A 54,401-nucleotide genomic window follows, 5' to 3' on the forward strand; every position below is an offset into this window, starting at 1 on the left:
GTCGGCGCGTCGATCGCCGCGAACAAGGTGAAGGGCATCCGCGCCGCGGTCTGCCACGACGTGCATTCGGCCCACCAGTCCGTCGAGCACGACGACGTCAATGTCATGTGCATCGGCGCGCAGATCGTCGGAGCCTGGCTCGCCAAGGATCTCGTGACGGCCTACCTGCAGGCGGAATTTTCGACCGACGAGGATTTCCGCCGCCGCGTGCGTAAGCTCGCGGAGATGGACGGCGAGCGCTGAGGTCAATCCTCTAGGATACACACTCCCGTCGGCAATCCCTCAGAAGGTTGCCGATGGGACGCAATTGCCATTTCAAGTCGCGCTCAGGATCGTCGGCTTTTGGCGCGCGACCACGACCTCCAGCATTGTCACCTGCGATGTCTGCTTCCGGGGCGGAGGCAATGTTTGTTTCTTTGGCCGATCGGGCGCAGAGCGGCCCCGCTCGCCCATCATGCCCGCGCCGTTCCAAGAGGACTGACTCAGGACTTCACGTCGCGGGAAACGCGGACATTCTCGAACTGATCGTTTCGTCCCTCTAACGGGCAGAGCCCGCCCGGGCGCGCGGGCGCGCAGGCTGTGTCTCGGAATGATCGGGGATGACCTGCCGCAGCCCTTCCAGGGTGGTCTCGTAATGCTCGGTGAGCAATTGGCAGGCGCGCTCGACATCGCGTTCCAGCACGACGTCGAGGATCGCCTGGTGCTCGGCCGCCGCGCCTTCGCGCCGCTGCCGGCTCGGATTGCTGTTCATGGAGAGATTTCGATAGCGCACCGCCTGGTCCATCAGCGTCGAGCAGAAGCCGAGCAGCCAGTTCGACCCGCAGCGGTCGAGCAGCAGCATGTGGAACTCCTTGTGCCGGACCTCCCACTCTTCTGAAAGCTCGCGCCCGGCCTCCACGGGCAGCCGGCGATGCGTGCGCGCTAGCCGGTGATAGCTGACGACGAGCGCCTCCTCCCAGGCCTCGTCCGCATTGCGCATGGATTCGGTGAGCGCGCGGGTCTCGAGCCAGATGCGTGTCTTCACCAGTTCCTCGAGATCGGCCATCGAAATGGCCGCGACGAAGAAGCCGCGATGGCTCTTGCGCTCGACGAGGCCCTCGGAGGAGAGCCGGTTCAGCGCCTCCCGCACCGGCACGGCGCCGATCCCGTAACGCTCGGAGACCGCCTCGATCTGCAGCTTCTCGTCGGGGAACAACTCGCCCTGCAGGATATCGCGGCGGATCCTGTCGTAGGCCTGTTCCGACAGGTTCCTGACTTCCGCCGCGCCGTTTGCGGGATCGCTCATCTTAGCCGATCGCCCCCGGCCTTTCGGACTTGTTCCAGAAGATGAATCTACGCTGAATCCAGGCGATGGTAAAATAGAGCGCCAGCCCGAGAAGGCTGAGATAGAGGATGAGCGCAAAGACGCGCGGCGTGTTCATCTGGCTAGCCGATTGCCTGATTAGCGCGCCGAATCCCTTGCCCCCGCCCAGAAACTCCCCGGTGATCGCGCCGGCCATCACGCCGACCGAGGCGATCTTCAGGCCGGTGAAGATATAGGGCAGGCCCGTCGGCATCTTGAGCTGGATCAGCGTCTGCCAGCGCGAGGCCCCCATCGACTTGAACAGCATCCGTTCGTTCTCGCTCGCCGCATAGAGGCCCGCAGCCGTCGCCACCACGATCGCGAATGTGGCGATGAAGGCGGCGAGCGCCACTTTGGACGAGATATCGAAGCCGAGCCAGGCGATGAAGAGGGGCGCGAAGGCAATCTTCGGCATCGTGTCGATCGCAACGAGATAGGGCATGACGGCGCGTTCACCGAACTTCGTCTCGCCGACGAGGACGCCGAGCGAGAAGCCGATCGCAGCCGCGATCAGGAAGCCGTAGAGGACGGTGATTGTCGTGGTCCACAACGCGGTCAGCATGTAGTCGCCGGTGATCAGGTTGCGGCCGACGAAAATGAGGTCGTCCAGCGTCTCCTTCGGGCTCGGCAGGATGATGGGCGAGACCCAGCCCATGCGCGTGACGAGGTCCCAGATCGCGACCACGACGACGAACAGGATCGTCATGGCCAGCCAGCGCGGGATGCGGTCGATCAGCGCGTCGCGCTCGACCCAGATGGTGTCCTGGCCTGCGGTGCTCGGTGCGTCGGTCATACGAAAGCCTCCCGGCCCAAGAGGTCACGGATATATGCCACGATCTCGCCGAAGCGGGGCGTGTTGATCATGTCGAGCGTGCGCGGCCGCGGCAGGTCGATCTTCACCTCCTCGACCACGCGGCCGGGACGCGGCTTCATGACGAGGATGCGGTCGGACAGGATCACGGCCTCGGCGAGCGAGTGCGTTACGAGGAAGGCGGTCGCCTCGCGCTCCAGGCAGATGCGCTGCAACTCCATGTTCATGAAATCGCGGGTGAGCTCGTCGAGCGCGGAAAACGGCTCGTCGAGCAGCAGCACGGCCGGATCGGCGATCAGCATGCGGCAGATCGCGGCGCGCTGCGCCATGCCGCCCGAAAGCTCGCTGGGATAGACATTGCCGAAGTCCCCGAGGCCGACCAGGCGCAAGAGGTCGAGCGCGCGGCCCTTCGCTGCCTTGGCGGCGGCCCGGCCCTCGCGGATCTCGATCGGCAGCACGATGTTTTCCACCGTCGTCTTCCACGGCAGCAGCGTCGCATGCTGGAACATCATGCCGATGTCGGGCCTGGTGCCCATCACCGGTTTGCCCTCGAGGACCACGCGGCCGCTCGAGGGTGGCAGGAGCCCCGCCATGATCTTGAGCAGCGTCGACTTCCCGCAGCCCGAGGAGCCGATGACGGACACGAACTCGCCCTTGCGGAGCGTCAGGTTCACGTCCGTCAGCGCAGTCAGGTTGTTGCGGGCATAGGTCTTCGACAGCCGCTGGATCTCATAGACCGGCCGCGCCGGGGGCGCGGTCGACTGGGCTTCGATTAGGCGGGGCTCCATCAGCATTGTCAGGCGTTCCAGCCGTCCACGAACTCGTTCGTATAGACGGCCGAGAGATCCGGCAGCGGCTTTTCGAGCGCTCCCGCCGCAACGGCCGAGTCGTGGATCGCCTGCCAGTGCTCCGGCGGCTGATAACCGTAACCCTTGTCCTTCAAGGCGTCGGTCGGGGTCATGCGGTAGATGACGCCTTCCAGCAGCGAGGCGGCAAAATTCTTGTCCTCGCCCTCCTGCGGGTTGCCCGCCGCGCAGTGGGCCAGCACCTTGTCCTTGTTGGCAGCGTCATTGGCAAAGCGCGTGCCGCGAACCAGCGCACGGCCGAATTTCGGCGCGAGATCCGGTGTCGCCGCCATCTGGCTTTCCAGCATCGCGATGCCGTTGCCGAAGAAGCCGAGATAGGCATCGGGCGTGATCTCGCGCAGCTTCAGCCCGCGCGCGGCCAGGATCGCCGCGTCGGAGACCGCGCCCGCATAGCAGGCCACCTCGTCGCGCAAGAACGCCACCGCGGCGGTGCCGCCGTCGCCGACCGGCAGGAAGGTGTAGTCCGTGCCTTCCTTCATGCCGAGATCGGTGAAGATGGCGCGGCTGAACGACACCTCGGCGCCGTCGGCGGTGCCGACGCCGATCACCTTGCCCTTGAGGTCTTCAGGCTTCTTGAACTCGCTGTCGTCCTTCACCAGCAGGCCGAAGACCGACTTCGGATAGAGGTTGTAGATGAACTTGACGTCGACGCCGCGGGAGCGCGCGCCGAGCACCGGGCCGGGTCCGGGTGCGCCGATCTGCGCCTGGCCGGCGGACATGGCCTGCAACACGGCCGACGAGCCGTCGATGGCCTCGAGTGTGGGCTTCAGCCCTTCCTCTTCGAAATAGCCTTCGCCCAGGGCCACCCAGTAGGGCATCCAGGTCAGGGCCGACGGGTTCGGCACGGCAAAGGTGATTGCGGTCTGCGCACGTACGATCGTCGGCATGCCGATAGCGGCGGCGGCCACGCTGCCGGCGGCGAGCTTGCCGAAGCTGCGGCGCGATAGTTGGGTCTTCAGTAGCGTCATTTCCTCTCCTCCCACTCAGTCCTGTGGAGCCGGCAAAGCGAGATTGCCTCCGGCACCACGAGGTCAGACTATACAATCTATGCTCGTTTGCAAAAAGAATATATGAAACGCGCCAAAAACGTGTTTCATATCTTGATCCGTCCGCCGATCCGGGAAATTGTGCGCCGGCCTGACTCGCCGGGACCAGCGATCGCGCGAGCGGAAAATTGAATAAGAACCCGTTACAGGGAGGACATTGATGGTTTCCTACGCCGTTTCACCGCCGCCGCAGGCACATCTCGACATCACTGGTTCGGACGATAAGTTTCCGGTCCGGCGCATCTACTGCATCGGCAAGAACTACGTCGCTCATATCCGTGAGATGAATGCCGACGAGCGCGACCCGCCGGTGATCTTCCAGAAGCCCGCGGACGCAATCGTGAAGAACGGCGGCGAGATCCCCTATCCGGTGTTCACGAACAACTTCCATTACGAGTGCGAACTGGTCGTGGCGCTCAAGTCGGGCGGCTACAACATCTCCGAAGCCGACGCCGCGAAGCACATCTTCGGCTATGCCGTCGGCCTCGACATGACTCGGCGGGACCACCAGGCTCTTGGGCTCGCCAAGGGCCTGCCGTGGGAGATCACGAAATCCTTCGACCATTCCGCGCCCGTCGGGCCGATCACGCGCGTGGAGGACAGCGGCCTGCTCGAGACCGGCCATGTCCGGCTGAAGGTCAATGGCGAGGTGCGCCAGGACGCCGACATCTCCCTGCTGATCTGGAAAATCGATGAGATCATCTCGAAGCTCTCCGAGCAGTACCGGCTGATGCCCGGCGACATCATTATGACCGGCACGCCCGCGGGCGTCGGCGCGGTGGTAAGCGGGGACGTGCTCGAGTGCTCGGTCGACGGCCTTGCGCCGATGCAGGTGCGCATCGGAGGCGCCGCGGCGTGAGCCTTGCCGCCCGCCTAGCCGCGCTGGGGACCGCGACGATCGGGGAGGCCGCACCGTCGGCCCGCATCGTCGCGCTGCCCTTCCGCCCGCTTGCGCCAGCAATGGCGGCGGCGGGCCCGGCGCTCACCGTGCGCTGCCGGCCGGGCGACAATCTCGCGCTGCACAGGGCGATCGCCGCGGCTGAGCCCGGTGACGTTCTCGTCGTCGATTACGGGGGCAGCACCGAGAGCGGCCCCTTCGGCGAGATCATGGCGCTCGCCTGCCAGCTTCGCGGCATCGCGGGACTGGTGACCGACGGCTCCGTGCGCGACAGCGCGCGACTGATCGAGATGGGCTTTCCCGTCTTCGCGCGCGGCCTCAACATCCGCGGCACGACGAAGCTGGACCAGGGCGAGATCGGCGGGCCGATCACGCTCGGCGGCGTGCGCATCGACCGCGGCGACTTGATTGTGGCTGATGCCGATGCGGTCATCGTCGTGCCGGCGGCCGACGCCGAGGAAGCCCTTGCCGCAGGCGAGGCCCGCTCCGCCAAGGAGGCGCGCATGATGGAGTGCCTGCGCGCCGGCGAGACGACCTTGCAGATCCTGGGACTGACAGAGGGAGAGGAGCCATGAGCATGATTGGCATTGCCGGCACCGGCCGGATGGGCTCGGCCTTCGCACGCCGCCTCCTCGAGACCGGCCATGCAGTCACCGTGTGGAACCGCACGCAAGAGCACACCGGGCAGGCAGCCGAAGCGGGCGCGCGCGTCGCGCCGGACCTCGCGGCCCTTGCGGCCTGCGACGTGATCCTGATTTCTCTCACCGACGCTGCCGCGGTTCACGCCGTCGTGGACGGGCTGGTCGCCGCGGGCATCACTGGTCGGCTCGTCGTAGACATGTCCACCCTTCTGCCGGAGGAAAGCCGCGCCATCGGAGCAAAAGTCACGGCGGCCGGCGCCGATTTCGTCGACTGCCCCGTAGGCGGCACGGTCGCGCCGGCGCTGAAGGGTCAGCTTCTCGGCATGGCGGGCGGCACCGAGGCCGCCTTCGAACGGGCCAAACCGATCCTCGAAAAACTCTGCCGCCGCGTCGAGCATCTCGGCCCCGTGGGGACTGGCGCGCAGATGAAGCTCGCCATCAACCTGCCACTTGCCATCTACTGGCAGACGCTCGCCGAGGCGATGGCGCTGCTCAAGGGCGCGGGCATTCCGGCCGAGACCGCCATCAGCCTGATCGCCGACAGCTCGGCCGGGCCGACCGTGCTGAAAAACCGCGCGCAGGTCGTGGTGGATACGCTGGACGGCAAGGACCAGCCGGGCACCTTCGACATTGCGGGGCTGGCCAAGGACCTTGATCTGGCGCTGCGCTTCGCGGCCGCGGGCGTGGAGACGCTGCCTCTGTCGGAAGCCGCAAAAGCGAGCTACGAACGCGCGCTGGCTCAAAGTCTCGGCCGTTTTGATGGCGCAAGCCTTACGCGCATGCTGCTCTCCAAGGCATGAAGCCGAAACATGGAAAGCGGTTTGCGGACGATATCGTGATCCAACCCGACTGCATCGTGAATTAGCGCCTTGGAAATCCTGTCCGACCCCTCCACCCTCTCCGCACTTATCACCGCCCTCGCGGTCGCCGGTGCGGCGATCGGCTTCCTCGCGGGCCTGTTTGGCGTTGGCGGGGGCGCCATCTCGGTACCGATCTTCTACGAGATCTTCGGCGTTCTGGGCTACAAGCCGGAGGTCGCGATGCCGCTTGCCGTCGGCACCTCGCTCGCCGTCATCGTGCCCACCTCGATCAGTTCGGCGCGCGGGCATTATCTAAAGGGCGCGGTCGATATGGCGCTACTGCGCATCTGGGCGGTGCCGGTCCTGATCGGCGTTCTGGTGGGTGCCGCGATCGCGCGCTATGCCGATCCGGCGGTGTTCCAGGCGGTCTTCATCGGCGTCGCGGGCTTGAACGCCGTCAAGCTGCTGACAGGCGGCAAGGGGTGGCGGCTGCGCGACGAGTTGCCGGAGCGCGGCGTGCTGAGCATCTATGGCGCCCTGATCGGCCTCGTCTCTTCGCTGATGGGCATCGGCGGCGGGGCGGTGTCGAACCTCGCCATGACGCTGCATGGCGTGCCGATCCACCGCGCGGTTTCCACAGCGGCGGGCGTGGGCGTCCTTATCGCGATCCCCGGCACGATCGGCTATATGCTCGCCGGCGCGGGCCGGCCGGACCTGCCGCCCGACGCGATCGGATTCGTCTCGCTCGCCACCTTTGCACTGACGATCCCGACATCGCTGCTGACGACGCGCCTCGGCGTTTCGCTCGCACATTCGCTGTCCCGCCGGATGCTCGAAACAGCCTTTGGCGTGTTCCTGCTCCTGGTTTGCAGCCGATTTGTCTGGGGCATTGTCAGTTAGTCCAGATAGCTGCGCGATCTGCTCCTGCTCTTTGTTTTGTTCTGTATCGGGGAACACGATCCTTTGGGTCGCGGGAGGAGGTTGTCTGACAAATCGCCGAAGGATTTGTTCGATCGCACCTCCCAGTTCGACTCGGCGCAGCTTGTTACGTCGAGGCAGTCGGCACCTGAAATGCCTCGAAATGAGGCCTCGTGTAGAGACGATGATCGATGGCCGAGTGATTCGACCCTGATCCAGGTGTGATTTACGGTCGCGTCTCCATCCCTAGGCAGGTACGAGAAGGCCCACGGCCTCGGCTCACAGGAAGCCCGCTTCTGAAGCGGCCAGGCATGGTCGCGCTACACCTGGATGGACCGTCCCGATAAGAGTTACGTCGTGATTTTTCGACGATCTCAGGCGCTTTGCACGCGATACCGAGTTTCACCTCAAACTACGCCAGAAACTCAATAAGAGAAACGCGCGCGTCGAGTGCCCCAAGTGTTTGGTTTCCAACCGCAGAGACCGACTGGCCTTTCAAGGCCTTAACACAATTTCACGGACACGATCCGGTTTTGGTGGAGCCAAGCGGGATCGAACCGCTGACCTCCTGCATGCCATGCAGGCGCTCTCCCAGCTGAGCTATGGCCCCATCACCGGCGGAAGCCGGCGCCCTGGCGGGCGATGCAGACGACCCCGAAGGACCGTCGCTGTGAGGCGGCTTCTAGCGCCGCCTCTTCACAAGATCAAGCCTCTCGTGAGGCAATTCTCACAGCTGCTTCGACGCGGCCGCGAAAGTCATCCTTCGTCGTCCTCACCGACGCCGATGATGCCGGAAACGTCGTCTCCGTCCTCTTCCTCGTCCTCAAGGAAGACATCCTCTTCGTCGTCGCCGAGATCCACGTCGTCGTCGCCGAGGTCCGGCAGATCGTCGCCGCCGCCCTTCGTCTCCTCATCCGCATCCTCGAGCGAAACCACGTCCGGAGCCTCGTCGTCGGTCTCGTGCTCGTGCTCGTCGTGCTCCTCTTCGTCCATCGACTTGGAGTTGGTCTCGAAATAGGAGCGGGGATACGACTTGCCCGTATACGGCGAGACGATCGGGTCCTTGTTGAGGTCGTAGAATTTGCGGCCCGTTTCCGGGTCGATCCGCTTGGTACCGAGTTCCTCTTTTGCCACGTCTTAGCCTCGTCCTGAAAGAACGGTCCCCTTAACGGCAGTTTACCGCAGTTGTCAAAGCGAAATAGGCCGATTCGGGCCTTTGGAAATATGGTCGCAGACCCGCTGCCGCTGAAGGGATGACCGGTCTCGATAGGCGTGATAGGAGGCCGCGCAAAAGTCAGCAATGCGCCGGGCATCCGGCGGTCCGGGCAACGAGGCTTGCAGGAATGTCCCATCAAGAAATCGCGAGACCGGCGACGGCGAAGCGCTCGTCCGCACTCAAGGGCACGGCGCGCATGCCGGGCGACAAGTCGATCTCCCACCGCTCCTTCATGTTCGGCGGCCTTGCTTCCGGCGAGACCCGCATCACCGGCCTGCTGGAAGGCGAGGACGTGCTGCGCACGGGCGAGGCCATGAAGGCTATGGGTGCACGCATCGAGAAGCACGGCGACGAATGGATCATCCAGGGCACCGGCAATGGCTGCCTGCTGGAGCCGCGCGCGCCGCTCGACTTCGGCAATGCAGGGACTGGCTCGCGCCTGACGATGGGCCTCGTCGGCACCTACGACATGGAGACGACCTTCATCGGCGACGCATCGCTCTCGAAGCGGCCGATGGCACGGGTGCTCGATCCGCTGCGGGAGATGGGTGTGCAGGTACTGAAGTCCGCGCCCGGGGACCGGATGCCGCTGACGCTGAGGGGCCCGCGGCAGGCCGCGCCGATCACCTATCGTGTACCGATGGCCTCGGCGCAGGTGAAGTCGGCCGTGCTGCTCGCCGGCCTCAACACGCCGGGCGTGACGACGGTTATCGAGGCGGTCATAACGCGCGACCACACCGAAAAGATGCTTCAGGGTTTTGGGGCCAATCTCGAGGTGGAGACGGATGCGGACGGCGTGCGCCACATCCGCATCGAGGGCCAGGGAAAATTGTCGGGGCAGACCATCGCCGTTCCGGGCGACCCCTCCTCCGCCGCCTTCCCGCTGGTCGCGGCGCTTCTCGTGCCTGGCTCGGACATTCTCATCGAGAACGTCCTGATGAACCCGACCCGCACCGGGCTGATCACGACCCTTCTGGAGATGGGCGCCGAGATCGAACTCCTCAACCAGCGCAATGCCGGCGGCGAGGACGTGGCCGACCTTCGCGTGCGCTCCTCCGAGCTGAAAGGCGTCACCGTGCCGGCCGAACGCGCCCCGTCGATGATCGACGAGTACCCCGTGCTGGCCGTCGCGGCGGCTTTCGCCGAGGGCGAGACCCTGATGCAGGGGCTCGACGAGTTGCGGGTCAAGGAGAGCGACAGGCTGGCCGCCGTGGCGCGCGGCCTGGAGACGAACGGCGTCGACTGCTCCGAGGGACACGACTGGCTCTCCGTCCGCGGCCGGCCCGATGGCAAAGGCCTCGGCGGTGGGACCGTTGCAACGCACCTCGACCACCGCATCGCGATGAGTTTTTTGGTCATGGGCTTCGCGGCTGAGAAGCCGGTGACGGTGGACGACCAGTCGATGATCGCCACGAGTTTCCCCGAGTTCATGGGGCTGATGGCGGAGTTGGGGGCGGAGATCGACTGACCAAGGAAGTTGCTCGAGCGATCGACGGGCGTGCCGCGCGCAAGCGTTCGTCGAGGGTTGCGCGAAACGCCTTTCTCCTGTTCAAGCAGCAACATGCCGCTACCCCTCCTCATCGCCATCGACGGACCTGCCGCCTCCGGCAAGGGCACACTCGCACGCCGCCTGGCCGACTACTTTCACCTCGCCCACCTCGACACCGGCCTGACCTATCGTGCCGTTGCACATGAGATGCTGCGGCGCGGCTGGCCGCTGGATGACGCCGAGCATGCCGTCGACGCAGCGGGTCAGGTGGATCTCACCGCGCTCGACAAGCACGCGCTGTCCGCCCACGCGGTCGCCGACGCCGCGTCGAAGGTGGCGGTGATACCGGAGGTCAGGCGCGTGCTGGTCGACAAGCAGCGCGCCTTTGCCGCGCAGGAAGGCGGCGCGGTGATCGACGGGCGCGACATCGGCACGGTCGTCTGCCCGGACGCGGAGGTGAAGCTGTTCGTCACGGCGAGCGCCGAGGTGCGGGCCGGGCGAAGGTTGCGCGACATCGAGAGCCGCGGCGGCCACGCCGAGTTGGACGAGATCCTCGACGACATCCGGCGGCGCGACGAGCGCGACATGGGCCGCGCCGACTCACCGCTGCGGCCCGCCACCGACGCGCACTTGCTCGACACCTCGGAAATGTCTATAGAAGCCGCGTTTCAGGCGGCTAGGGCCATCGTGGACGATGCCCTTGCCAAGCGAAAACAGGCCTAGGCCAGGCGCTCCGGATTTTCCGCGTTGCGGACCTTTTGTCCGGGTCGCCAAGACCGATAGCCCGTAAACCCGCCTGCCCGCATTCTCTTGCGCCGATCGCCGCGATCAAGCGGCACCAGGGCTTCCGCCCGGACTGTCGGCAGGTATTTGCAACACGAACCCGAGGCGCTGCTCCGGACACGGAGCTTCCAGGAGAAACAATGTCCCAATCCAATCCAACCCGCGACGATTTCGCGTCCATGCTCGAAGAGTCCTTCACGGACGGACATTCGGGCGAGGGACAGGTCGTTCGCGGCATCGTTACGGCCATCGAAAAGGACATGGCCATCATCGACGTCGGCCTGAAGGTCGAGGGCCGCGTCCCGCTGAAGGAATTCGGCGCCAAGGCCAAGGACGGCCAGCTCAACATCGGCGACCGCGTCGAAGTCTATGTCGAGCGCATCGAGAATGCGCTGGGCGAGGCCATGCTGTCGCGCGACAAGGCCCGCCGTGAGGAGAGCTGGGTCAAGCTCGAAGAGAAGTTCAACCGCGGCGAGCGCGTCGAAGGCGTCATCTTCAACCAGGTCAAGGGCGGCTTCACCGTCGATCTGGACGGCGCCGTGGCCTTCCTGCCGCGTTCGCAGGTCGACATCCGGCCGATCCGCGACGTCACCCCGCTGATGCACACGCCGCAGCCGTTCGAGATCCTCAAGATGGATCGCCGCCGCGGCAACATCGTCGTGTCGCGCCGCACCGTGCTCGAGGAGAGCCGCGCCGAGCAGCGTTCCGAGATCGTCCAGAACCTCGAAGAGGGTCAGGTGGTCGAGGGCGTGGTCAAGAACATCACCGACTACGGTGCGTTCGTCGACCTCGGCGGCATCGACGGCCTGCTGCACGTCACCGACATGGCGTGGCGTCGTGTCAACCATCCGACCGAGATCCTCAACATCGGCCAGACGGTCAAGGTGCAGATCATCCGCATCAACCAGGAAACCCACCGCATCTCGCTCGGCATGAAGCAGCTCGAGAGCGATCCCTGGAACGACATCGGCACCAAGTTCCCTATCGGCAAGAAGATCACCGGCACGGTCACCAACATCACCGACTACGGCGCCTTCGTGGAGCTGGAGCCGGGCATCGAGGGCCTCATCCACGTTTCGGAAATGTCGTGGACCAAGAAGAACGTCCATCCCGGCAAGATCCTGTCCACCTCGCAGCAGGTCGACGTGGTGGTGCTGGAGGTCGATCCGTCCAAGCGCCGCATCTCGCTCGGCCTCAAGCAGACGCTCGAGAACCCGTGGCAGGCTTTCGCCCGCAACCATCCGGTCGGTGCGGAAGTCGAGGGCGAGGTCAAGAACAAGACCGAGTTCGGCCTGTTCATCGGCCTCGAGGGCGATGTCGACGGCATGGTCCACCTCTCCGACCTCGACTGGACGCGTCCGGGCGAGCAGGTCATCGAGGAGTACCAGCGCGGCCAGATGGTGAAGGCGCAGGTGCTCGACGTCGATGTCGACAAGGAGCGCATCTCGCTCGGCATCAAGCAGATGCAGCGCAGCGCGGCGAGCGCCGGCGAGGCTGCAGGCGATCTGCGCAAGAACGCGGTCGTCACCTGCGAAGTCCTCGCCGTCAAGGACGGCGGCCTCGATGTTCGCCTGGTCGAAAGCGGCCTGGAGAGCTTCATCCGCCGCTCCGACCTGTCGCGCGACCGTGACGAGCAGCGTCCTGAGCGCTTCGCCGTCGGCCAGAAGCTCGATGCCCGCGTGATCGCCTACGACAAGAAGGCGCGCAAGGTGCAGGTCTCGATCAAGGCGCTCGAGATCGCCGAGGAGAAGGAGGCCGTCGCACAGTACGGTTCGACCGACTCCGGCGCCTCGCTCGGCGACATCCTGGGCGCCGCCCTCAAGGGCCGCGGCAACTAAGCCGATCCGCCAACGCAATGACGAAGCCCCGCCGGAGCGATCCGGCGGGGCTTTTTCTTTTGGGCGGCAGGAGTCAAACTGCTCTTCGCGACGAACGTCTCAGATGGGTGGAATCCGGACCGCCAGCTTCTGGACCAGAACGCGTAAGAGCGGTCGTTCCTTAAACTGCGGATTAGGGCCGTCTGCTAACCGCCAGTCAGCGGTGATTTCCATCTGGCGAGTCACGAGATTAAGCGGGAACGTAGGTCAACCTAATCACATCCTCGCCAATCCGATCATGGGTCACAAGGCGGAGCGGCGGCCGGGGTCCGGCGAAATACGGCTTGCCGTGACCAAGCACGACGGGGTGCAGGTAGATCCGATACTCGTCGATCAGGCCAAGTTCGGTGAGGCTTTGCGCCAAGCCCGGGCCAGCAACTTCGATCTCCCCGTCGCGCTCGGCCTTCAGCTTGCGGATCGCGCCCTCGAGATCCCCCTCGACAAGACGGGCGTTGGGGCCGACCGACTTCAACGAGCGCGACACGACCCATTTCGGCTGCTTCCGCCACGCCGCCGCGAAGGCGTGTTCCTCTGCACCCCATTCAGGATGATCCTCGTCCCAGTAGCTCATGATCTCATAGATTCGGCGACCATACAGACTGCCCGCCTGTCCCTCAGCCTCCTCGATGAAGTGGCGGAACAGCGTGGGGCTTGGCCCGAACGCCATGTGATCGACGTAGCCGTCCAGGGACTGGTTCATTCCGAACACGAGCTTGGCCATACCCACTTCCTCTCCTCACATTGCACATTCGCGCGCTTGTGATTGCATTATACAATCGGTTGTAAGCTAGATCGACTGGTTTTATATCGCAATTGGTTTTTGGAGTGCGCATGAACGCCCCACGTTCGGGCTGCCCGATCAATCTGACTCTCGAGGCGCTGGGGGATCGCTGGAGCCTGATCGTTATCCGCGACCTGATGTTCGGCAACCGCCGTCACTTCCGCGAGTTGCTGACCCGTTCGGAGGAGCGGATAGCCTCGAACATTCTAGCCAACCGGCTGAAGCGCCTGGAGAAAGCCGGATTGGTATCCCGTCGCGACGATCCCAGCCACAAGCAGAAGGTCATTTACAGCCTGACCGAAGCATCCATCGATCTGGTGCCCTTGCTGGCCCACATGGGCGGTTGGGGCCTGCGTCACACACCCGCGTCGAAAGAGCTCTCCGTACGCGCGAAAATCCTTGAGGACGGAGGCCCGAAGCTGTGGTCCGAGTTCATGGAGGAACTGCGGCACCTCCACCTGGGGGCGCCGGCGCCCAGGGAGTCGGTCTTCTCCAGGCTGCAGTCGGCCTACGAAGCCGCCATTGCAAAGGCGCCGGTCTGAGCGAAACGACAGGCACTTGTGTCGCTTAGGCTGCCCGACGTACCTTAGCCTCAGCCGCATCGGCACATGCGACGCGAGCCCAAGGGATCAACCTCTTTCTTTCGGCACTGCCGGGGAACCGAAGCCTTGTTCTGGCGTTCCCTACACGACCGGCGGCGACGCCGTCGGATGAGAACAACCCAGGAGATGCGCGATGAATTGGAACCAGGTGGAAGGCAATTGGGAGCAGTTCAAGGGCAAGGTGCAGCAGCAGTGGGGCAAGCTCACCAACGACGACCTTGACGTGATCAGAGGTAACCGCAAGGAACTCGCAGGCCGTCTGCAGGAGCGCTATGGACAGGCGCAGGACGCTGCAGAGCGGGACATCGACGACTGGCTCTCCCGCCACTGATTTCTCAGACCACCCCTCCAGTACAGCTTGCCCGCCGGTTTTCCGGCGGGCTTTTTCTTTTCCCTTGGGAAAGGCTGACCGCCTGCCTTTACCGCAGCAGAAAACCGGAGCCGAGCGGATCGCCGGCCTCGACCGAAAAGCGGGAACGACCGGAGTAATAGGCGTGGCCGCCGACCTCGATACGAACGGCGTCGAACCACCCTGCCCTCTCGGCAAAAGTGGCCTTTGCGGAAAACACCGCGCCAGTCAGGCTCTCGAAGCGGCGTGTCTCGCCGAGCCCGACCTGACCGCGTGCGACCTGCACTGCCATGCGAGCCGATACCCCGCTGCCGGTGGGGCTGCGGTCCACCTCGCGGTCAGCGAAGACGCAGAGATTCCGGCTCGGCCGGTCGCGGCCGTCCCCGCCGTCGGTCAGGATCGTACCATACAGGAAGGCCAGATCGGGATCGTCGGGATGCTCGAGCTTCAGCTCGGCCGAAAGAGCCCTTGTGATGCGGTCGGCGATCTCGACGAGTTGCGCGAGTGGCGAATGCTCGAGGTCGAGGCAGAGCGAAGCGGTATCGACCAGGGCATAAAAGGCGCCGCCATAGGCGATGTCGAATCTCACCCTTCCCAGGCCCTCAATCTCCAGATCCTGATCGAGGGCGACGGCAAAGGACGGAACGCTCTCGAAGGAGACGGCGCCGCTGACGAAACCCTTTTCCGTCTCCCTCACATCCACCTTCACCCGCACGAGGCCGCATGGGCACTGGATGGCGAGATCCGTCACCGGAGTTTTGGGCTCCACCAACCCGTGATCCACAGCGTAGCGGCCGAGCGCGATGGTCGCGTGGCCGCACATGGTCGAATAGCCTTCATTGTGGATGAACAGCACGGCGAGGTCGGCCCCGGGCAGGTCGGGCTCGACGGGGATCACGCCATACATGTCGAAATGGCCGCGCGGCTCGTAGATCAGGAGCTTTCGCAGGTGATCCAGCCGCTCGCGCGCATAGCGGCGCTTGTCGAGAATGGTCGCCCCGGGGATCTGCGGATAGCCGGAGACGACAATGCGCACCGGCTCGCCGCCGGTGTGCATCTCGACGGTCTCGATCTCAGCCTCGAATGCGGCTTCCCCGCCCCTTCTTAGCTCGACCATATTAATTGCAACTCCTGTCAGCCTAGCCGGCTGTGAACTCCACGATCGCCGGTCCGGGCACGGCCTCTCGCAGTGCAGCCTGCAAGTCGTCCAGCCGGTTCACCGCCGCACAGGGCAGACCATAGGCCTCGGCGATCTTGCCGAAGTCCGGCGGAGCCGGCGAGACGCCGACAGGCTCGACGCCAACCTGCCGCATCGACAGCTCGATCTCGCCATAGCCCTGGTTGTTATACACCAGGAAGATGACGCGCGCCTTGGTCTCCACCGCCGCGGCAATCTCCGGAAGCGAAAACTGGAAGCCGCCGTCGCCGGTCAGGCAAACGACCTGTGCGTCCGGCACGGCGAGCGAGGCCCCAATCGCCGCAGGCGGTCCATAGCCCAGCGCACCAAAACCGGTCGCGGCATTGAACCAGCCGCCCGGACGGTCGTGGTCGTAGTTGAGGTTCGCGGCATAAATGGGCTGCGTCGAATCCCCGACGATGATGGAGTTCGGCAGCGCATCGCGGATCGCCTCCACCAATTCCAGCTGCGCAGGCATATAGGGGGCCAGGCGGCCGAGCTCGGCCAGTGCGTCCTGCCGTGCCTGCCTGGCCCTCTCCTGCCCTTGCGAGGTGCCGGAGGGGCGGGCGCGGTCGGAGATCGCGGCAGAGAGTGCGGAGAGCGCGGCCGCCGCATCCGCTTCGATCTTCACCGAAGCGGGGTGGCGATCGAGTTGCTCGGCATCGATGTCGATGCGCACGAGTTGCTTCGGGATGGCAAAACCGCCGTCACCATACATGTCATAGTCGGTCGGGCCGAACTCGGTGCCGACCGCAACGACCACATCCGCGCCGTCAATCAGTGCCCGCACCGGTTGCATGCTCGCGCTTGCCGGCACGGCGAGGGGATGCCGGTGCAGAAGGCCGCGCGCATTGGTGGTGAGCACCACGGGTGCATCCAGCCGTTCGGCGAGGGCCCGCAGCGCCGTCTCGGCGCGAACTGCACCGCCGCCAGCAAGGATGACCGGCCGAACGGCGCCGGTAATCGCCCGCGCGCCGGCGGCGATGGCCGACGGATCCGGCGCAGGTGGTTCGGGCTGCTCCACCTCCCGGATCGGATCGGCGGGAAGGCCCATGACGTCGAGCGGAACCTCGATGTGAACCGGACCAGGCCGCCCCGTCCGGAACAGGGTGAAGGCGCGTTCGATCGCCGGCTGAAGTTCTGCGGCCTGCTCGACCCGCACCGAGAACAGCGCGACCTTCTCCATCAGCCCGCGCTGGTCCGGCAGTTCATGCAGATGGCCCAGTCCCTTGCCCAGCGTCGGCCGGGCATTCACGCCCGAGATCACCAGCATCGGGATCGAATCCGCACGCGCCTGCCCCATGGCGGTGATGGCGTTCGTCAGCCCCGGCCCGGTGATGACGAAGGCAACGCCGGGCCTCCCGCTGGCGCGGGCGTAACCGTCCGCCATGAAGGCCGCGCCCTGCTCGTGGCGGGGTGTGACGTGGCGGATGCTGGAGGTCGCCAGACCGCGGTAGAGCTCGACCGTATGGACGCCGGGTATGCCGAACACGGTGTCGACGCCATGGCGTTCAAGGAGCGTTACGATTGCTTCGCCGATGGTTGTCATCTTTTCCTCACCATCTCAGCACTGGACGGGTCAGGCAGGTAGGCCCGCCTTCGCAGGCGATGCAGAGCGCATCCGCCTCGAATGTCTTCACCGTGCAACCGGCGGCTTCCATGGCCGCCTTGGTCTTCGGGAAGCCGGCGACCGCAATCACCTCGCGCGGCGCGGTGGGCAGGACATTCAGGTTCAGGCCGTACGAGGCCGCGAACTCCTCGGCATCGCCCTCGACCAGTTGGATGCCACGGGCCTTCAGCATCTGCCAGAAGGCGACCGGCAGCAGCGGCGCATAGACGAGCGCCAGATCGTCGGCCAGCGGGCTGATCACCGACATCAGATGCAGGCATGCCTCGGCGCCCTGCCAGAGCGGCAGGTCGAAGCCGTGAACGGAAATCCCATGCGGGCCGAGCAGATTCGCCAGTTGCTCGATGCCGGCCTGGTTGGTGCGGATGCCGCGCCCGACGGCCAGCGTCTTGCGGTCGACCCAGACGCAGTCGCCGCCCTCGACCGTGCCGGTCCCCTCGATCCGCCCGAGGATCGGAATACCATGCTTCCGATAGACCGCCTCATGCAGGCCCGGCTCCGGTTTTCTCAGGCTCTTGCCCATCGACAGGATGACGGCACCGTGGTCAGTCATCAGGGAGGGATCATGGGTGAAGACGGAGTCGGCGAGCCCGTCCTCCTCGTCGCCGAGCCAGAGGATCTCCGCGCCCGATTCTTCCACCAGTTCCACCAGCCCGTCATGTTGGACACCTGCCTTGGCGGCATCGAAGCCTGGCCCATAATGCCAGCGCTGCGGGTCCGCACCGCGCATGGCCGCGGCGGCGCGGCGCATCAGCACCCGCCTCAACGGCGCCGCCATGGATTGCGCGCCGTAGGTTGTCATCGTTGCAGTGTCCACCCAGTCCTCCCGTTGCAGGCCGCGCAGTATCCACGTCGAGAAGGCCCGGGCAAGGGGCCACCGCGGCCGGGTTGACGGATGCAAGCGCCCGAGTCCATTGTGCTGGGGGGAACAAAGAACAGAGCTGCGGGCAGTTGCACCACCAAGGCCAGAACAGAACCGGGAGCCGCGAAGCGTGAGCGCAGTGGCTTCTTTAGAACTTGATGCATCGAAAGTTGGCGAAGCCGCCGAAGCCATTCATGTGGAAAACCTCCACAAGAAGTTCGGCAGCCTGCATGTGCTGAAGGGCGTGTCCGTCTCAGCCCGCGACGGCGAAGTCGTCGCCATCATCGGCGGCAGCGGCTCGGGCAAATCGACGTTGCTGCGCTGCATTAATTGCCTCGAAAACCCGACCAGCGGCCTCATTCGCGTCAATGGCGAGGAGATCAGGCTAAAGCCGGACGGCAATGGCGGCTCCGTGCCCGCCGACCGGCGCCAGATCGAGCGCATCCGCTCCCGCCTTGGCATGGTGTTCCAGAGCTTCAACCTGTGGAGCCACATGACGCTGCTTGAGAACGTCATCGAGGTTCCTGTCCACGTGCTCGGCGTCAAGCGACAGGAAGCCATCGAAGTGGCGGAGCGCCTGCTCGCCCGGGTGGGACTTGCCGAAAAGCGCGACGTCTATCCGGCCTTCCTGTCCGGCGGTCAGCAGCAGCGCGGCGCGATCGCCCGCGCGCTCGCCATCCAGCCGCGCGTGATGCTGTTCGACGAGCCGACCTCGGCGCTCGATCCGGAACTCGTCGGCGAGGTGCTGAAGGTCATCGGCGATCTCGCCCAGGAGGGCCGCACCATGGTGCTGGTGACCCACGAGATGAAGTTCGCGCGGCAGGTCGCGAGCCACGTCATCTACCTGCACGAAGGTGTCGTCGAGGAGGAGGGACCGCCCGAGCAGATATTCGGGGCGCCCAGGTCGGAGCGGCTGAAGCAATTCCTCCGCAACATCCATTAGGCTTCCAAATACAGACTACCCAGAGGGAAACGGGAGAGAGACAATGAAGAAATTTTTGGCAGCATTCGCCACGGCCGCAGTCATGGCCGCCAGCATCGGCATGGCGCAGGCGGAGCAGGTGAAGGTCGGCTTTTCGCCGGAGGCCTATCCGCCGTTCTGGTCGCAGGACGCGTCCGGCAAATGGGGCGGCTGGGAGGTCGAGATCATCCAGGCCATCTGCGACAGCCAGCAGATGGAGTGCGAGTTGACGCCGATCCCGTGGGACGGCCTGATCCCGGCGCTCCAGACCAAGAAGATCGACGCGATTATGAATTCCATGTCGATCACCGACGAGCGCAAGCAGTCGATCGACTTCTCCGACAAGTACTACAACACCCCCACCGCCGTGATCGGCGCCAAGGACCAGAAGTTCGACGCCACGCCTGAGGGGCTGAAGGGCAAGATCCTCGGCGTGCAGGTGTCCACCATCCACGCCACCTATGCCAAGAAGCACTTCGGCGAGTCCGCCGCCGAGATCAAAGAATACCAGACGCAGGATGAGGCGAACCAGGATCTCGCCGCTGGGCGCATCGACGCCACGCAGGCCGATTCGATCGCGCTCGACGCGTTCCTCAAGAGCGATGCCGGACAGGCCTGCTGCGACCTGAAGGGCATGGTCGCTCCCGATCTCGAGGTTCTGGGCCCGGGCGTCGGCGCCGGCGTGCGCAAGGGCGACACGGCGCTGGCGGACAAGATCAACGCCGGCATCAAGGCCATCCGGGACAACGGCAAATACGAAGAGATCACGAAGAAGTACTTCGATTTCGACATCTACGGCGAGGCCGGTCAGGTTAACTGATCGTTCGTGTCTGCACCGGGCAGCCGTGTTTGCAGCGGCTGCCTGATTTCTTTCTGGCGCTCAATTTCCGGTTCGAGGAGTAGTCCCATCGAGTTGCTCTCCGCCCTGTTCGGCGCCAGCACGCTGGAACTGCTGTCCTTCAATCCTCCCGGATGGGGCGCCACGCTGGCGCGCGGACTGCTTGCCTCGCTTCAGATCGCATTTGGCGCCTACGGCCTCGGCCTGCTGATCGGCATGGGCGGGGCCTACGGCAAGCTTTATGGCGGCCCGGTCGTGCGCGACCTGCTCGAGGTCTATACGACGGTTGTACGCGCGGTGCCGGAGTTGGTGCTAATCCTGCTGCTTTATTACGCCGGCACGGACCTCATCAACCGCCTGCTCGACGTGTTCGGCTATGCGCCGATCGACATCAACGGCTTGGTCGCCGGCATCGGCGTGCTGGCCTTCGTGCAGGGTGCATACGCCACTGAAGTGCTCCGCGGCGCGATCCTTGGCATCCCGCAGGGACAGATCGAGGCGGCTCGCGCCTATGGCATGCCGCCCGGCACGATGCTCAGGCGCATAACCGTGCCTGCGATGCTGCCCTTTGCCATCCCGGGGATGGCCAATCTCTGGCTGATCGCTACCAAGGACACCGCCCTGCTCGCCATCGTGGGATTCGGCGAGCTCACACAGGCCACGCGGCAGGCGGCCGGCGCCACGAAGGCCTATTTCACCTTCTTCATGGCCGCAAACATCCTCTATCTCGCCGTCACACTTCTCTCCAATGTCGTGCTGGGCCGCGTCGAGCGCTGGTCACGCCGCGGCATGCCCGCGACCGCGGGGGCCGGCCGATGAGCGAGGCCATCCTCACCACGACGCCGCGGCAGCGCGCGCTCGGCTGGCTGCAGCCGCACCGCGTAGTGCTGATCGCCATCGCGGCAGCGCTCGTCCTCGCCGCCGTTTTCACCATGCGCTGGGACTGGCTGCCGAAATATTTTGATCTCGCAGTCCAGGGCGTCTGGCGGACGATCTGGCTGCTCATCGTCACCACCCTCTTAGGCTTTGTGCTCGCTGTCCCGCTCGGGCTGGTGCAGGTCACCGGGCCGTGGTGGCTGGCGGCGCCGGCGCGCGCCTTCTGCACGGTCATCCGCGGCACGCCGCTGCTCCTGCAGCTTTGGCTGCTCTATTACGGTCTGGGTTCGCTGTTCCCGCAGTTTCCATGGATCCGGGAGTCTTTCCTCTGGCCCTATCTGCGGCAGGCATGGCCCTATGGCGTGCTGGCGCTCACGCTCTCCTATGCGGGCTATGAAGGCGAGGTGATGCGCGGCGCCTTCGCCGGCGTGCCGCGCGGCCAGCTCGAGGCGGCCAGGGCCTTCGGCATGAGGCGCTGGACCATCCTGCGACGCATCTGGCTGCCGCAGGCCTTCTATCGAGCCCTGCCGACGCTGACCGGCGAGACGGTGCTGCAGCTCAAGGCGACGCCGCTGGTCGCGACCATCACCATGGTCGACATCTACGCGGTGTCCTCGCGGGTCAGGCAGGAGACCTTCATCACCTACGAGCCGCTGCTCTTGCTTGCGCTCGTCTATCTCACCATTACGGGCATCCTGGTCTTCCTCTTCCGGAAGCTGGAGGCCCGCATTCCGGCGCGCCTAGGATGACCGACGAGGCAATGGAAGAAGTCACGCTGACCCTGGACGAGGCGTTCGCGCTCTGCGAGGCCGCCGCGATACGGCACGGCGCGCGTGCCGAGACCGCTCGCTCGCTCGCCGCGGCTGCGGTGCGCTCCGAAGCCGAGGGCCGGCCGAACGTCGGCCTCGCGCATTTCCTCGACTATCTCGCCGCGCTCGACGCCGGCCGCATCGACGGAGCGGCAGATGCGGTGATCACCCGCCCGGCACCGGCGATTATCCTCTCGGACGCTCGCAAGGGTGCCGCTCATCCGGGTTTCGACCGGGCTTTCGACGACCTCGTCTCAACCGCGCGCTCGTTCGGGCTGGCGATGTTCGTGCAGAAGAACGCCTATACCTGCGGGGCGCTTGGCCCCTTCGCGGCGCGGCTCGCCGAAGCCGGCCTCGTCGGCATGGCGGCAACCAACGGCCCTGCCCTGCTCGCCGGCTCGGGAGGCACGCGGCCGGTGTACTGCACCAATCCGCTCGCCTTCGCGGCCCCCGTTGCCGACGGCCCGCCGCTGCTGATCGACCAAGCCTCGAGCGCCACCGCCTTCGTCAGCGTCCGGAAGGCGGCACGGGAAGGAAGGCCGATTCCGGAAGGCTGGGCGCTGGACGCCGAAGGCAATCCGACGACCGACGCGAACAAGGCGGTCTCAGGGGCATTGCTCGCTTTTGGCGGCGCGCGCGGCGCCAATCTCGCGCTGATGGTGGAGGTGCTCTCCGCCGGGCTCTCCGGTGCGAACTGGTCGCTCGATGCCAGCTCTTTCATGAAGGGCAGCGAGAGCCCCGGTACGGGGCTGTTCGTCCTTGCGATCGCGCCCATGTTGCTGGACGCCGATTTCTCCACGCGCTTGGCGGCGCAGCTGGAGCGACTGTCCGGCGAGTACGGGGTGCATATTCCCGGGCAGGCCAAGGGCCGCACTCGGGAGCAAGCGGAGAAGGAAGGGATCTCTATCCCGGCGGATGTCTATCGGCGCATCGCCGAAGGGTGACGGGCGGCCGCGACGCATCCCTCCCCCTTGAGGGGAGGGTGGCCGCGAAGCGGCCGGGAGGAGTCGTTACGGCCATACTCGACCTGATTCGACGAATATCGTGAAGAGAAGAGGTTGTGGCCGGCCGCGAGTCCCGCCTCGCTTCGCTCGGCCCCTCCCCTACCAACCCCCCACCGTTGTCGGCACCACCAGGCTCTGCAGGCTCGCAGTCGGCTTGCCGCCGATCGCCCCGAGCGCGGAGCGGGCGAGTTCGCGGCCGGCCAACCTCACGTCCTCGTTCACCACATAGAGCTTGCGCCGCAGCAGGTGGAGCAGCCGGGACGACTGTTTCGACACGAGGTCGACCTCCGCGCCCACGGTCAGCCCCGCATCCTCGATGCCGGCGACAAGCGCATAGGCCGCCTGCCCCGAACCGCTAACGATGCCGTCCGGCCGATTGGGCCGGCCCATCATCTCGGCCGTCCGCTCGCGGATCTCGTCGATCGAATGGTCGAGCGACACCGACGAGAACGGCACCTCGGCCAGGCCTGCCTCCGAGAGGGCCTCGAGAAAACCGTCGCGCATGTGGTGATGGTAGGAGAGGTTCGGAGACGGCGCGAGCAGGGCTATCCGCTTGCGGCCCGCCTCGGCGATCTGGCGCACCGCCGCGACCGCGTAGGCGTGGTTATCGAAATCGTGGAACGGGTGCTCGATCCCCATATGCGTGCGGCCGTGCGTGGCGAATGGCATGCCGTGATCGACCATGTAGCGCACGCGCGCATCCCGCGGCTCCGTCCGCGAGATGATGATGCCGTCGGCCGATCCGGTCTCGACGATGTAGCGCACCGGCTCGAGCGGGTCGTTGTTGCGCGAATAAGGCGTGACAATCAGGTGATAAGGCGTCTCCGCCAGCTGTTCGGAAATGCCGTAGACCAGGTCGGAGACGAAGCCGCCCATCTGCTCCTCGGTGTCGAGGACGAGGCTGATCACGTTGGTCTTGCCGGTGCGCAGGCGAACGCCCGCGCGGTTCGGCCGGTAGCCGACCTGGCGGGCGACGAGTTGGACGCGCTTGCGGGTCTCCTCGCCGATGTCGGGAGCATCCTTTAGCGCGCGCGAAACCGTCGTCACGCCGAGCCCGGTCATGAACGCAATGGTCTTCAGTGTCGGCCGAGAACTCTCTTCCGCCCGCTCGGGATGGTCCCTGCTTTCGATGTCCATCTGGCCCGCTTAGCTCCGGAACCCTAGCCTGTATAGACCCAGGAGCGAGTCGCCACAGGGACACCCCAGCTGATATTCTGTAACGTTACAGTTTTCAACGAGGCTTGGCACTTTCGTCCAATCAACCTTGAGGTTCCAGGCTCATCGGTCACAGGTAAATCCTCCATGGCGAGAGGCCAGTTGGGGGCGCCCAGCCCGAGATCCGATGGCCGACTCAGTGCAGCGCAGCAGCATATTTTTGCATCGCACTACGTTGCATACGGATGATCTCGGGACCCTACCCCTTCAAAATCCGAGGGACTGCATTCAACCCCTTCTTAAGAGCCCCTCCTCAAGCGGGGGTTGCAGAGCCAACCTAAATCCAATATGGCTCTCTACTGTAACGTTTCAGTTCAGGGAGGAATATTGATGCGTTATGGTTCGTTGCGCGCCGCGCTCGCGGTCGGCGCCGCTCTTCTCGCTATTGCTCCGGCCTCCGCCACCGATCTCGAAGTCACCCATTGGTGGACCTCGGGCGGCGAAGCGGCGGCAGTTGCGGAACTCGCCAAAGCGTTCGACGCGACGGGCAACCACTGGATCGACGGCGCCATCGCCGGCTCCGGCGGAACGGCCCGGCCGATCATGATTTCCCGCATCACCGGCGGCGACCCGATGGGCGCCACGCAATTCAACCATGGTCGTCAGGCTGAAGAGCTCGTTCAGGCCGGCTTGATGCGCGACCTGACCGATCTCGCCAACAAGGAGAAGTGGACCGAGATCATCCGGCCGAAGAGCCTGCTCGATTCCTGCACCATCGACGGCAAGATCTATTGCGCGCCCGTGAACATCCATTCCTGGCAGTGGCTGTGGCTGTCCAACGCCGCCTTCGAGAAAGCCGGCGTCCCTGTGCCGAAGAACTGGGACGAGTTCGTCGCCGCCGCCCCGGCGCTCGAGAAAGCGGGCATCGTGCCCCTCGCGGTCGGCGGGCAGCCCTGGCAGGCGACCGGCGCCTTCGACGTGCTGATGGTCGCCATCGCCGACAAGGACGTCTTCATGAAGGTGTTCGGCGACAAGGACGAGGAGGTCGCCGCCGGCCCGGAGATGGCAAAAGTGTTCAAGGCTGCCGACGACGCCCGCCGCATGTCCAAGGGCACCAACGTGCAGGACTGGAACCAGGCGACCAACATGGTCATCACCGGCAAGGCCGGCGGCCAGATCATGGGCGACTGGGCGCAGGGCGAGTTCCAGGTGGCCGGCCAGGTCGCCGGCAAGGACTATACGTGCCTGCCCGGCCTCGGCGTCAACGAGATCATCTCGACCGGCGGCGACGCCTTCTACTTCCCGCGGCTCAAGGACGAGGAGAAGTCGAAGGCGCAGGAGGTGCTGGCTTCGACCCTCCTCAATCCCACGACGCAGGTCGCCTTCAATCTCAAGAAGGGCTCGCTGCCGGTCCGCGGCGACGTCGACCTGAATGCGGCCAACGACTGCATGAAGAAAGGTCTCGACATCCTGGCCAAGGGAAATGTCATCGCCAGCACGGACCAGCTCTTGTCGCAGGACTCCCAGAAGCAGAAGGAGGACCTCTTCTCGGAGTTCTTCGCCAATCCGAACCTGACGCCGGAAGAGGCGCAGAAGCGCTTCGCCCAGATCATTTCGTCCGCGGACTGATCCTCCCAGCCCCCCGCGCCTGGACCGGCTCCCCTAGAGCCGGTCCATCTTCCCATGTCCTGCCTATGGCGGAGCCTCGATGCGCGATGAGATTGCCAGGCGCCCGACCAAGCTCTGGCGCAACCTGAACGCCAAGATCGCCTCCATCCCGATGGTGCTCACCGCCGTCTTCGTCTTCGCGGGCGGCACGGCCTGGACCGTCCTCTATTCCTTCACCAACTCGAAGCTCCTGCCGCGGCTGAACTTCATCGGCCTCACCCAGTACGAACGGCTGTGGGAGACCCCCCGCTGGCATGTCGCGATCGAGAACCTGCTCGTCTACGGCAGCCTGTCGCTCGTCTTTCAGTTGGTGATCGGCTTCCTCCTCGCAGCGCTGCTGGACCAGAAGATCCGCTTCGAGGACACCTTCCGCACCATTTTCCTCTACCCCTTCGCGCTCTCCTTCATCGTCACCGGGCTGGTCTGGCAGTGGCTGCTCAACCCCGACTACGGCGTCCAGTCGGTGGTTCGCAGCCTCGGCTGGGAGAGTTTTTCCTTCGACCCGCTCTACAATTCCGAGATCGTCATCTACGGCATCCTGATCGCCGCGCTGTGGCAGGGCACGGGGCTCGTCATGTGCCTCATGCTCGCCGGCCTGCGCGGCATCGACGAGGACATCTGGAAGGCCGCTCGCGTCGACGGCATCCCGATGTGGAAGACCTATCTTTTCATCATCATCCCGATGATGCGGCCGGTCTTCATCACCACGCTGGTCATCATCGCCTCGGGCATCGTGCGCGTCTACGACCTCGTCGTGGCGCAAACCAGCGGTGGCCCAGGCATCGCCTCGGAAGTGCCCGCCAAATACGTCTACGACTACATGTTCTTCGCCCAGAACCTGGGCCAGGGGTTCGCCGCATCGACCATGATGCTGCTTTCCGTCATGATCGTGGTGGTGCCATGGGCCTATCTCGAGTTCGGAAGACGGCGCCATGGCTAACCCGGCCTCCCTCTGCGCCGCGGTCACGGGCGCATCGGCGATCGCCGACGAGTTCTCCGGCCCGCATGGCCCGCGCCCGCGCCGAACACTTTCGCGCCGCAACGTCTTCCTCTACGGCACGCTGATCCTGGTCGCCGTCTACTACTTGCTGCCGCTCTACGTGATGGTCGTGACCTCGCTGAAGGGCATGCCGGAGATCCGGCTGGGCAACATCTTCTCGCCGCCGGTCGAGATCACCTTCGAGCCGTGGGTGAAGGCGTGGGCGCAGGCCTGCACGGGGTTGAACTGCGATGGCTTGAGCCGCGGCTTCTGGAACTCGGTGCAGATCACCGTGCCATCGGTGATCGCCTCGATCGCGATCGCATCGGTGAACGGCTATGCGCTCGCCAACTGGCGTTTCAAGAGCGCAGAAGTGTTCTTCACCATCCTGATCGTCGGCGCCTTCATCCCCTACCAGGTGATGATCTATCCGATCGTCATCATCCTGCGGGAGATCGGGCTCTACGGCAGCCTGTGGGGGCTGGTGATCGTGCATTCGATCTTCGGCATGCCGATCCTGACGCTGCTCTTCCGCAACTACTTCGCTTCCGTCCCCGAGGAGTTGTTCAAGGCTGCGCGCGTCGACGGGGCCGGCTTCTGGGCGATCTACTTCAAGATCATGCTGCCGATGGCGCTGCCGATCTTCGTGGTGGCGATCATCCTGCAGGTCACCGGCATCTGGAACGATTTTCTGTTCGGCGTCGTCTACACGCGCCCGGACACCTATCCGATGACGGTGCAGCTCAACAACATCGTCAACTCGGTGCAGGGCGTGAAGGAATACAACGTCAACATGGCCGCCACCATCCTGACCGGGCTGGTGCCGCTCATCGTCTACTTTGTCTCCGGAAAACTGTTCGTGCGGGGAATCGCCGCTGGCGCGGTGAAGGGGTGAGCGGGCTTCGCGCATGACCAGCGTCCTCGTCAAAAACCTGTCGCTGAACTTCGGGGCGGTGGAGGTCCTGAAAAACCTCGGCCTGGAGGTCGCCGAGGGCGAGTTCATCGTGCTGCTCGGCCCCTCCGGCTGCGGCAAGTCGACCCTGCTCAACTGCATCGCCGGCCTGCTCGACGTCTCGGCCGGCCAGATCTTCATCAACGGCAAGAACGTCACCTGGGAGGAGCCGAAGGACCGCGGCATCGGCATGGTGTTCCAGTCCTACGCGCTCTACCCGCAGATGTCGGTGGAAGGGAACCTGTCCTTCGGCCTCAAGAACGCCGGCCTGCCGAAGGACGAGATCGCCAAGCGGATCGCCCGCGCCGCCTCGATCCTGCAGATCGAGCCGCTGCTGAAGCGGAGACCCTCGGCGCTGTCCGGCGGCCAGCGCCAGCGCGTCGCCATCGGCCGCGCTTTGGTACGCGACGTCGATGTCTTCCTGTTCGACGAGCCGCTGTCCAACCTCGACGCCAAGCTGCGCTCGGAACTGCGCGTCGAGATCAAGCGGCTTCACCAAAAACTCGGCAACACGATGATCTATGTCACGCACGACCAGATCGAGGCGATGACGCTCGCCGACCGCATCGCAGTGATGAAAGGCGGGCTGATCCAGCAGCTCGATCAGCCGCAGGCGATCTATTCGCGGCCGGTCAACCTGTTCGTCGCCGGCTTCATCGGCTCGCCGGGCATGAATTTTCTCAATGGCCGGCTGGAGAGCCGCAACGGCTTGCCCGCCTTCGTCGCCGAAGGGATCGAGATCCCGCTGTCGACCTATGCGTTCGATGGCAAGGCCTTCGCACCAAAGGAGGCGGTGTTCGGCATGCGGCCGGAACACGTCGGGCTGAACATGGGCTCAGACTGGCCCTTCTCTACCCAGGCCGTCGTGGAAGTGGTCGAGCCGATGGGGTCGGACACGCTGATCTGGACACGCCTCGGTGGCCAGAACTTCACCGTCCGGGTCGGATCGGAGCGCGCGCCGACCGTCGGCGACCGCGTCACCCTCGGCTTCGACCCGCTGCGCGCCTCGATCTTCGACGGATCGAGCGGCGAGCGCCTCTAGGAAAGATCCCCAAGCAGCAACGGAGGACACGGATGAACTGGTCATTCCAACTCTACAGCGCCCGCAATTTCCAACCCTGGCCCGACGTGCTGAAGACGCTGGCCGAACTCGGCTATCGCAATGTCGAGGGTTTTGGCGGCGTCTATGCCGATCCCGCCGGCTTCCGTGCCGATCTGGACAGGAACGGCCTTGCTATGCCGAGCGGGCACTTCCCGATCGAGATGCTGGAGGGCGATTTCGGCAAGGCGCAGAGCATCGCCACCACGCTCGGCATGAAGCTGATCGCCTGCCCCTACCTGCAGGCGCCCGATCGCCCCATCGATGCCGAGGGCTGGAGAGGCTTTGGCCGGCGCCTCGCCGCGGTCTCCCAGCGCGCCAAGGATGCCGGCTTCGACTTCGCCTGGCACAACCACGATTTCGAGTTCAAGCCGCTACCCGACGGCTCGACCCCGCAGGCCCGCATCTTCGAAGGCGCGCCCGATCTCGGCTGGGAGATCGACGTGGCCTGGGTGATCCGCGGCGGCGCCGAGCCGATGAAATGGATCAACGACCATGACCCGCAGATCGTGGCGGTGCATGTGAAGGACATCGCTAGGCCGGGCGAAGGCCTCGACGAGGACGGCTGGTCGGACGTCGGCCACGGCACGGTGGACTGGAAGGGCCTGGTTGCGGCGCTGAAGAGCAGTACGCCGGCTAAGTACTACATCATGGAACAGGACAATCCGAACGACTTCCGCCGCTTCGCGGCACGGTCGCTCGAAACGGTCAAGGCTTTTTGAGGCGTCCAATGGCAAAGCTTGGAGTTGGAGTGATCGGCTGCGGCAACATCTCCGCGGCCTATCTGGGACTGGCGCCGCTCTTCCGCGGCATCGAGATGCGGGCCTGCGCCGACATCAACATGGACGCCGCGAAGGCGCGCGCCAAGGAGTTCAAGGTCCGTGCGGAGACCGTGGGCGAATTGCTCAAGGACGATGAGATCGACATCGTCGTCAACCTCACCGTTCCGGCAGTGCACCACCAAGTGTCGAAGGAGGTGCTCGACGCCGGCAAGCACGTCTATTCGGAAAAGCCCTTCGTGCTCTGCCTCGAAGAGGGCGAGGATCTCAAGAAGCGCGCCGAGAAGAAGGGCCTGCGGATCGGCTCGGCGCCCGATACCTTCCTCGGCGGCTCGCACCAACTCGCCCGCCGGCTGATCGATGACGGCAAGCTCGGCCAGATCACCAGCGGCACCGCCTATGTGATGAGCCGCGGCATGGAGCACTGGCATCCGAATCCGGACTTCTTCTTCCAGCCGGGCGCCGGTCCGGTGCTCGACATCGGCCCCTACTATGTCACCAACCTGATCCAGTTGATCGGGCCGGTGAAGCGCGTCGCCGCGGTCGCCACCACGCCGCGCACGGAACGCACGATCACCTCAAAGCCGCGCAATGGCGAGACCATCAAGGTGACCACGCCGACCACGATCCATGCGCTGCTCGAATTCGCCAACGGCGCCGTGGTGACGCTGAACACCAGTTGGGACGTCTGGCATCACGGGCACAAGCCGATGGAGCTCTACGGCGAAGAAGGTACCCTGCACGTACCGGACCCGAACTTCTTCGGCGGCGAGGTCTCCTACACCAAGCAAAACTCCACGGTGAAGAAGATGCCGAAATGGGAGCACCCGTTCGGCGTGCCGAACCAGAAGCACGCGCACGGCATGATGGCGAACTACCGTACCGCTGGCCTCGCCGACATGGCGATCGCGATTTCAGAAGGCCGGCCGCATCGCTGCTCGATGGAGCTCGCGCTGCACGCGGTGGAAGTGATGACCAGCATCCTGAAGGCGGGCGAGACCTCGTGCTTCGTGGAGATAAAGACCACCTGCGCGCGGCCCGAGGCGCTGGGACCGAAGGATGCCGAGGCGCTGCTGGCGAAGAAGAAATAGCGTTGGTTTGGGGTGCGTCCTTCGAGGCTCGCTTCGCGAGCACCTCAGGATGAGGACCGTTGGTGCGCGACTTCCCTTCTCCCCTTGTGGGAGAAGGTGGCCGAGCCAAGCGTAGCGATGGCGAGGTCGGATGAGGGGTTATGCTCGCAATGCGGCACCGACACACCCCTCATCCGCCTTCGCTTCGCTCAGGCACCTTCTCCCACAAGGGGAGAAGGGAAGGATCGCGCGCCACCTCCCTCATCCTGAGGTGCTCGCCCTCTTCAACCTTGAAGCGGATGCGCCAGCTTAGGATGGGCGAGCCTCGAAGGACGCACCTACTGGATCGAGGATACGGAAATGCCGTGGCACCCCGCCGACACCCGCTACGACCACATGCGCTACAACCGCTGCGGCAACTCCGGCCTGAAGCTGCCGGCGATCTCGCTCGGGCTCTGGCACAATTTCGGCGAGGACACGCCTCACGACACCAAGCGGGCGATCTGCCGAAAAGCCTTCGACCTCGGCATCACCCATTTCGACCTTGCCAACAATTACGGGCCGCCGCCCGGCGCAGCGGAGAGCGCTTTCGGCGAGATCCTGCGCACCGACTTCGCCGGCCTGCGTGACGAACTGATCGTATCCACCAAGACCGGCTACGCCATGTGGAAGGGGCCGTATGGCGAGTGGGGCAGCCGCAAGTACCTGCTCGCCAGCCTCGACCAGAGCCTGAAACGCATGGGGCTCGACTATGTCGACATCTTCTACTCGCACCGCTTCGATCCCGAGACGCCGCTGGAGGAGACTATGATGGCGCTCGACCACGCCGTGCGGTCTGGCAAAGCGCTCTATGCCGGCATCTCCTCCTATAACTCGGAGCGTACCCGCGAGGCGGCGACGATCCTGCGCGCCCTCGGCACGCCCCTCCTCATCCACCAGCCGAGCTATTCGATGATCAACCGCTGGGTGGAGGAGGACGGCCTGCTCGATGCGCTCAAGGGGCTCGGCGTCGGCTCGATCGTCTTCTCCCCGCTCGCCCAGGGCATGCTGACCTCAAAATATCTCGGCGGCATTCCGGCAGGCAGCCGAGCCAGCCAGGGCAAGTCGCTGCGCAGTTCCTTCATCAACGAGCGGACCATCACGCACCTCAAGGCGCTCAACGCCATCGCCCAGCGCCGCGGGCAGACGCTGGCGCAGATGGCGATCGCCTGGGTGCTGCGCGGCAGGCACGTGACCTCGGCGCTGATCGGCGCCAGCCGTCCGGAGCAGGTCGAGGACTGCGTGGGGGCGCTGAAGAATGCCGAATTCAGCGATGCCGAACTGGCCGAGATCGACGCGCAGGCGAAGGAAGCGGACATCAATGTTTTGGCGACCGCGGCAGATCAGAAGGCGGAGGGGAAATGACGCGCCGCATATGCCTATATGCCGCCCCCCCGGTCCTCAAACCGGTGGTGTGCCGTTTTCGGCAAGCACGGCTCCCGCAAGATAGAGCGAGCCGCCGATCAGGATGCGCGGCGGCGCTTCCTTTGGGTCCCAACTGTCCCGCAGCAGCGTAAGGGCATTGGCAACCGAGGCGACCGGCTCGGCCTCGAGCCCTGCTTCGATGGCGCGGGCGGCCAGTTCGCCGTTCGGCACGCCGGCATCGCTCGAATTCACCGGCACCGTGAAGACACGACGCGCGATTCCCTTGAAGGCGCGGAAATAGCCGGTCTGGTCCTTGGTGTTGATCATCCCGGAGATCAGGATCAGCGGGCGCGGATTGCGCTCCTCCTGTTCCGTCAGGGCCTCGGCAATAACCATTGCGGCGCTGGGGTTGTGCCCGCCGTCCAGCCAGACCTCCGCACCCTCCGGCGCGAGTTCCGACAAGTGACCGTTCGGCAGACGCTGCATGCGGCCGGGCCAGTAGACCGAGGTCATCGCCCTTTCGGCAGCGTCATGACCGATGTCGAATCCTGCCACCTTCACCGCCGCGATCGCCGCGGCCGCGTTGGCATACTGGTAGCGGCCGAGAAGTTTTGGCGTCGGTAGGTCCATCAGGCCGTCCTCGTCCTGGTAGATCAGCCGGCCATTCTCCTCGAAGGCCACGAAGTCCTGGCCGTAGACCACCGTGGTGCAGTTCAGCCGGTCCGCGGTTTCCGCGATGACTTCGAGCGCCGTGTGGCTTTCCTGCGCACCGATGACGACGGGACAACCTGGCTTGATGATACCGGCCTTCTCGGCCGCGATCAGTTCCACCCGGTCGCCGAGATAGGCCTCGTGGTCCATCGAAACCGGCATGATCACGCTGACTGCCGGGTCGGGGATGACGTTGGTGGCGTCGAAGCGCCCGCCCAGGCCGACCTCGATGATGGCCGCGTCCGCCGGATGTTCGGAAAACAGCAGGAAGGTCACGGCCGTCAGGATCTCGAAGACGGTGATCGGCTCACCGGCATTGGCTTCCGCGGCACGGGAGACTGCATCGGCGAGCACGCGATCATCCACCAGGCGGCTCCCGCCGGGTGCGGCGATCCTGTAGCGTTCGTGCCAGTTCACCAGATGTGGCGAGGTGTGGACGTGGACCGCAAGGCCCTCCGCCTCCAGCAGGGCGCGTGTGAACGCCGCCGCCGAGCCCTTCCCATTCGTCCCAGCGATGTGGATGACCGGCGGCAGCCGCAGGTGCGGATTGCCGAGGCGCTCGAGCAGCCGAGTGATACGACCGAGCGACAGGTCGAAGCCCTTCGGGTGGAGCGTCATGAGGCGCTCGATTTCGCGCTCGGCGAGGCTGCTTGCGCGATGCTTGGTCATCGTTATCGGTGCTTTCTGTCGACCGCCCCGGTCCCGCGACCATTGTGCGGGAACCGAAGAGCTGAGTTGCTTTGCCGGACGGTTTCTACTTACGCGCCGGCGCGGTGTTCCGGCTTGCTCAAGGCCGGGAGCAGGGATTCCGTGGTCGCCTCGACGGCTTCCTCGCCCGGCACCCTCATGAGGATCTTCAGCAGCCTGGCGATGGTCGATTTCATCTCCAGCCGCGAGACGACCATGTCGACCATGCCGTGTTCCATGAGGTACTCGGCGCGCTGGAACCCTTCGGGCAGTTTCTCGCGGATCGTCTGCTCGATCACACGCGGCCCTGCAAAGCCGATGAGTGCGCCAGGTTCGGCGATGTGGATGTCGCCAAGCATGGCGTATGAGGCCGTCACGCCGCCGGTGGTCGGGTTGGTCAGCACGACGATGTAGGGCAGTCCGGATTCCTTGAAGCGGTCGACCGCCACGGTCGTGCGCGGCAACTGCATCAGTGACAGGATGCCTTCCTGCATGCGGGCACCGCCGGACGCCGCAAAGAGGATGAGCGGCCTGCGTCGCTCGCGCGCCGTGTCGAACGCCTTGACGATCGCCTCGCCGGCCGCCATGCCGAGCGAGCCACCCATGAAGGCGAAATCCTGCACAGTCGCCACGATGGGCAAGCCCTCGATCGTGCCCGTCGCGTTGAGAATGGCGTCCTCCAGCGCGGTCTTGGTGCGGGCTTCCTTCAGCCGGTCGGTGTAGCGCTTCTCGTCCCGAAACTTCAGAGGATCGACCGCGACCTTGGGGTTGTCGATAAACTCGAAGCGGCCCTCGTCGAAGAAGAACTTCAGCCGCTCGCGCGCGGCGATCTTCATGTGATGCCCCGACGAAGGGATCACCCACTGATTGCTTTCCAGGTCCTTGTGAAAGACCATCTCGCCGCTCTCCGGATCCTTGATCCAGAGGTTTTCGGGCATATCGCGGCGGCCGAGCATCGAATTGATACGGGGGCGGACGAAATTCGTGATCCAGTTCATGGGCGCGGCGTCCTTAGACCTAAGCCGGAGACATGGGGAGTTTATTGGGCGGTAGCAAGGCGGGCTGCGCGCACGCCCTCAGCCAGATTGCCGACCAGCGATGCAACTGCTTCGACGGGATCGGCGGCCATCTCGCCCGTCGGGCCGAGCGCGTTTGCGACCGTATTGACGATCGCCGTGCCGACCACGACGCCGTCTGCGGAGGCGCCGATCGCCTGCGCCTGCTCGGCAGTCTTCACGCCGAAGCCGACGCAGACCGGCAGGTCGGTGTGGCTCTTGATGCGAGCGACAGCGGCGGCGACCTTTTCGGTGTCGGCAAGGGCGGCACCGGTGATGCCGGTCATCGAGACGTAGTAGACGAACCCGGACGTGTTCTGCAGCACCTTGGGCAGGCGCTTGTCGTCCGTGGTCGGGGTCGCCAGCCTGATGAAATTGACCCCGGCCTCCAGGGCCGGAACACACAGTTCCTCGTCCATTTCAGGCGGCAGGTCGACCACGATCAGCCCGTCAATGCCCGCGGCTTTGGCGTCCGAAAGGAAGCGATCGACGCCGTAGATGTAGATCGGGTTGTAGTAGCCCATCAGCACGATCGGCGTCTCGTCGTCGTCCTTGCGGAAGTCCGCCGCCATGCGAAGCGTCTTGGCGAGGGTCTGGCCGCCCTTCAGCGCGCGCAGGCCCGCGGCCTGGATCGCCGGGCCGTCCGCCATCGGATCGGAGAACGGCATGCCGAGTTCGATCACGTCGGCGCCGGCTCTCGACAGCGTTCTCATGATCTGCAGCGAACTCACGTAGTCCGGGTCGCCGCCCATGAAATAGGTCACGAGCGCCGGCCGGCCTTCGGCCTTCAGCTTAGCGAAACGGCGGTCGATACGGGTGGTCATGATCACTCTTCTTGGTCAAGCCAATTCAATCGGCCCGGGTTAGCGCGACCATCCCAAAGCCGCAATATCTCGATGCAATCATCGGCTATTCGATAGATCAGAGAAAACGGTGTCCGCGGGATCGAGAACTCGCGCTCCTCTCTGTCCGACACTGGATGCCCAATGAACGGATTGGCTTCCATCGCAGCCAGTGCGCGCGCCTGGGATCGCCCTTCCGGAAAAGTGGTTCGATAATAACGAGTAAACCATCTTACGTCCTCGTCCGAAGACGCAAGGAATATGACTCTCATTTGCGGGGCGGCAGAATCACGTCCGGAGCCGGAGCCGGCGCGTTGATGTCACTCTCCAGGCGCTTCATCCACTCTAGGATCGCCTCACTTGAGATGAAGACGCCCTTGTCGGCCTCTTTTGCTGCCGCAGCGATCACGTCGCGCTTGTGCGCTTGAAGGTTCAAGTATGCCTCGATCGCTCTTTCGGCTACCTTCGACTCCGACATCTTCAGCAGGCGCGCTTCCTGCTCCAGTTCTTCCTTGAGCTGCGCTGGCACGTGCAATGATAGTGGCACTTCACCCATCAGCGTTTTCCAAGAGTTCGGCCATCCAAAGCCTAGCACGCCCGGCGAGCCGCTCCAAATACAGCGCGCAGCTCAAATCTCCACACCGAGCATCTTCGCTACCGTATGCACGTCCTTGTCGCCGCGGCCGGAGAGGTTGCAGATGATGATCTCGTCCTTGCCCATGGTCGGCGCGACCTTCATCACTTGGGCGATGGCGTGCGCCGACTCCAGCGCCGGGATGATGCCTTCCACGCAGGTCGTCACCTGGAACGCCTCCAGCGCCTCGTTGTCGAGGATCGGCACATAGTCGACGCGGCCGGTGTCGCGCAGCCAGCTGTGCTCCGGCCCGACGCCTGGGTAGTCGAGGCCGGCCGAGATCGAGTGCCCGTCGAGAATCTGTCCGTCCTCGTTCTGCAGGAGATAGGTGCGGTTGCCGTGCAGCACGCCAGGGCGGCCGGCGTTCATCGACGCACAGTGCTCAATGCCCTGCAGCCCGCGCCCGCCAGCTTCGACACCGACGATCCTGACGCTGCGGTCATCGAGGAAGGGGTGAAAGATGCCGATCGCGTTCGAGCCGCCGCCGACGGCGGCCACCACCAAGTCGGGCAGGCGCCCCTCCTGCTCGAGGATCTGTTCGCGCGCCTCCAAACCGATGACCGACTGGAAGTCGCGCACCATCTCCGGATAGGGGTGCGGGCCGGCGGCCGTGCCGATCAGATAATAGGTGTCCTCGACATTGGTCACCCAGTCGCGCAACGCCTCGTTCATGGCGTCCTTCAGGGTGCCGTGGCCGGAACTCACCGGCCGCACCTCGGCGCCGAGCAGCTTCATGCGGAAGACGTTTGGCGCCTGCCGCTCGACGTCGGTCGAGCCCATGTAGACCACGCACGGAAAGCCGAAACGCGCCGAAACGGTGGCCGAGGCGACGCCGTGCTGACCAGCGCCGGTCTCGGCGATGATGCGCTTCTTGCCCATACGCTTGGCGAGCAGGATCTGGCCGAGGCAGTTGTTTATTTTATGCGAGCCGGTGTGGTTCAGGTCCTCGCGCTTGAAATAGATCTTCGCGCCGCCGAGATGCTTCGTCAGGCCTTCAGCGAAATAGAGCTTTGACGGTCGGCCGGCGAAATTGGTCGAGAGCCCTTCCAGTTCGGCCTTGAAGGCGGGGTCGCGCTTGGCGTCTTCCCAGTGCTGCTGCAGGTCGAGGATCAGCGGCATGAGCGTTTCGGCGACGAAGCGCCCGCCGAACATGCCGAACATGCCCTGCTCGTCGGGTCCTGTCCTGAAGGAGTTTGGCGTGAGCGGCTGGTTCATGGCGTTTCCTGGCACGCGGTTTGTTTCTATCGGAGGATGGCCTGGGCATGCATCCCGTCAAGCCCCCTCACGGCAAGAGGCCGCAGCATCCCTGTTCGGTCGCTTAACCCCTTCCGGACAGAAAAGTAAACCGACGGGTGCGACCGCCTATGCCGCCCGGCCGGTGCGTGCCGCCTCCACGGCGCGGAAGAACGCCCTGATCTTCCCGACGTCCTTGACCCCAGGAGCGCTTTCGACGCCGGACGAGACGTCGATGCCGGGCGGATTGCAGAGCCGCAGCGCCTCGCCGATGTTTTCGGCATTGAGCCCGCCGGACAAGAGGTAATCGAGCTTCGGATCAAGGCTTTGAAGCAGGCGCCAGTCGAACGAGACACCGTTTCCGCCGGGCAGTTCGGAGCCCTTGGGCGGCTTGGCGTCGAAGAGGAAGCGGTCGGCGACACCGAAGTAGGGCTCGATCTTTCTGAGATCCGCGGCTTCGCTCACCGAAAACGCCTTCATCACTGGCAGGCCGTAGAACTGCTTGACCTCGGCGACACGTGCGGGGCTCTCCTTGCCGTGGAGTTGCAGCATATCCGGCTTCATCTCTGAGACGATCGTGTCGAGGACAGCGTCATTGGCATCCACCACGACCGCGACCGCCTGCGCCCGGCCCCCGACCGCCTGCCGAAGTCGTCCGGCATCACCAGGCTCGATATAGCGCGGGCTCTTGGCGAAGAAGATGAAGCCGACATGGCTCGCCCCGCCTTCGATCGCGGCGGCAATCGTCTCGGGCGTCTTCAGGCCGCAGATTTTGATGGAGAGGGACATGGGATGGGAGTGCCATGAATTTGCGGCGGAGTCGAGCAGGGCAGCTTCGCTGCCGCGCGCCGATCAGATCCTATCAAATCATATCTGCCGGCCTAGTCTGGTGCGTCTCGAAACCCTCAACAAAATACCACCTTGTATGCAGAACCTCTTTTTCGCCTTGTTGAACTTTTTCGACTTTGCAACTACTAGAGGCAATTAATTGACATAGACACGCAAAGCGTGCACTATACTTACGTTTAGGACCGCTTACGAGGTCGAGCAAACCCACACTCGAAACAGCACTCCCTTGTTGGGAAGGGATTTCTTGATGAGGACTCTCTGCACCATAGCCTGTGCTGTGTCGCTGTCATCCTGTGCAGCAGGTCCAATTCAGGCAACGGTCAAGTCCCCAAGAGCCACAATTGAGGAATTGGGCTACAGCGCAGTGGCCCTTCCGTCCACGGCTTATGGGCCGGGATCGCTGGTGACATCACTCAAGGGCAACGGCCTGCAATCGCCATTGAAATTGACTTATCTTTGTCGTCCTGAATACGCGAATGCTCCGCAGCCTATGATCCACCCCGCAGCGACAAGTGAAGCAACAAGGGCCTTTGCGGGCAGCTTCAGGCTCGATGCAACCGCTCTCAACCAGTTGGGGCTGGGAACTGGCGCGGACTATGTCGAGAATGTGGATCTCAGCTTCAGGAATGTGCGCATCGAACAACTCGCCCTCGATGACTTGGACGCGATTCGCAGCGGCCTGGGGCCGGTCTGCACCAACCTTGTGAGAGAGTACTCGGAAAAGAACCTGGCCTATCAAACTCAGCAGGCTATCCGCGCCGACGTGATCTATCGGGTCAGGCTCAAGAGAGGCCTTTCCGCAGAGGCAAAAGGCATTGCGTTGAAGCCATTTGTTCTGCAACTCGGTGGAAATGTCCAGGAAGAGTCAGACACGACATTTTCGGGTGAAGGCCTCTATCATGGCCTGCTGCTGACGAAGGTATAGCTCTCGCCAGGAACGACCAAGGAAGGGGCATAGGTGATCTGTCCTGCCTGCCTTCACTCAAACCCGATCGCCTGGAGCGCATTGCCGTTCTTCTTCAGCCAGGCCTTGCAGCGCTCGGTGTCCGGGCAGAGTTCCTCGCACAGCCTCCAGAAGTCCGGACCGTGGTTCATCTCCTTGAGATGAGCCACCTCGTGCGCGACGAGGTAGTTTATCACCGGCCTCGGCGCCATCATGATGCGCCAGGAGAATGAGAGCGTGCCATCGGACGTGCACGAGCCCCAGCGGCTTGAGGTATCCTTGAAGCGGATCGCCTTGGCCCTGCGGCCGACCGCGGCCGTATGTTTTTCCACCAGCGCCTCTATGTCGCGTTTGGCTTCCCGCTTGAGGAAGTCAGCGACGCGCCGCGGCAGGTGAAGCGGGTCGCCGTAAACGACGAGTTCCGGACCGGCTTCCCCTGCCCTGATCTTGGTGGTCCCGCGTTTGTCCGCTTCATGCACCAGCAGGTGCGGCACGCCGCGGACTGGAATTTTGATGCCCGGCCTGACCTGCGGCCGGTCGGGAAGCTTTGAGAGCCTCTGCTCCAGCCAGCCCTGATGGCGGCTCAGGAATCGCTCGATCTCGCCGCCCGCAAGGCCGGGCGGCACTGTCACTCTCAGCCCTCGCCCGCCTGTCTCGATCCGCAAGGTGAGCCGGCGCGCGCGCTCGTTTTGGACGATGCGCAAGGGCAGCGTGCGACCGGCGACGTTATGCTCGCGCTCCTCCGTACGATTGGGGGCGGGCCGGGATTTCAGTCGGTTCAGCAGGCCGAGGGACATAAAGCGAGCGATACGCGATTCGGGATGCGGCGGGGGAGCCACTTTGTTCCACAAAAGGCGGCGGCAGTACGGCTTTCGGCGGAGGAAAATTGTCGAGCACAAAAACAAACGGCGCCGCACAGGCGGCGCCGTCCAATCGATGGCAATGGCGTGCAGCTTTACTCGACGTCGTCGAGCGAACCGGACGAACCCTTGTGGGTGCGGCCCTCTTCGGTCGGCACCGGCGTGGAGCGGGAGCGGTTCGCCATAAAGCGGTCGAACTCCTCCTGGTCCTTGGCGCGGCGAAGCTCGCGCATGTATTCGTCGAACTCGGTCAGCATCTCGTCGAGCCTGCGACGCTCTTCCTCGAGGCGCTTCAGCTCATTTTCGCGCCAGTCGTCGAACGCCACGTTGCCGGTGCGGGCCATTCCGTGACCCCAGCGCTGGGTCTTGTCGGCGCTGCGGCGGCAGCCGGAGAAAATGCCGTTGGTCGCGCGGTTGACGTCTCGCTTGAAGCCTTCAAGCCGGTCGCCCCAGATGATGTAGGCGAGCATTGCAAGCCCGAGCGGCCAGAAGACCATAAAGCCGATGATCATCAGCGCAATGGTCGCGGGGGTCCAGGCCGGTCGGATCCAGGCGGTCGTGTTCATCTTCTCCCGTTCCTTCGGTTGGGGCAGCCGAGCCGGCTGCTTGGAATCGAGATGGTATGAAGCCTGCTCTGCTTCAATAGTTTCCGGTCCGAAACCGGAGAAGACCTTGATTCGCTTAGCGGAATTTTGCGCGCTCGATCACCAGCACCGCAATGCCGGCCACCAAGCCCCAGAAGGCGGAGCCGATGCCCGCCACCGTCAGTCCCGAAGCGGTCACCGCAAAGGCAACCGTCGCCGGAATGCGCTCCTTCTCATCCTTCAGGGCGATGGCAAGCGCATTGGCGAGCGCCGCCAGCAGCCCGAGCCCGGCGACAAGGACGATGAGTGAAGACGGAAGCACCGCGAAGATCGCAACCAGCGAAGCCCCGAACAGGGCGAAGACAAGATAGGCGAGCGCATAGAAGGGTCCCGTCTTCCAGCGCTCCACCGGGTCCGGATGGACATCCGGGCCGGTGCAGATCGCGGCGGAGATGGCGGCGAGATTGGTCGTCAATGCGTTGAACGGCGCTGTCAGCAGGGACACCACACCGGTGAAGGCGATCGGCGGGCCAGGCTCGGGCTCGTAGCCGGCCGCCTTCAGCACCGCCAGGCCGGAGAGGTTCTGCGAAGCCATGGTGACGAGGTAGAGCGGCAGCGCCAGCCCGAAGGTCGCCGCGAGGCTGAACTTCGGCGCGGTGAATACCAGCGTCGACATTTCCGGCGCCGGCATTTCGCCGATCCGCCCCAGCAGGGCGGCAAGCGCGATGCCTCCCACAAGCACCGCCACCACGGAGAGGACCGGGTTGAAGAGGCGGACGACGAAGAAGGCGACGACCAGCGGCCCGATCAGCAGCGGATCGGCGCCGACTGACTTGACCGCTCCGATGGCGAAGCTGACCACGATGCCGGCCAGCATCCCGGATGCGACCGAGGCGGGGATCCTCGACATCAGCTTGGTCAACGGCCTGAACAGGCCTGTCGCCGCGAGCAGCGCGCCGACGATCAGGAAAGCCCCCACCGCTTCGTTGATGGTAAAGCCCGAGCTGCTGCCGATCAAAGCGGCGCCCGGCGTAGACCATGCGGTCACGACCGGCATTCTGGTGCGCCATGACAGCCAGGCCGATTCCACGGCCATCGCTAGGCAGAGCGCCGTCACCATGCTGGCCGTCTGCTCGCGCGACGCGCCGACCGCCTCCGCCGCCGCGATGATCAGAGCCAGCGTGCCGCCGAAACCGACGACCGCCGCAACGAAGGCGGATGCGGGAATGGAAAGGCGCATCCTCAGGCCGCCTGATCGGCGATCACCCCTTCGAGCGCGGCCAGGATCATCTCGATGTCCTGCGGCCGCGAGAGCCGATGGTCGCCATCGGGCACCAGCGACAGCGTCACGTCGTCGGCCGGCAGCAACCCGACCAATTTCAGCGCGTGCTGATAGGGGACATCCTTATCGCGCATTCCCTGGATCACATGCACCGGACAGAAGGTGTCCATCGGGCCGGTCATGACCCGGTTCTTGTATCCGTCCTCTATAAGGGCGCGCGTGAAAATGTTCGGATCGCCGCCATATTCGGACGGAGTCTCGAAGAAGCCGTTCTGCTCAAGCTCCTTCTTCTGTTTCCTGGTGAGTTCCGGCTCGACCAGTTCCATCGTGAAGTCTGGCGCAGGCGCGATCAGCACGAGGCCTGCAATGCGATGGGCTTCCCCGCCCCGCACGAGTTCCTGGATCATGCGCAGCGCGATCCATGCGCCCATCGAAGATCCTACGAACACCTGCGGGCCTTCGCTCTGCGCGCGAAACACTGCCAGGCTCTGGGTCAGCCATGAAGAGATCGTGCCGTCTCGAAATTCGCCGCCGGATTCACCATGTCCGGAGTAGTCATGGCGAAGAAAGGCCCGGCCCGTACCCTCCACCCACTGGTCGAGTGCCTCGGCCTTGGTGCCAAGCATGTCGGACCGGTACCCGCCGAGCCAGACGACGCCCGGCGGCTGTCCTTCGCGGCGGCGGTAGGCGATGCGGATCCCGTCGACATCCAGATAGGCGGGTGAAGTGCGGTTCATGCCGGATACCGAGTTTCGTCGCGGCTGCTTTTGGCATGTTTGCAACGCAAGGCAAAGTCCCGCGTTAGCAGCCACAAAACTGCGGCGATGCTGGTGATTTATTCGTTCCGCCATGCTATTGACTCGCGCCCCGGCGCACCGACATAGGGCGCCGGCACGAACTTCAACAACTGAGGAGACCACGACCATTCGCAGACCGTTCAAGGCAGGAGCGCCCGTCAAGGAGGGCCCGCGCGCAAACAGGGAGATCCGAGTACCCCGCGTCCAGTTGATCGACGCCGACGGCAAGAACCACGGCGAGGTTCCGACGCTTGAGGCCTTGCAACTTGCCGAAGAGGCCGGGCTGGATCTTGTCGAGATTTCCCCTAACGCAGAGCCGCCTGTCGCCAAGATCCTCGATCTCGGCAAGCTGAAATATGCAAACCAGAAGAAGGCCGCCGAAGCGCGCAAGCACCAGAAGGTCATCGAGATCAAAGAGATCAAGATGCGCCCGAACATCGACGACCACGACTACGAGGTCAAGATGAAGGCGGTGCGCCGGTTCTTCGAGGAAGGCGACAAGGTAAAGCTCACTCTGCGCTTCCGGGGTCGCGAGATGGCCCATATGGAACTCGGCATGCAACTCCTGCACAAGGTCCGTGACGAGGTCGCCGGCATCGCCAAAGTCGAGGCCGAGCCGAAGCTCGAAGGTCGCCAGATGATGATGGTGCTGGCGCCGAAATAGGCGCCGGCCATCTCTTCGGATCGGCTGCTCCGGTCTAGAAGAGCGTCAGGCACATCCGATTCAATTCGCGTCGCCGGTCCCGGCCGGCTCACGATTCAACAGTTGCGCTTTCCCGGCCTCGCCGCTATAAGGCCGCCGTTCTGAGAACCGCCCGGCAGGGCATGCCGTGGCGGTTCCGTTTGCTTTTCGGGCTCTGGTCGGCCCGAAGACAACAACAAAGCAGGCCCCGAGCCTCGAAGGAGAAGCAAAATGCCCAAGATGAAGACCAAATCAGCCGCTAAGAAGCGGTTCAAGATCACTGCGACCGGCAAGGTCAAGGCGCAGGCCATGGGCAAGCGCCACGGCATGATCAAGCGTTCCAACAAGTTCATTCGCGACGCGCGCGGCACCATGGTTCTGGCGGAACCGGATGGCCGCAAGGTCATCAAGAACTTCCTGCCGAACGGCGGCGGCATCTGAGCCTGGAACGATATTAAGGAGATCATGACATGCGCGTGAAAAGAGGCACAGTCGGCCACGCCAAGCACAAGAAGGTCCTGAAAGCCGCCAAGGGTTTCTACGGCCGCCGCAAGAACACCATCCGCATCGCCAAGCAGGCGGTCGAGAAGTCGCTGCAGTACGCCTATCGCGACCGCAAGGTCCGCAAGCGCAATTTCCGTGCGCTCTGGGTCCAGCGCATCAACGCCGCCGCGCGCGAGCATGGCCTGACCTATGGCCGCTTCATCGACGGCCTCAACAAGGCCGGCATCGAAATCGACCGCAAGGTGCTGTCCGACATGGCGATCCACGAGCCGCAGGCGTTCGCAGCGCTGGTCGGCCAGGCGAAGGTCGCGCTGGAGTACCTGAAGGACACCACCCCGAATGCTTTTGAGAGCGCTGTCGCCTAAGGCCGCCGCGCTTCCCAAGCTTTCGAAAATCTGATTTGGGAAACCCGCGCCGGCAGGGCTGGCGCGGGTTTTTGTTATGAAGTGCGTCCTTCGAGGCTCCCCTTCGACTACTCGCCACTATGTGGCTCGCTCAGGGGCGCACCTCAGGATGAGGAAAGTCGGCGCCGCCCCTCTACCTCGAAGGACGCGCCACTGAACGTGCCGCATACGCGGAAAGGGCATTTGTAATGGATCTGTCTGGTCAGGAATCGGCACTTCTTTCAGAGATCGCTTCCGCCGGCGACGAGCATGCGCTCGAAGCGGTGCGCGTTGCCGCGCTCGGCAAGAAGGGCTCGGTCTCCGAACTCCTGAAGACGCTTGGCTCGATGAGCCCGGAAGAGCGCCAGGTGAAGGGACCGGCGATCAACGGGCTGAAGAACCGCGTGACGGATGCGCTCGCCGCCCGCCGGGCCGAACTCAGGGACGCTGCGATCGCCGCCCGGCTTGCGGCGGAGAAGGTCGACGTGACGCTGCCTGTGCGCCAGTCGCCGGCCGAACGCGGCCGCATCCATCCGATCAGCCAGGTGATCGACGAGATCACCGCGATCTTCGCCGACATGGGATTTTCGGTCGCCGAAGGGCCGGACATCGAGACGGACTATTACAACTTCACGGCGCTGAACTTCCCGGAAGGCCATCCGGCGCGCGAGATGCACGACACCTTCTTCCTGCCGCCGGACGCAAACGGCGAGCGCAAGGTGCTGCGCACCCACACCTCGCCCGTGCAGATCCGGACGATGGAGGCGCAGAAGCCGCCGATCCGCATCGTCATCCCCGGCAAGACGTACCGGCAGGACTCGGACGCCACCCACTCGCCGATGTTCCACCAGGTCGAAGGCCTGGTGATCGACAAGACGGCGAACATCGCCAACATGAAGTGGGTGCTGGAGGAATTCTGCAAGACCTTCTTCGAGGTGCCGAGCGTGAAGATGCGCTTCCGCCCGTCCTTCTTCCCGTTCACCGAGCCGAGCCTCGAGGTCGACATCCAGTGCGACCGCTCGCGGCCGGGCGAGGTGCGTTTCGGCGAGGGCAACGACTGGATGGAGATCCTTGGCTGCGGCATGGTCCACCCCAACGTGCTGCGTTATGGCGGGCTCGATCCCGACGAGTACCAGGGTTTTGCCTGGGGCATGGGCATCGATCGCATCGCCATGCTGAAATACGGCATGCCGGACCTGCGCGCCTTCTTCGACGCCGACGTGCGCTGGTTGCAGCACTACGGGTTCCGGCCACTCGACATGCCGACGCTGTTTGGAGGGCTTAGCGGCTGACTCATGCCGACCCTGCTCATCTGAAGAGGCTACAATTTCCGCTTCTATGCCTCCGACAGGTATGAGCCGCCGCATGTGCACATCGCGAAGGACGGCAGGTCGGCCAAAGTCTGGTTACGGGATTTGGAGATCGAGTATCGGCACGGCTACAATGACCGTGAGATCGCCGATCTCATGACCGTCGTCACGGAGCACCAGGATGACTGGATCAGAGCTTGGAGCGACTTCTTCGGAGTTTGAGACCGAAGCCATGCGCCCCACCGCGGCCCGATGCGACGATCGGTTCGTGTATGTCACTCTGGCCGATGGCCGCCAGATCCGCGCACCGCTCTGGTGGTATCCGTTTCTGGAGAAGGCGTCCGCGATCGACCGTGCCGAGGTCGAACTGATGTTCGAGGGTGTTTGGTGGCCAAAAATGGATGAAGGAATCTCGGTCAAGAGCATGCTGTTGGGATGGAAAGCCCCCGGCGCCGTGCCGCCTTCGGTAGCGGCCGAATAGCTGGAGCTAATGTGGGCAGCATGACCGATCCCTACGCCTCAGCCATCACCTTCTCCTTCGGCGACAGCCCGGAGATGGCGGACGAACTTCTCGCGCTGGTGATCGCCGGGACGAAGACGGCCACCTGTGGCGCGCTTCGCGACTTTCCGGAGGACAGCCCGGCGCGTCCGGTGGTCGGACGCCGCGATGTCGTGCTCGACGGCCAGGGCCGGCGCGCTGCCGTCATCGAGACGGTCGAGGTTACCCTCCGCCGCTTCGATGAAGTGGATGAGTCCTTTGCCTTTGACGAAGGTGAGGGATTTCGCACGCTGACGGACTGGCGCGCTGGTCACCAGCGCTTTTTCGAGCGCAATGGCGGCTTCGCGCCGGGCATGGAACTCGTCTGCGAGCGTTTCCGGCTGGTCGAGGTTCTGCCCCGGGAGGAAGAGGCGACTTCATGAGCGATGCCATCCTCCATACCGGCGGATGCCGTTGCGGTGCGGTTCGCTTCGAGGCGAATGCCGAGCCGCATCACGTCAGCTACTGCCATTGCGACGACTGCCGCCGCGCGACCGGGGCTCCGGTGTCCGCTTTCGTCGGTTTCACGACGGACGCGGTCACCCTGCGCGGCGAGGCTTTGCGCCGCTTCGAGAACGGACCGGCTACACGCAGTTTCTGTGGCGTCTGCGGCTCGCCGATCACCTACACCGATCAGCGCCTTGCCAACCGCATCTATTTCATGCTCGGCGCGATGGACGCGCCAGCGCAGTACCAGCCGACCCTGCACGCCTACGTGAGCGAGCAGCTTCCCTTCGTGCAGATGCCGGACGGCTTGCCGCGGCATATGCACACCAGCGTTCCCAGACCGGAAGAAAACCAATGAAACTGACGCTTTCCTGGCTCAAGGATCATCTCGAGACCCACGCATCGCTCGACGAGATCGTCGAACGGCTGACCTCGATCGGGCTCGAGGTCGAGGCGGTCGACGACAAGGCGCCCTTGCGTCCCTTCGTCATCGCCAAGGTGCTCACGGCTGAAAAGCATCCTGACGCCGACAAGCTGCGTGTGCTGACCGTCGAAACGGGTACGGGCAATCCGATTCAGGTGGTCTGCGGCGCGCCCAATGCGCGTGCCGGCCTAGTCGGCGCCTTCGCCGCTCCGGGTACCTACATTCCGGGAACAGGGATCACGCTCGGGATCGGCAAGATCCGCGGCGTGGAAAGCCGCGGCATGATGTGCTCGGAGCGCGAACTGCAGCTTTCGGACGAACATGACGGCATCATCGAACTCCCGGAGGACGCGCCGGTTGGCGAGGCCTTCGCGCCCTGGGCGAAGCTCGACGACCCGGCCATCGAGATCAACCTGACGCCGAACCGGCCGGACGCGACCGCGATCCGCGGCATCGCGCGCGACCTAGCGGCCAGCGGGCTCGGGCGGCTGAAGCCGCTCGCGGACGAGCCGGTGCCGGGCCGCGGCGACACTCCTGTAAAGCTGCGGCTCGACTTCGGCGACACGCCTTCGCTCTGCCGCGGCTTCGCGCTGAGGCTGGTGCGCGGCGTGAAGAACGGCCCCTCGCCCAAGTGGATGCAGCAGCGGCTGCTGGCGATCGGGCTGCGACCCATCAATACATTGGTCGACATCACCAACTATCTCACCTTCGACCTCGGACGGCCGCTGCACGTCTTCGACGCAGCCAAGGTGAAGGGCGACCTCGTCGTCCGCCGCGCGCGCGAGGGCGAGAAGGTGCTGGCGCTCGACGGGCGAGAATATGAGCTGACGCCCGGGATGTGCGTGATCGCCGACGACAGCGGGGTGGAATCGATCGCCGGCGTCATGGGCGGCGAGCATTCGGGCTGTGACGAGAACACGACCGACGTGCTGATCGAATCGGCGCTGTGGGAGCCGCTCAACATCGCCCGCACCGGCCGCGCGCTCGGCATCGTCACCGACGCGCGCTACCGCTTCGAGCGCGGCGTCGACCCCGAGATGATGGTGCCGGGACTCGAAATCGCCACCCGCATGGTGCTCGAGCTGTGCGGCGGCGAGCCGACTGAGCCGGAGGTCGTGGGCTATAAGGGCTATGCCGCGCCCGTCATCGACTTCCCGCTCTCGGAGGTGAAGCGGCTCACTGACCTGGATGTGCCGGAGGGTGAGGCGGTCGGCATTCTGGAGCGGCTCGGCTTCGGCGTGGAGCCGTCCTCCAAGCAGGGCCACCGCCGCGTCGCTGTCCCGTCCTGGCGTCCCGATGTCGACGGCAAGGCGGACCTCGTCGAGGAGGTGATGCGCATCCATGGCGTCGACGAGATCGCCCCGGCGCCGCTTCCCGGTCACGAGGCGGTCAACGGCAAGATCCTGACCACACTGCAGATCCGCACCCGCGCCGCCAAGCGCGCGCTTGCGGTGCGCGGCATGATGGAAGCGGTCACCTGGTCGTTCATCCCGGCCAGGCACGCCGAAATTTTCGGCGGAGGCCGGCCGGAGTTGAAGCTGGTGAACCCGATCGCCGCCGACATGTCGGACATGCGCCCATCGCTGTTGCCGGGGCTGATCGCCGCCGCACAGCGCAATGCCGACCGCGGCCATGCCGACGTCGCGCTGTTCGAGGTGTCGGACATCTACGAAGGCGACAATCCAGACCAGCAGGCACGGGCCGCCGCCGGAGTCCGCCGCGGCACCGCCGGGCTGGAAGGCTCAGGCCGGCATTGGGCCGGAGCAGCCTCGCAAGTCGGCGTGTTCGACGCCAAGGCAGACGCGCTCGCCGCGTTGGAGGCCGCCGGCGCGCCGGTCGACAAGCTGCAGATCGAGGCGGGAGCGCCGGGCTGGTACCATCCGGGCCGCTCGGGCGTGATCAAGCTCGGTCCCAAGACGGTGCTCGGCCATTTCGGCGAGTTCCACCCCAAGACGCTGGATGCGCTCGACGTTTCGGGCCCGCTCTCAGGCTTCGAGGTGTTCCTCGACGCCATCCCCGAACCGAAGGCCAAGGCCACCCGCACCAAGCCGAAGCTGGAGTTGTCCGCGTTCCAGGCGGTAAAGCGCGACTTCGCCTTCGTGGTCGACCGCGCTGTCGAGGCCGGAGCAATCATGAAGGCAGCGGGCGCGGCCGACAAGAAGCTGATCACCGGCGTCTCGGTGTTCGACGTGTTCGAGGGCGCTGCGCTCGGCGAGGGCAAGAAGTCGGTCGCCATCGAGGTCGCCATCCAGCCTACCGAACGCACTCTTACGGACGAGGATTTCGAGGAGCTCGCGGTGCGGATCGCCGAGAATGTGAAGAAGCAGACTGGCGGTGTGTTGCGGGGTTAGCTTCCAGCCACGGCGATCATGCCTCTCCGGCAGGCTTCACTCGTTCCTGCCGGGCGGGTTTCGTGAGCATCTGCGGATTACCCGTTATCCAGCCGAGATGGAGCGGCAACCCGCTTGGCAGGCGAGTCTCGAACAGATGGTCATGCCGAGCCAAGATCCCAAAAAGCTGGGCAAAGGCCGCGAAGTCGTCGAACCACAAGCGCTGCGGCGAATAGGATTGAACGATCATGATCGCCCGGGAGGCGCGGAATCGACTTGCCTCGAGCACTGCGGCCGCCGTCCTGTGCAACAGCTGATAGCGCAGGCACCCGGGTAGCTCGCTCGGGAGACCCAGCAAGCCGTTGATCTGGGCCAGACGGACTCTCCGGCCGTCGGTCAGGGGAGACGTCCACTCCGCCAGCGTCGGACCGAACGGTTCGGAAACCTTGGCCTCCACAGTCATAGCCGCTGTCTCGGCACCAATGCCCAGCAATGCAAACAGATCGCTCTGGCTGTTGCGGCCGCCGCCTTCGAGCGGCACCTGGTGTTCCGGGAACGCGGCAATCAATTCGGGGATGCGACCGAAGGCGCTGGTGATCACCGAAAGGACTTCAGAGGGAAGCCCGCCCGTCTCCTCCCAATCGTGCGCAAATGCGCATGCCGAATAGCCGGTGCGCCAGTGCCTCTCAGGCTCCGCGAGAAGACCTCGCCAATCGGAAGGGCCGGCAGTCGGGAGGTAAATTCGCTTGATAGGCATTGTTACATCCCTCTACGCTTTGAGGACAAAGCAAGACTTCGCCCAACTCTAGACTAAAACATTTTAGTGCTGGTGAACCTCATGGCTGACCGTATCCCCACCACCTCCCTCCCCTCCGGCGTCTCCGTCCCCGTGCTCGGCCAAGGGACATGGAGGATGGGCGAGGACGCCCGGCGCCGCGCCGAGGAAGTGGCTGCGCTGCGCCTCGGGCTCGATCTCGGCATGACGCTGATCGACACGGCGGAGATGTACGGCTCGGGCGGGGCCGAGGAAGTGGTTCGCGAGGCGATCGACGGGCGCAGGCAAGAAATCTTCCTCGTCAGCAAGGTCCTGCCGTCCAAGGCGTCGCACTCCGGCACGATCCGCGCCTGCGAGGCCAGCCTGAAGCGACTCGGCACCGACCGCATCGAACTATACCTGCTCCACTGGCGCGGCCGCGTGCCGCTGGCCGAAACGGTCGCCGCCTTCGAGACGTTGAAGTCGCAGGGCAAGATCCTGCACTGGGGCGTCAGCAATTTCGACGTGGACGACATGGCCGATCTTGCCGCAGCCGGCGGCACGAGCGTCGAGACCAATCAGGTGCTCTACAATCTCCAGGCTCGCGGCATCGAGTTCGACCTCCTGCCGAAGTCGCTCGCCGACGATCTCCCGATCATGGCCTATTCGCCGGTCGGACAGGGCGACCTTGCCCGGCAGCCCACTCTGGTCGAGATCGCCCGCCGGCATGGCGCGACGGCGGCTCAGGTCGCGCTCGCCTGGGTGCTCCGGCAGCCCGGCGTCATCGCCATCCCGAAGGCGAGCCGGCCGGAGCATATCCGGCAGAACCGGGCCGCGGTCGACCTCCAGCTGAGCGCGGAAGACCTGGCCCAGTTCGACGCGGCCTTCCCGCCGCCGCGCCGCAAACAGCCGCTGGAAGTCATCTGAGCGGTGTCGTTGTCACCGCCACTACTTCCATCCAGCGGCAATCGGAGGCCGAATACTCCTGACAGAAAGCTGTCAGGAGGCGATCGGTTACTCTGACAGCAGGCCATGTCAGTGGAGGGGACGATGCACGACACCGGATTTGCCGATTTCGATTTCCTGGTCGGCGAGTGGACCATCACCAACGAATTCCTGCGGGGGCGGCTCAAGGGCTCGAGCGACTGGGAAACCTTTCCGGCGACGTCGCGCGTGGAGAAGGTGATGGACGGCTGCGGCAACCTCGACCAGATGTTCGTACCGGCGCGCGGCTTCACCGGCATGACGCTCAGGCTCTACAATCCCGAGTCAAAACTGTGGTCGATCTACTGGTCGGACACCAAGAGCTGCCGGCTGTTTCCGCCGACGGTGGGGAAGTTCGAAAACGGGCGCGGCGAATTCTACGGCGACGATGTCGAGGACGGCCAGCCGGTACGCGTGCGGTTCCTCTGGACGGCGGGGGACAGCCCTCGCTGGGAACAGGCGATGTCAGCCGATGGCGGGAAGACGTGGGAGCTGAATTGGATAATGCGGTTCGAAAGAGAGTAGACGTTCCGCTCGACGCCCGGATCCAACTGACGTGATCAAGGCGAGGAAATCCGGCGCTACGACGTTCGGCGCCCCGACTTCGTTCGAGCAGCGGCAGCCGGCTTCACCCGTATGCGCAGCGTCCCGCCTTCGGGGTGGTGGATCTCGAAAGCTCCGGTCTCCTTGACGAGATCGCTCAGCTTGCGGAAACCGAATGTGCGCGGGTCGAAGTCGGAAGCGAGATTGGCGAGTTGTGTTCCGACCGCGCCCAGCCGAACCCACCCGTCCTCGGTCTCCATCTGGGCAATGACCCTCTTGATGATGGTCGCCGCATTCGCGGGCGGTTGCAGTGCCTTGACTTTCGGGGCGCCAGATTGATCGGCGGCTGGGGTCGACACCAGGTTCTCGGTATAGAGAAAACGGCGGCAGGCTTGCCGAAAGCTCTCGGGCGTCTTCTGTTCGCCGAACCCGTAGACATCGATTCCCTGTTCGCGAATGCGAGCTGCCAGGCGGGTGAAATCACTATCCGACGAGACGAGACAGAAACCGTCGAACCTGCCGCTGTGAAGCAGGTCCATCGCATCGATCACCAGCGTAATGTCGGAAGCGTTCTTGCCGGTCGTGTAGGCGAACTGCTGCTGCGGAATGATGGCGTGCTTCGACAGCACTTCGGCCCACCCCTTCGATCTGGCGTTGGAGAAGTCGCCATAGATTCGGCGCACGCTCGCCTCGCCGATCTTGGCAATCTCCTCGAACAGACCATCCGCTATCTTGGCCGAGGCGTTGTCCGCATCGATCAGGACGGCCAGACGTGGGGAACGAGGTTCAGACGGCAAAGGGGGAACTCCTTCCAGACCCGACTTATGTCATCCAGCATAAGGCGCGTTTTGGAATAGTCGATCGTGGGAAGGCTGCCTTCCGAGACGACCGCACCTTCGGCGGCGCGATCGCTCCGCCTCCTTGACGAGCTTGCATTCGAGGTTGGACCTGAAGCTGAAGAACTGCAATTGCCGTGGCTCGGCACGGTCGTGCCATTCGGGCGGCGCCTTAACCGGCGATCACTCGCTCAGAAGAACCCTCGCCGATTTTGCCGCCTCGACAAAGGCGCGGCGCGCGAACGAGGCAGGCTGCTCGCCTTTGATGACGGCAAGGCATGCGCTCATCGCGCGCTGCCGCTCCTCGTCTTCGTGCTGCCAGTCGCTGAGTAGAATCCGGCCGGCATCGTCGACGCTGGTCACCACCCGATCGCGGTCGATCCGGCCAAGCTGAATTATGACCGGCCTGTGGAAGCGTTTCGTTTTCATCGGATTCTCAAGCGCCGGCGCTCGGGAGGTGCGCCACAGCCGGTCGCGCCAGCACATCTGGCCGAGCAGCTTCGTGGAAGAGCTCGCACGGAGATGCCCCCACTCGGTCACGGGGCTCTAGGAGAGAAACTTCGTATACTTCGGCCGGCATATCGCCGCGCCTGTCCCACACCATCCAGCAATCGGATGGATCGAGCACGCACTTGAAGCGCGAAAACTCCCCCGTCACGCGGTCCCCTCCTAAGGCTCAATGCCGCTCGAAACACCCGATCCTCAGGAAAGTTCCTTCCGGCGTCGAATTTCTCGAGGGGCGACAGGGGCGATAGCCGCGAGCCAATGCAGAGTCATGGCCGGCCGTAAATCAGTTGTTGCGTAAATCCGACGGTACGGTGGATATTTCCGTTCTGAGTGTGGCTTGCGCACCGTGCTTCAGACTAAACGTTGAGGAACGCGTGCATTTCGAATGCCGGTGTTTGGATTTCGGGGCTGAAGATAAAGAAAAGGGAGAAGGGAATGAGGAATTTGATAGGGGCGAGCCTGCTCGCTTGTGGGCTCGGCGTGTCGGGCTTTGCCTTCGCTGAGCCTGTGAAGGTCGGCATGATCACGACGCTGTCCGGCGGCGGCGCCGGGCTCGGCGTCGATGCCCGCGACGGCTTCATGCTGGCGCTGAAGCTCGCTGGCGCGAAGGACATCGAAGTCGTGACGGAGGACGACGCGATGAAGCCTGAGCTTGCCGTGCAAATCGCCGACAAGATGATCCAAAGCGACAAGGTAGACATCCTGACCGGTATCATCTGGTCGAATCTTGCCATGGCCGTCGTGCCGAACGCTGTTGCTCAAGGGAAATTCTATCTTTCCGTGAATGCCGGTCCTTCGCCGCTTGCCGGCGCAAAGTGCGACAAGAACTACTTCAACGTCGCCTATCAGAACGACAATTTCCACGAGGCTGCTGGCAACTACGCGCAGGCCGAAGGCATCAAGAAGATGTTCATCCTCGCGCCGAATTACCCGGCCGGGACGGACTCGCTGAACGGTTTCAAGCGCTTCTACAAGGGCGAACTGGTCGGCGAGGTCTACACCAAGCTCGGCCAAACCGACTATGCTGCCGAGATCGCACAAATTCGCGCCTCTGGCGCCGATTCCGTGTTCTTCTTCCTGCCGGGCGGCATGGGCATCGCCTTTATGAAGCAGTATGCCCAGTCGGGCGTTGAAATTCCCGTCATGGGTCCCGGCTTCTCCTTCAGCCAGGACGTGCTCGGCGCAATCGGCGACGCAGCACTTGGGGCCAAGAACACCGCATCCTGGTCTCCCGATCTCGACAACGCCAAGAACAAGGAGTTCGTCGCGGCGTTCACGGGCGAATACAATCGCCTGCCGTCGATCTACGCGGCGCAGGCCTTCGACACGGGAAGCTTGATCGCGGCTGCCGCAGCCAAGGCCAGCGTGAAGGACGCAGACGCGTTTCGTGCGGCGCTTGCTGCCGCCGAATTCGACTCGGTGCGTGGCAAGTTCAAGTTCAACACCAACCACCATCCGATCCAGGACTTCTATGTCCGCGAGGTGATCAAGAACGGCGAAGGGGTGCTTACCAACAAGATCGTCGCCACCAGCTTCACCGACCATCAGGACGCTTACGTAAAGGATTGCAAGCTTTAGACAATCGACCGCCGGACGGCATCGGTTTCCGTTCAGCAGACCTCTCCCCGGCCCGGGGAGAGGATTTGTCGGGGCAGGTCTGATCTCCCCACGCAAGAAGGTTGCCAGGACGCCCGGCGAGGCGGGCTTTTTCTTGTCAACGATCGCCTGATGGATCGCACATTTGCAAACTGCCCTGCTTATCGAACAACTCCTGAACGGCCTCCAGTTCGGCGTAATGCTGTTTCTGATGGCGGCCGGCCTGACGCTTATCTTTGGCGTCATGGGGCTGATCAATCTGGCGCACGGCTCACTCTACATGATCGGAGCGTTTGCCTGCGCGGGCGTTGCCGCTGCTACCGGATCGTTCTGGCTGGGCCTGCTCGCAAGCCTCGCAGCGGCGGCGGCAGCCGGCGCGATCGTCGAAATGACCATCATTCGCCGTC

60 protein-coding genes and 1 tRNA gene (2 of these 61 cut by a window edge) are annotated in these 54,401 nt (G+C 64.3%); 36 read left to right on the top strand and 25 right to left on the bottom strand.

What is annotated here, in order from left to right:
• On the top strand, positions 1 to 243 hold the 3' portion of the coding sequence (rpiB, locus tag HUI96_RS21520) for a ribose 5-phosphate isomerase B (RefSeq protein ID WP_188256742.1). 204 nt of this gene lie to the left of the window's left edge; the window shows 243 of its 447 coding nt (coding positions 205-447); its start codon lies beyond the left edge, outside the window; the stop codon is at positions 241 to 243.
• A gap of 295 nt (positions 244 to 538) precedes the next feature.
• Here rpiB and HUI96_RS21525 read toward each other — a convergent pair whose 3' ends face one another.
• The 4 genes from HUI96_RS21525 to HUI96_RS21540 are packed head-to-tail and all read right to left on the bottom strand — an operon-like array spanning position 539 to position 3,987.
• Positions 539 to 1,285, bottom strand: a complete 747-nt coding sequence (locus HUI96_RS21525; protein ID WP_188256743.1) for a GntR family transcriptional regulator — start codon at positions 1,283 to 1,285, stop codon at positions 539 to 541.
• Between the two features lies 1 nt (position 1,286).
• Positions 1,287 to 2,135 (bottom strand): ABC transporter permease, encoded by an 849-nt coding sequence (locus HUI96_RS21530; protein WP_188256744.1) that lies wholly within the window; start codon positions 2,133 to 2,135, stop codon positions 1,287 to 1,289.
• Positions 2,132 to 2,941 (bottom strand): ABC transporter ATP-binding protein, encoded by an 810-nt coding sequence (locus tag HUI96_RS21535; protein ID WP_188256820.1) that lies wholly within the window; start codon positions 2,939 to 2,941, stop codon positions 2,132 to 2,134. Before HUI96_RS21535 ends, HUI96_RS21530 begins: the two co-directional genes overlap by 4 nt.
• Positions 2,942 to 2,949: 8 nt before the next feature.
• Positions 2,950 to 3,987, bottom strand: a complete 1,038-nt coding sequence (locus HUI96_RS21540; protein WP_188256745.1) for an ABC transporter substrate-binding protein — start codon at positions 3,985 to 3,987, stop codon at positions 2,950 to 2,952.
• 238 nt (positions 3,988 to 4,225) lie between these two features.
• Between HUI96_RS21540 and HUI96_RS21545 the strand changes: the two genes are divergently transcribed.
• The 4 genes from HUI96_RS21545 (at position 4,226) to HUI96_RS21560 (ending at position 7,304) form a co-directional block, all read left to right on the top strand.
• Positions 4,226 to 4,924, top strand: coding sequence for a fumarylacetoacetate hydrolase family protein (locus HUI96_RS21545; RefSeq protein WP_188256746.1), 699 nt, complete (start codon positions 4,226 to 4,228; stop codon positions 4,922 to 4,924).
• On the top strand, positions 4,921 to 5,538 hold the full coding sequence (locus HUI96_RS21550) for an RraA family protein (RefSeq protein WP_188256747.1): 618 nt from the start codon (positions 4,921 to 4,923) through the stop codon (positions 5,536 to 5,538). Before HUI96_RS21545 ends, HUI96_RS21550 begins: the two co-directional genes overlap by 4 nt.
• Positions 5,535 to 6,404, top strand: coding sequence for an NAD(P)-dependent oxidoreductase (locus HUI96_RS21555; protein WP_188256748.1), 870 nt, complete (start codon positions 5,535 to 5,537; stop codon positions 6,402 to 6,404). Before HUI96_RS21550 ends, HUI96_RS21555 begins: the two co-directional genes overlap by 4 nt.
• A 69-nt stretch (positions 6,405 to 6,473) precedes the next feature.
• A complete protein-coding gene (locus tag HUI96_RS21560; RefSeq protein ID WP_188256749.1) occupies positions 6,474 to 7,304 on the top strand; it encodes a sulfite exporter TauE/SafE family protein in 831 nt (276 codons plus the stop codon).
• A 552-nt stretch (positions 7,305 to 7,856) separates the two neighbouring features.
• Here HUI96_RS21560 and HUI96_RS21565 read toward each other — a convergent pair.
• Positions 7,857 to 7,932: transfer RNA gene (locus HUI96_RS21565), tRNA-Ala, on the bottom strand.
• A gap of 146 nt (positions 7,933 to 8,078) precedes the next feature.
• On the bottom strand, positions 8,079 to 8,456 hold the full coding sequence (locus HUI96_RS21570; RefSeq protein WP_188256750.1) for a TIGR02300 family protein: 378 nt from the start codon (positions 8,454 to 8,456) through the stop codon (positions 8,079 to 8,081).
• A 209-nt stretch (positions 8,457 to 8,665) separates the two neighbouring features.
• On the opposite strand from HUI96_RS21570, the gene aroA reads away from it, so the two are divergent.
• The 3 genes from aroA to rpsA all read left to right on the top strand — a co-directional run bounded on the left by aroA (position 8,666) and on the right by rpsA (position 12,648).
• A complete protein-coding gene (gene aroA / locus HUI96_RS21575; RefSeq protein WP_188256751.1) occupies positions 8,666 to 10,006 on the top strand; it encodes a 3-phosphoshikimate 1-carboxyvinyltransferase in 1,341 nt (446 codons plus the stop codon).
• Positions 10,007 to 10,099: 93 nt separating this feature from the next.
• Entirely contained in the window at positions 10,100 to 10,750 is a 651-nt protein-coding gene (gene cmk, locus HUI96_RS21580; protein WP_188256752.1) for a (d)CMP kinase, read from the top strand.
• A gap of 200 nt (positions 10,751 to 10,950) precedes the next feature.
• The gene (gene rpsA, locus HUI96_RS21585; protein WP_188256753.1) at positions 10,951 to 12,648 is read left to right on the top strand and encodes a 30S ribosomal protein S1; all 1,698 of its coding nucleotides are present in this window, start codon (positions 10,951 to 10,953) and stop codon (positions 12,646 to 12,648) included.
• Positions 12,649 to 12,877: 229 nt separating this feature from the next.
• Here the strand turns inward: rpsA and HUI96_RS21590 are convergent, their stop codons facing one another.
• On the bottom strand, positions 12,878 to 13,408 hold the full coding sequence (locus HUI96_RS21590; protein WP_188256754.1) for a dihydrofolate reductase family protein: 531 nt from the start codon (positions 13,406 to 13,408) through the stop codon (positions 12,878 to 12,880).
• 110 nt (positions 13,409 to 13,518) lie between these two features.
• Here HUI96_RS21590 and HUI96_RS21595 point away from each other — a divergent pair, with 110 nt between their 5' ends.
• Together HUI96_RS21595 and HUI96_RS21600 are read left to right on the top strand one after the other, a co-directional pair.
• Positions 13,519 to 14,010, top strand: coding sequence for a winged helix-turn-helix transcriptional regulator (locus HUI96_RS21595; protein ID WP_188256755.1), 492 nt, complete (start codon positions 13,519 to 13,521; stop codon positions 14,008 to 14,010).
• A gap of 193 nt (positions 14,011 to 14,203) precedes the next feature.
• Positions 14,204 to 14,401: a CsbD family protein gene (locus HUI96_RS21600; RefSeq protein ID WP_188256756.1), complete on the top strand. Its 198-nt coding sequence runs from the start codon at positions 14,204 to 14,206 to the stop codon at positions 14,399 to 14,401.
• Between the two features lie 88 nt (positions 14,402 to 14,489).
• Here the strand turns inward: HUI96_RS21600 and HUI96_RS21605 are convergent, their stop codons facing one another.
• Genes HUI96_RS21605 through HUI96_RS21615 form a run of 3 tightly spaced genes read right to left on the bottom strand, consistent with a single transcriptional unit; the run spans position 14,490 to position 18,025 of the window.
• Positions 14,490 to 15,536, bottom strand: a complete 1,047-nt coding sequence (locus HUI96_RS21605) for a proline racemase family protein (RefSeq protein WP_210320269.1) — start codon at positions 15,534 to 15,536, stop codon at positions 14,490 to 14,492.
• Positions 15,537 to 15,558: 22 nt separating this feature from the next.
• Positions 15,559 to 17,145 (bottom strand): 5-guanidino-2-oxopentanoate decarboxylase, encoded by a 1,587-nt coding sequence (locus tag HUI96_RS21610; RefSeq protein WP_188256757.1) that lies wholly within the window; start codon positions 17,143 to 17,145, stop codon positions 15,559 to 15,561.
• A 7-nt stretch (positions 17,146 to 17,152) separates the two neighbouring features.
• Positions 17,153 to 18,025, bottom strand: a complete 873-nt coding sequence (locus HUI96_RS21615) for a dimethylarginine dimethylaminohydrolase family protein (protein ID WP_188256822.1) — start codon at positions 18,023 to 18,025, stop codon at positions 17,153 to 17,155.
• 190 nt (positions 18,026 to 18,215) lie between these two features.
• Between HUI96_RS21615 and HUI96_RS21620 the strand changes: the two genes are divergently transcribed.
• The 5 genes from HUI96_RS21620 to HUI96_RS21640 all read left to right on the top strand — a co-directional run bounded on the left by HUI96_RS21620 (position 18,216) and on the right by HUI96_RS21640 (position 22,513).
• Complete coding sequence (locus HUI96_RS21620) at positions 18,216 to 19,028, top strand: ABC transporter ATP-binding protein (protein ID WP_337918542.1); 813 nt, start codon at positions 18,216 to 18,218, stop codon at positions 19,026 to 19,028.
• 43 nt (positions 19,029 to 19,071) lie between these two features.
• Entirely contained in the window at positions 19,072 to 19,866 is a 795-nt protein-coding gene (locus HUI96_RS21625) for a transporter substrate-binding domain-containing protein (RefSeq protein ID WP_188256758.1), read from the top strand.
• Between the two features lie 123 nt (positions 19,867 to 19,989).
• On the top strand, positions 19,990 to 20,703 hold the full coding sequence (locus HUI96_RS21630) for an ABC transporter permease (RefSeq protein WP_211892354.1): 714 nt from the start codon (positions 19,990 to 19,992) through the stop codon (positions 20,701 to 20,703).
• Positions 20,700 to 21,509 carry an ABC transporter permease gene (locus HUI96_RS21635; protein ID WP_188256759.1) on the top strand — a complete coding sequence of 270 codons (810 nt, stop codon included), beginning with the start codon at positions 20,700 to 20,702 and terminating at the stop codon, positions 21,507 to 21,509. Before HUI96_RS21630 ends, HUI96_RS21635 begins: the two co-directional genes overlap by 4 nt.
• Positions 21,506 to 22,513 carry an Ldh family oxidoreductase gene (locus tag HUI96_RS21640; protein ID WP_237684282.1) on the top strand — a complete coding sequence of 336 codons (1,008 nt, stop codon included), beginning with the start codon at positions 21,506 to 21,508 and terminating at the stop codon, positions 22,511 to 22,513. Before HUI96_RS21635 ends, HUI96_RS21640 begins: the two co-directional genes overlap by 4 nt.
• A gap of 159 nt (positions 22,514 to 22,672) precedes the next feature.
• Here the strand turns inward: HUI96_RS21640 and HUI96_RS21645 are convergent, their stop codons facing one another.
• Positions 22,673 to 23,710 (bottom strand): LacI family transcriptional regulator, encoded by a 1,038-nt coding sequence (locus tag HUI96_RS21645; protein WP_188256760.1) that lies wholly within the window; start codon positions 23,708 to 23,710, stop codon positions 22,673 to 22,675.
• A gap of 408 nt (positions 23,711 to 24,118) precedes the next feature.
• Between HUI96_RS21645 and HUI96_RS21650 the strand changes: the two genes are divergently transcribed.
• The 7 genes from HUI96_RS21650 to mgrA all read left to right on the top strand — a co-directional run bounded on the left by HUI96_RS21650 (position 24,119) and on the right by mgrA (position 31,679).
• Positions 24,119 to 25,357, top strand: a complete 1,239-nt coding sequence (locus HUI96_RS21650; RefSeq protein ID WP_188256761.1) for an ABC transporter substrate-binding protein — start codon at positions 24,119 to 24,121, stop codon at positions 25,355 to 25,357.
• A gap of 79 nt (positions 25,358 to 25,436) precedes the next feature.
• Complete coding sequence (locus HUI96_RS21655) at positions 25,437 to 26,336, top strand: carbohydrate ABC transporter permease (RefSeq protein WP_188256762.1); 900 nt, start codon at positions 25,437 to 25,439, stop codon at positions 26,334 to 26,336.
• Positions 26,329 to 27,270 (top strand): carbohydrate ABC transporter permease, encoded by a 942-nt coding sequence (locus HUI96_RS21660; RefSeq protein WP_188256763.1) that lies wholly within the window; start codon positions 26,329 to 26,331, stop codon positions 27,268 to 27,270. The genes HUI96_RS21655 and HUI96_RS21660 overlap by 8 nt, the downstream gene beginning before the upstream one ends.
• Before the next feature lie 13 nt (positions 27,271 to 27,283).
• Positions 27,284 to 28,369 (top strand): ABC transporter ATP-binding protein, encoded by a 1,086-nt coding sequence (locus tag HUI96_RS21665; protein ID WP_188256764.1) that lies wholly within the window; start codon positions 27,284 to 27,286, stop codon positions 28,367 to 28,369.
• 32 nt (positions 28,370 to 28,401) lie between these two features.
• Positions 28,402 to 29,148, top strand: coding sequence for a sugar phosphate isomerase/epimerase family protein (locus HUI96_RS21670; RefSeq protein WP_188256765.1), 747 nt, complete (start codon positions 28,402 to 28,404; stop codon positions 29,146 to 29,148).
• A gap of 8 nt (positions 29,149 to 29,156) precedes the next feature.
• Positions 29,157 to 30,296: a Gfo/Idh/MocA family protein gene (locus tag HUI96_RS21675; protein ID WP_188256766.1), complete on the top strand. Its 1,140-nt coding sequence runs from the start codon at positions 29,157 to 29,159 to the stop codon at positions 30,294 to 30,296.
• A gap of 339 nt (positions 30,297 to 30,635) precedes the next feature.
• Positions 30,636 to 31,679: an L-glyceraldehyde 3-phosphate reductase gene (gene mgrA / locus HUI96_RS21680; RefSeq protein WP_188256767.1), complete on the top strand. Its 1,044-nt coding sequence runs from the start codon at positions 30,636 to 30,638 to the stop codon at positions 31,677 to 31,679.
• Between the two features lie 36 nt (positions 31,680 to 31,715).
• Here the strand turns inward: mgrA and HUI96_RS21685 are convergent, their stop codons facing one another.
• From HUI96_RS21685 to HUI96_RS21715, 7 genes are all read right to left on the bottom strand, one after another.
• Positions 31,716 to 33,059, bottom strand: a complete 1,344-nt coding sequence (locus tag HUI96_RS21685) for a bifunctional folylpolyglutamate synthase/dihydrofolate synthase (protein WP_188256768.1) — start codon at positions 33,057 to 33,059, stop codon at positions 31,716 to 31,718.
• Between the two features lie 89 nt (positions 33,060 to 33,148).
• The gene (gene accD, locus HUI96_RS21690; RefSeq protein WP_188256769.1) at positions 33,149 to 34,075 is read right to left on the bottom strand and encodes an acetyl-CoA carboxylase, carboxyltransferase subunit beta; all 927 of its coding nucleotides are present in this window, start codon (positions 34,073 to 34,075) and stop codon (positions 33,149 to 33,151) included.
• 41 nt (positions 34,076 to 34,116) lie between these two features.
• Positions 34,117 to 34,956: a tryptophan synthase subunit alpha gene (gene trpA / locus HUI96_RS21695; RefSeq protein WP_188256770.1), complete on the bottom strand. Its 840-nt coding sequence runs from the start codon at positions 34,954 to 34,956 to the stop codon at positions 34,117 to 34,119.
• 2 nt (positions 34,957 to 34,958) lie between these two features.
• Entirely contained in the window at positions 34,959 to 35,246 is a 288-nt protein-coding gene (locus HUI96_RS30305; RefSeq protein WP_188256771.1) for a type II toxin-antitoxin system RelE/ParE family toxin, read from the bottom strand.
• A complete protein-coding gene (locus tag HUI96_RS21705) occupies positions 35,243 to 35,530 on the bottom strand; it encodes a ribbon-helix-helix protein, CopG family (RefSeq protein ID WP_188256772.1) in 288 nt (95 codons plus the stop codon). Before HUI96_RS21705 ends, HUI96_RS30305 begins: the two co-directional genes overlap by 4 nt.
• Positions 35,531 to 35,602: 72 nt before the next feature.
• Positions 35,603 to 36,823: a tryptophan synthase subunit beta gene (trpB, locus tag HUI96_RS21710; RefSeq protein ID WP_188256773.1), complete on the bottom strand. Its 1,221-nt coding sequence runs from the start codon at positions 36,821 to 36,823 to the stop codon at positions 35,603 to 35,605.
• Positions 36,824 to 36,970: 147 nt separating this feature from the next.
• Entirely contained in the window at positions 36,971 to 37,630 is a 660-nt protein-coding gene (locus tag HUI96_RS21715; protein WP_188256774.1) for a phosphoribosylanthranilate isomerase, read from the bottom strand.
• 463 nt (positions 37,631 to 38,093) lie between these two features.
• Here HUI96_RS21715 and HUI96_RS21720 point away from each other — a divergent pair, with 463 nt between their 5' ends.
• Positions 38,094 to 38,615 (top strand): hypothetical protein, encoded by a 522-nt coding sequence (locus tag HUI96_RS21720; RefSeq protein WP_188256775.1) that lies wholly within the window; start codon positions 38,094 to 38,096, stop codon positions 38,613 to 38,615.
• Between the two features lie 53 nt (positions 38,616 to 38,668).
• Here the strand turns inward: HUI96_RS21720 and HUI96_RS21725 are convergent, their stop codons facing one another.
• The 4 genes from HUI96_RS21725 to HUI96_RS21740 form a co-directional block, all read right to left on the bottom strand.
• The gene (locus HUI96_RS21725) at positions 38,669 to 39,430 is read right to left on the bottom strand and encodes a M48 family metallopeptidase (protein WP_188256776.1); all 762 of its coding nucleotides are present in this window, start codon (positions 39,428 to 39,430) and stop codon (positions 38,669 to 38,671) included.
• 158 nt (positions 39,431 to 39,588) lie between these two features.
• Positions 39,589 to 40,059: a DUF2852 domain-containing protein gene (locus tag HUI96_RS21730; RefSeq protein WP_188256777.1), complete on the bottom strand. Its 471-nt coding sequence runs from the start codon at positions 40,057 to 40,059 to the stop codon at positions 39,589 to 39,591.
• A 115-nt stretch (positions 40,060 to 40,174) separates the two neighbouring features.
• Positions 40,175 to 41,317: a benzoate/H(+) symporter BenE family transporter gene (locus HUI96_RS21735; RefSeq protein ID WP_188256778.1), complete on the bottom strand. Its 1,143-nt coding sequence runs from the start codon at positions 41,315 to 41,317 to the stop codon at positions 40,175 to 40,177.
• Between the two features lie 2 nt (positions 41,318 to 41,319).
• On the bottom strand, positions 41,320 to 42,096 hold the full coding sequence (locus HUI96_RS21740; RefSeq protein ID WP_188256779.1) for an alpha/beta hydrolase: 777 nt from the start codon (positions 42,094 to 42,096) through the stop codon (positions 41,320 to 41,322).
• 187 nt (positions 42,097 to 42,283) lie between these two features.
• Between HUI96_RS21740 and infC the strand changes: the two genes are divergently transcribed.
• The 9 genes from infC to pheT all read left to right on the top strand — a co-directional run bounded on the left by infC (position 42,284) and on the right by pheT (position 48,795).
• Complete coding sequence (gene infC / locus HUI96_RS21745; protein ID WP_188256826.1) at positions 42,284 to 42,820, top strand: translation initiation factor IF-3; 537 nt, start codon at positions 42,284 to 42,286, stop codon at positions 42,818 to 42,820.
• A gap of 249 nt (positions 42,821 to 43,069) precedes the next feature.
• Entirely contained in the window at positions 43,070 to 43,279 is a 210-nt protein-coding gene (gene rpmI / locus HUI96_RS21750) for a 50S ribosomal protein L35 (RefSeq protein ID WP_188256780.1), read from the top strand.
• 29 nt (positions 43,280 to 43,308) lie between these two features.
• On the top strand, positions 43,309 to 43,707 hold the full coding sequence (rplT, locus tag HUI96_RS21755; protein WP_188256781.1) for a 50S ribosomal protein L20: 399 nt from the start codon (positions 43,309 to 43,311) through the stop codon (positions 43,705 to 43,707).
• Between the two features lie 227 nt (positions 43,708 to 43,934).
• Positions 43,935 to 45,017: a phenylalanine--tRNA ligase subunit alpha gene (gene pheS / locus HUI96_RS21760; protein ID WP_188256782.1), complete on the top strand. Its 1,083-nt coding sequence runs from the start codon at positions 43,935 to 43,937 to the stop codon at positions 45,015 to 45,017.
• 75 nt (positions 45,018 to 45,092) lie between these two features.
• Complete coding sequence (locus HUI96_RS29555) at positions 45,093 to 45,257, top strand: DUF4160 domain-containing protein (protein ID WP_337918548.1); 165 nt, start codon at positions 45,093 to 45,095, stop codon at positions 45,255 to 45,257.
• A gap of 10 nt (positions 45,258 to 45,267) precedes the next feature.
• Positions 45,268 to 45,516, top strand: coding sequence for a DUF2442 domain-containing protein (locus HUI96_RS21770; RefSeq protein WP_188256783.1), 249 nt, complete (start codon positions 45,268 to 45,270; stop codon positions 45,514 to 45,516).
• A 20-nt stretch (positions 45,517 to 45,536) separates the two neighbouring features.
• On the top strand, positions 45,537 to 45,956 hold the full coding sequence (locus HUI96_RS21775; RefSeq protein WP_188256784.1) for an ASCH domain-containing protein: 420 nt from the start codon (positions 45,537 to 45,539) through the stop codon (positions 45,954 to 45,956).
• Positions 45,953 to 46,378, top strand: coding sequence for a GFA family protein (locus tag HUI96_RS21780; protein ID WP_188256785.1), 426 nt, complete (start codon positions 45,953 to 45,955; stop codon positions 46,376 to 46,378). The genes HUI96_RS21775 and HUI96_RS21780 overlap by 4 nt, the downstream gene beginning before the upstream one ends.
• Positions 46,375 to 48,795, top strand: a complete 2,421-nt coding sequence (gene pheT / locus HUI96_RS21785; protein WP_188256786.1) for a phenylalanine--tRNA ligase subunit beta — start codon at positions 46,375 to 46,377, stop codon at positions 48,793 to 48,795. Before HUI96_RS21780 ends, pheT begins: the two co-directional genes overlap by 4 nt.
• A 16-nt stretch (positions 48,796 to 48,811) precedes the next feature.
• Here the strand turns inward: pheT and HUI96_RS21790 are convergent, their stop codons facing one another.
• On the bottom strand, positions 48,812 to 49,531 hold the full coding sequence (locus HUI96_RS21790; RefSeq protein ID WP_425299264.1) for a DUF6946 family protein: 720 nt from the start codon (positions 49,529 to 49,531) through the stop codon (positions 48,812 to 48,814).
• Between the two features lie 81 nt (positions 49,532 to 49,612).
• Between HUI96_RS21790 and HUI96_RS21795 the strand changes: the two genes are divergently transcribed.
• Complete coding sequence (locus HUI96_RS21795) at positions 49,613 to 50,455, top strand: aldo/keto reductase (protein ID WP_188256788.1); 843 nt, start codon at positions 49,613 to 49,615, stop codon at positions 50,453 to 50,455.
• 123 nt (positions 50,456 to 50,578) lie between these two features.
• On the top strand, positions 50,579 to 51,037 hold the full coding sequence (locus tag HUI96_RS21800) for a hypothetical protein (protein WP_188256789.1): 459 nt from the start codon (positions 50,579 to 50,581) through the stop codon (positions 51,035 to 51,037).
• A gap of 56 nt (positions 51,038 to 51,093) precedes the next feature.
• On the opposite strand, the gene HUI96_RS21805 is transcribed toward HUI96_RS21800, so the two are convergent.
• On the bottom strand, positions 51,094 to 51,852 hold the full coding sequence (locus tag HUI96_RS21805) for an NYN domain-containing protein (RefSeq protein WP_188256790.1): 759 nt from the start codon (positions 51,850 to 51,852) through the stop codon (positions 51,094 to 51,096).
• Positions 51,853 to 52,074: 222 nt separating this feature from the next.
• Entirely contained in the window at positions 52,075 to 52,320 is a 246-nt protein-coding gene (locus HUI96_RS21810) for a DUF982 domain-containing protein (RefSeq protein ID WP_188256791.1), read from the bottom strand.
• Between the two features lie 513 nt (positions 52,321 to 52,833).
• Here HUI96_RS21810 and HUI96_RS21815 point away from each other — a divergent pair.
• Together HUI96_RS21815 and HUI96_RS21820 are read left to right on the top strand one after the other, a co-directional pair.
• The gene (locus tag HUI96_RS21815; RefSeq protein ID WP_188256792.1) at positions 52,834 to 53,976 is read left to right on the top strand and encodes an ABC transporter substrate-binding protein; all 1,143 of its coding nucleotides are present in this window, start codon (positions 52,834 to 52,836) and stop codon (positions 53,974 to 53,976) included.
• 163 nt (positions 53,977 to 54,139) lie between these two features.
• Positions 54,140 to 54,401, top strand: partial view of a branched-chain amino acid ABC transporter permease gene (locus HUI96_RS21820; protein ID WP_188256793.1) — the 5' portion only. Its footprint extends 659 nt past the window's final position; the window shows 262 of its 921 coding nt (coding positions 1-262); it begins with the start codon at positions 54,140 to 54,142; the stop codon falls past the right edge of the window.

Source organism: Pseudaminobacter soli (ex Zhang et al. 2022), from assembly GCF_014595955.1.
GTDB classification, from domain to species: domain Bacteria; phylum Pseudomonadota; class Alphaproteobacteria; order Rhizobiales; family Rhizobiaceae; genus Kumtagia; species Kumtagia pseudosoli.

Excerpts from the sequence above, each read along its gene's own strand:
- HUI96_RS21525 (WP_188256743.1), bottom strand. The coding sequence starts at position 1,285 with ATGAGCGATCCCGCAAACGGCGCGGCGGAAGTCAGGAACCTGTCGGAA.
- HUI96_RS21530 (WP_188256744.1), bottom strand. The coding sequence starts at position 2,135 with ATGACCGACGCACCGAGCACCGCAGGCCAGGACACCATCTGGGTCGAG.
- HUI96_RS21535 (WP_188256820.1), bottom strand. The coding sequence starts at position 2,941 with ATGGAGCCCCGCCTAATCGAAGCCCAGTCGACCGCGCCCCCGGCGCGG.
- HUI96_RS21540 (WP_188256745.1), bottom strand. The coding sequence starts at position 3,987 with ATGACGCTACTGAAGACCCAACTATCGCGCCGCAGCTTCGGCAAGCTC.
- HUI96_RS21545 (WP_188256746.1), top strand. The coding sequence starts at position 4,226 with ATGGTTTCCTACGCCGTTTCACCGCCGCCGCAGGCACATCTCGACATC.
- HUI96_RS21555 (WP_188256748.1), top strand. The coding sequence starts at position 5,535 with ATGAGCATGATTGGCATTGCCGGCACCGGCCGGATGGGCTCGGCCTTC.
- aroA (WP_188256751.1), top strand. The coding sequence starts at position 8,666 with ATGTCCCATCAAGAAATCGCGAGACCGGCGACGGCGAAGCGCTCGTCC.
- cmk (WP_188256752.1), top strand. The coding sequence starts at position 10,100 with ATGCCGCTACCCCTCCTCATCGCCATCGACGGACCTGCCGCCTCCGGC.
- rpsA (WP_188256753.1), top strand. The coding sequence starts at position 10,951 with ATGTCCCAATCCAATCCAACCCGCGACGATTTCGCGTCCATGCTCGAA.
- HUI96_RS21590 (WP_188256754.1), bottom strand. The coding sequence starts at position 13,408 with ATGGCCAAGCTCGTGTTCGGAATGAACCAGTCCCTGGACGGCTACGTC.
- HUI96_RS21595 (WP_188256755.1), top strand. The coding sequence starts at position 13,519 with ATGAACGCCCCACGTTCGGGCTGCCCGATCAATCTGACTCTCGAGGCG.
- HUI96_RS21600 (WP_188256756.1), top strand. The coding sequence starts at position 14,204 with ATGAATTGGAACCAGGTGGAAGGCAATTGGGAGCAGTTCAAGGGCAAG.
- HUI96_RS21605 (WP_210320269.1), bottom strand. The coding sequence starts at position 15,536 with ATGGTCGAGCTAAGAAGGGGCGGGGAAGCCGCATTCGAGGCTGAGATC.
- HUI96_RS21610 (WP_188256757.1), bottom strand. The coding sequence starts at position 17,145 with ATGACAACCATCGGCGAAGCAATCGTAACGCTCCTTGAACGCCATGGC.
- HUI96_RS21615 (WP_188256822.1), bottom strand. The coding sequence starts at position 18,025 with ATGACAACCTACGGCGCGCAATCCATGGCGGCGCCGTTGAGGCGGGTG.
- HUI96_RS21625 (WP_188256758.1), top strand. The coding sequence starts at position 19,072 with ATGAAGAAATTTTTGGCAGCATTCGCCACGGCCGCAGTCATGGCCGCC.
- HUI96_RS21635 (WP_188256759.1), top strand. The coding sequence starts at position 20,700 with ATGAGCGAGGCCATCCTCACCACGACGCCGCGGCAGCGCGCGCTCGGC.
- HUI96_RS21640 (WP_237684282.1), top strand. The coding sequence starts at position 21,506 with ATGACCGACGAGGCAATGGAAGAAGTCACGCTGACCCTGGACGAGGCG.
- HUI96_RS21645 (WP_188256760.1), bottom strand. The coding sequence starts at position 23,710 with ATGGACATCGAAAGCAGGGACCATCCCGAGCGGGCGGAAGAGAGTTCT.
- HUI96_RS21650 (WP_188256761.1), top strand. The coding sequence starts at position 24,119 with ATGCGTTATGGTTCGTTGCGCGCCGCGCTCGCGGTCGGCGCCGCTCTT.
- HUI96_RS21655 (WP_188256762.1), top strand. The coding sequence starts at position 25,437 with ATGCGCGATGAGATTGCCAGGCGCCCGACCAAGCTCTGGCGCAACCTG.
- HUI96_RS21660 (WP_188256763.1), top strand. The coding sequence starts at position 26,329 with ATGGCTAACCCGGCCTCCCTCTGCGCCGCGGTCACGGGCGCATCGGCG.
- HUI96_RS21665 (WP_188256764.1), top strand. The coding sequence starts at position 27,284 with ATGACCAGCGTCCTCGTCAAAAACCTGTCGCTGAACTTCGGGGCGGTG.
- HUI96_RS21670 (WP_188256765.1), top strand. The coding sequence starts at position 28,402 with ATGAACTGGTCATTCCAACTCTACAGCGCCCGCAATTTCCAACCCTGG.
- HUI96_RS21675 (WP_188256766.1), top strand. The coding sequence starts at position 29,157 with ATGGCAAAGCTTGGAGTTGGAGTGATCGGCTGCGGCAACATCTCCGCG.
- mgrA (WP_188256767.1), top strand. The coding sequence starts at position 30,636 with ATGCCGTGGCACCCCGCCGACACCCGCTACGACCACATGCGCTACAAC.
- HUI96_RS21685 (WP_188256768.1), bottom strand. The coding sequence starts at position 33,059 with ATGACCAAGCATCGCGCAAGCAGCCTCGCCGAGCGCGAAATCGAGCGC.
- accD (WP_188256769.1), bottom strand. The coding sequence starts at position 34,075 with ATGAACTGGATCACGAATTTCGTCCGCCCCCGTATCAATTCGATGCTC.
- trpA (WP_188256770.1), bottom strand. The coding sequence starts at position 34,956 with ATGACCACCCGTATCGACCGCCGTTTCGCTAAGCTGAAGGCCGAAGGC.
- HUI96_RS30305 (WP_188256771.1), bottom strand. The coding sequence starts at position 35,246 with ATGAGAGTCATATTCCTTGCGTCTTCGGACGAGGACGTAAGATGGTTT.
- HUI96_RS21705 (WP_188256772.1), bottom strand. The coding sequence starts at position 35,530 with ATGGGTGAAGTGCCACTATCATTGCACGTGCCAGCGCAGCTCAAGGAA.
- trpB (WP_188256773.1), bottom strand. The coding sequence starts at position 36,823 with ATGAACCAGCCGCTCACGCCAAACTCCTTCAGGACAGGACCCGACGAG.
- HUI96_RS21715 (WP_188256774.1), bottom strand. The coding sequence starts at position 37,630 with ATGTCCCTCTCCATCAAAATCTGCGGCCTGAAGACGCCCGAGACGATT.
- HUI96_RS21725 (WP_188256776.1), bottom strand. The coding sequence starts at position 39,430 with ATGTCCCTCGGCCTGCTGAACCGACTGAAATCCCGGCCCGCCCCCAAT.
- HUI96_RS21730 (WP_188256777.1), bottom strand. The coding sequence starts at position 40,059 with ATGAACACGACCGCCTGGATCCGACCGGCCTGGACCCCCGCGACCATT.
- HUI96_RS21735 (WP_188256778.1), bottom strand. The coding sequence starts at position 41,317 with ATGCGCCTTTCCATTCCCGCATCCGCCTTCGTTGCGGCGGTCGTCGGT.
- HUI96_RS21740 (WP_188256779.1), bottom strand. The coding sequence starts at position 42,096 with ATGAACCGCACTTCACCCGCCTATCTGGATGTCGACGGGATCCGCATC.
- rpmI (WP_188256780.1), top strand. The coding sequence starts at position 43,070 with ATGCCCAAGATGAAGACCAAATCAGCCGCTAAGAAGCGGTTCAAGATC.
- rplT (WP_188256781.1), top strand. The coding sequence starts at position 43,309 with ATGCGCGTGAAAAGAGGCACAGTCGGCCACGCCAAGCACAAGAAGGTC.
- pheS (WP_188256782.1), top strand. The coding sequence starts at position 43,935 with ATGGATCTGTCTGGTCAGGAATCGGCACTTCTTTCAGAGATCGCTTCC.
- HUI96_RS21770 (WP_188256783.1), top strand. The coding sequence starts at position 45,268 with ATGCGCCCCACCGCGGCCCGATGCGACGATCGGTTCGTGTATGTCACT.
- HUI96_RS21775 (WP_188256784.1), top strand. The coding sequence starts at position 45,537 with ATGACCGATCCCTACGCCTCAGCCATCACCTTCTCCTTCGGCGACAGC.
- HUI96_RS21780 (WP_188256785.1), top strand. The coding sequence starts at position 45,953 with ATGAGCGATGCCATCCTCCATACCGGCGGATGCCGTTGCGGTGCGGTT.
- pheT (WP_188256786.1), top strand. The coding sequence starts at position 46,375 with ATGAAACTGACGCTTTCCTGGCTCAAGGATCATCTCGAGACCCACGCA.
- HUI96_RS21790 (WP_425299264.1), bottom strand. The coding sequence starts at position 49,531 with ATGCCTATCAAGCGAATTTACCTCCCGACTGCCGGCCCTTCCGATTGG.
- HUI96_RS21795 (WP_188256788.1), top strand. The coding sequence starts at position 49,613 with ATGGCTGACCGTATCCCCACCACCTCCCTCCCCTCCGGCGTCTCCGTC.
- HUI96_RS21800 (WP_188256789.1), top strand. The coding sequence starts at position 50,579 with ATGCACGACACCGGATTTGCCGATTTCGATTTCCTGGTCGGCGAGTGG.
- HUI96_RS21810 (WP_188256791.1), bottom strand. The coding sequence starts at position 52,320 with ATGAAAACGAAACGCTTCCACAGGCCGGTCATAATTCAGCTTGGCCGG.
- HUI96_RS21815 (WP_188256792.1), top strand. The coding sequence starts at position 52,834 with ATGAGGAATTTGATAGGGGCGAGCCTGCTCGCTTGTGGGCTCGGCGTG.